Annotated in this window: 56 protein-coding genes and 1 pseudogene (1 of these 57 cut by a window edge); 27 read left to right on the top strand and 30 right to left on the bottom strand. The window is 68.8% G+C overall.

Translation table 11 applies throughout. From position 1 onward, the window contains the following. The 9 genes in view from coxB to AB0M88_RS04880 are tightly spaced (at most 12 nt apart) and all read left to right on the top strand, a layout consistent with a single transcriptional unit that may run on beyond the window. On the top strand, positions 1-785 hold the 3' portion of the coding sequence (gene coxB, locus AB0M88_RS04920; protein ID WP_364095474.1) for a cytochrome c oxidase subunit II. 208 nt of this gene lie to the left of the window's left edge; 785 of the gene's 993 nt are visible here — the last part of the coding sequence; its start codon lies beyond the left edge, outside the window; the stop codon is at positions 783-785. Positions 786-797: 12 nt separating this feature from the next. Beyond that, positions 798-2,720 carry a cytochrome c oxidase subunit I gene (gene ctaD, locus AB0M88_RS04915; protein ID WP_364095471.1) on the top strand — a complete coding sequence of 641 codons (1,923 nt, stop codon included), beginning with the start codon at positions 798-800 and terminating at the stop codon, positions 2,718-2,720. Further along, positions 2,717-3,331 carry a heme-copper oxidase subunit III gene (locus AB0M88_RS04910; protein ID WP_364095469.1) on the top strand — a complete coding sequence of 205 codons (615 nt, stop codon included), beginning with the start codon at positions 2,717-2,719 and terminating at the stop codon, positions 3,329-3,331. The genes ctaD and AB0M88_RS04910 overlap by 4 nt, the downstream gene beginning before the upstream one ends. After that, positions 3,331-3,729, top strand: a complete 399-nt coding sequence (locus AB0M88_RS04905) for a hypothetical protein (protein ID WP_364095466.1) — start codon at positions 3,331-3,333, stop codon at positions 3,727-3,729. The genes AB0M88_RS04910 and AB0M88_RS04905 overlap by 1 nt, the downstream gene beginning before the upstream one ends. Continuing rightward, entirely contained in the window at positions 3,717-4,595 is an 879-nt protein-coding gene (locus AB0M88_RS04900; protein WP_364095463.1) for a cytochrome c oxidase assembly protein, read from the top strand. The genes AB0M88_RS04905 and AB0M88_RS04900 overlap by 13 nt, the downstream gene beginning before the upstream one ends. Then, positions 4,592-4,984 carry a c-type cytochrome gene (locus AB0M88_RS04895; protein ID WP_364095461.1) on the top strand — a complete coding sequence of 131 codons (393 nt, stop codon included), beginning with the start codon at positions 4,592-4,594 and terminating at the stop codon, positions 4,982-4,984. The genes AB0M88_RS04900 and AB0M88_RS04895 overlap by 4 nt, the downstream gene beginning before the upstream one ends. 10 nt (positions 4,985-4,994) lie before the next feature. Next, the gene (locus tag AB0M88_RS04890; protein WP_364095459.1) at positions 4,995-5,798 is read left to right on the top strand and encodes a c-type cytochrome; all 804 of its coding nucleotides are present in this window, start codon (positions 4,995-4,997) and stop codon (positions 5,796-5,798) included. Continuing rightward, a complete protein-coding gene (locus tag AB0M88_RS04885; RefSeq protein ID WP_364095457.1) occupies positions 5,795-6,664 on the top strand; it encodes a Rieske 2Fe-2S domain-containing protein in 870 nt (289 codons plus the stop codon). Before AB0M88_RS04890 ends, AB0M88_RS04885 begins: the two co-directional genes overlap by 4 nt. Then, entirely contained in the window at positions 6,661-8,325 is a 1,665-nt protein-coding gene (locus tag AB0M88_RS04880; RefSeq protein WP_364095454.1) for a ubiquinol-cytochrome c reductase cytochrome b subunit, read from the top strand. The genes AB0M88_RS04885 and AB0M88_RS04880 overlap by 4 nt, the downstream gene beginning before the upstream one ends. Positions 8,326-8,677: 352 nt before the next feature. On the opposite strand, the gene AB0M88_RS04875 is transcribed toward AB0M88_RS04880, so the two are convergent. The 6 genes from AB0M88_RS04875 to ccsA are packed head-to-tail and all read right to left on the bottom strand — an operon-like array spanning position 8,678 to position 14,805. Further along, positions 8,678-10,324: an NAD(P)/FAD-dependent oxidoreductase gene (locus AB0M88_RS04875; RefSeq protein WP_364095452.1), complete on the bottom strand. Its 1,647-nt coding sequence runs from the start codon at positions 10,322-10,324 to the stop codon at positions 8,678-8,680. Between the two features lie 3 nt (positions 10,325-10,327). After that, a complete protein-coding gene (locus AB0M88_RS04870) occupies positions 10,328-11,200 on the bottom strand; it encodes a cytochrome c-type biogenesis protein CcmH (protein WP_364095449.1) in 873 nt (290 codons plus the stop codon). Next, positions 11,197-11,748 (bottom strand): TlpA disulfide reductase family protein, encoded by a 552-nt coding sequence (locus AB0M88_RS04865; protein WP_364095446.1) that lies wholly within the window; start codon positions 11,746-11,748, stop codon positions 11,197-11,199. Before AB0M88_RS04865 ends, AB0M88_RS04870 begins: the two co-directional genes overlap by 4 nt. Then, on the bottom strand, positions 11,745-13,682 hold the full coding sequence (locus AB0M88_RS04860; protein ID WP_364095443.1) for a cytochrome c-type biogenesis CcmF C-terminal domain-containing protein: 1,938 nt from the start codon (positions 13,680-13,682) through the stop codon (positions 11,745-11,747). Before AB0M88_RS04860 ends, AB0M88_RS04865 begins: the two co-directional genes overlap by 4 nt. Beyond that, positions 13,679-14,071 carry a cytochrome c maturation protein CcmE gene (locus AB0M88_RS04855; protein ID WP_364095440.1) on the bottom strand — a complete coding sequence of 131 codons (393 nt, stop codon included), beginning with the start codon at positions 14,069-14,071 and terminating at the stop codon, positions 13,679-13,681. Before AB0M88_RS04855 ends, AB0M88_RS04860 begins: the two co-directional genes overlap by 4 nt. Beyond that, positions 14,068-14,805 (bottom strand): cytochrome c biogenesis protein CcsA, encoded by a 738-nt coding sequence (gene ccsA / locus AB0M88_RS04850; protein ID WP_364095437.1) that lies wholly within the window; start codon positions 14,803-14,805, stop codon positions 14,068-14,070. The genes AB0M88_RS04855 and ccsA overlap by 4 nt, the downstream gene beginning before the upstream one ends. A 225-nt stretch (positions 14,806-15,030) precedes the next feature. Between ccsA and fdh the strand changes: the two genes are divergently transcribed. From fdh to AB0M88_RS04825, 5 genes are all read left to right on the top strand, one after another. Then, positions 15,031-18,321, top strand: a complete 3,291-nt coding sequence (fdh, locus tag AB0M88_RS04845) for a formate dehydrogenase (RefSeq protein ID WP_364095434.1) — start codon at positions 15,031-15,033, stop codon at positions 18,319-18,321. After that, positions 18,314-19,306, top strand: coding sequence for a 4Fe-4S dicluster domain-containing protein (locus AB0M88_RS04840; RefSeq protein ID WP_364095431.1), 993 nt, complete (start codon positions 18,314-18,316; stop codon positions 19,304-19,306). Before fdh ends, AB0M88_RS04840 begins: the two co-directional genes overlap by 8 nt. Further along, on the top strand, positions 19,303-20,364 hold the full coding sequence (gene nrfD / locus AB0M88_RS04835) for an NrfD/PsrC family molybdoenzyme membrane anchor subunit (protein ID WP_364095428.1): 1,062 nt from the start codon (positions 19,303-19,305) through the stop codon (positions 20,362-20,364). Before AB0M88_RS04840 ends, nrfD begins: the two co-directional genes overlap by 4 nt. 169 nt (positions 20,365-20,533) lie before the next feature. Next, positions 20,534-20,824, top strand: a complete 291-nt coding sequence (locus AB0M88_RS04830) for an STAS domain-containing protein (RefSeq protein ID WP_364095743.1) — start codon at positions 20,534-20,536, stop codon at positions 20,822-20,824. Between the two features lie 61 nt (positions 20,825-20,885). After that, positions 20,886-21,323, top strand: a complete 438-nt coding sequence (locus AB0M88_RS04825; protein WP_364095425.1) for a PRC-barrel domain-containing protein — start codon at positions 20,886-20,888, stop codon at positions 21,321-21,323. Positions 21,324-21,329: 6 nt separating this feature from the next. On the opposite strand, the gene AB0M88_RS04820 is transcribed toward AB0M88_RS04825, so the two are convergent. Continuing rightward, a complete protein-coding gene (locus tag AB0M88_RS04820) occupies positions 21,330-24,491 on the bottom strand; it encodes an ANTAR domain-containing protein (protein ID WP_364095422.1) in 3,162 nt (1,053 codons plus the stop codon). A 364-nt stretch (positions 24,492-24,855) separates the two neighbouring features. Here AB0M88_RS04820 and AB0M88_RS04815 point away from each other — a divergent pair, with 364 nt between their 5' ends. Then, on the top strand, positions 24,856-25,341 hold the full coding sequence (locus AB0M88_RS04815) for a YetF domain-containing protein (protein WP_364095419.1): 486 nt from the start codon (positions 24,856-24,858) through the stop codon (positions 25,339-25,341). 123 nt (positions 25,342-25,464) lie between these two features. On the opposite strand, the gene AB0M88_RS04810 is transcribed toward AB0M88_RS04815, so the two are convergent. The 8 genes from AB0M88_RS04810 to AB0M88_RS04775 form a co-directional block, all read right to left on the bottom strand. After that, positions 25,465-26,343: a serine/threonine-protein kinase gene (locus AB0M88_RS04810; protein ID WP_364095417.1), complete on the bottom strand. Its 879-nt coding sequence runs from the start codon at positions 26,341-26,343 to the stop codon at positions 25,465-25,467. 152 nt (positions 26,344-26,495) lie between these two features. After that, positions 26,496-27,053 (bottom strand): hypothetical protein, encoded by a 558-nt coding sequence (locus AB0M88_RS04805; RefSeq protein ID WP_364095414.1) that lies wholly within the window; start codon positions 27,051-27,053, stop codon positions 26,496-26,498. Next, on the bottom strand, positions 27,050-28,402 hold the full coding sequence (locus AB0M88_RS04800; RefSeq protein WP_364095411.1) for a HAMP domain-containing sensor histidine kinase: 1,353 nt from the start codon (positions 28,400-28,402) through the stop codon (positions 27,050-27,052). Before AB0M88_RS04800 ends, AB0M88_RS04805 begins: the two co-directional genes overlap by 4 nt. Continuing rightward, entirely contained in the window at positions 28,399-29,076 is a 678-nt protein-coding gene (locus AB0M88_RS04795) for a response regulator transcription factor (protein ID WP_364095408.1), read from the bottom strand. The genes AB0M88_RS04800 and AB0M88_RS04795 overlap by 4 nt, the downstream gene beginning before the upstream one ends. 153 nt (positions 29,077-29,229) lie before the next feature. Beyond that, a complete protein-coding gene (locus tag AB0M88_RS04790; RefSeq protein ID WP_364095407.1) occupies positions 29,230-29,418 on the bottom strand; it encodes a hypothetical protein in 189 nt (62 codons plus the stop codon). Between the two features lie 242 nt (positions 29,419-29,660). Next, complete coding sequence (locus AB0M88_RS04785; protein WP_364095405.1) at positions 29,661-30,572, bottom strand: cytochrome c oxidase assembly protein; 912 nt, start codon at positions 30,570-30,572, stop codon at positions 29,661-29,663. Positions 30,573-30,604: 32 nt separating this feature from the next. Continuing rightward, entirely contained in the window at positions 30,605-30,790 is a 186-nt protein-coding gene (locus tag AB0M88_RS04780) for a hypothetical protein (protein WP_364095402.1), read from the bottom strand. Positions 30,791-31,013: 223 nt separating this feature from the next. Next, positions 31,014-31,766, bottom strand: a complete 753-nt coding sequence (locus AB0M88_RS04775; RefSeq protein WP_364095401.1) for a thioredoxin domain-containing protein — start codon at positions 31,764-31,766, stop codon at positions 31,014-31,016. 255 nt (positions 31,767-32,021) lie between these two features. Here AB0M88_RS04775 and AB0M88_RS04770 point away from each other — a divergent pair, with 255 nt between their 5' ends. The 3 genes from AB0M88_RS04770 to AB0M88_RS04760 all read left to right on the top strand — a co-directional run bounded on the left by AB0M88_RS04770 (position 32,022) and on the right by AB0M88_RS04760 (position 33,444). Continuing rightward, a complete protein-coding gene (locus tag AB0M88_RS04770; RefSeq protein ID WP_364095399.1) occupies positions 32,022-32,456 on the top strand; it encodes a response regulator in 435 nt (144 codons plus the stop codon). Between the two features lie 135 nt (positions 32,457-32,591). Next, positions 32,592-33,026: a nitroreductase family deazaflavin-dependent oxidoreductase gene (locus tag AB0M88_RS04765; protein ID WP_364095396.1), complete on the top strand. Its 435-nt coding sequence runs from the start codon at positions 32,592-32,594 to the stop codon at positions 33,024-33,026. Between the two features lie 145 nt (positions 33,027-33,171). Beyond that, positions 33,172-33,444: a BON domain-containing protein gene (locus AB0M88_RS04760; protein WP_364095393.1), complete on the top strand. Its 273-nt coding sequence runs from the start codon at positions 33,172-33,174 to the stop codon at positions 33,442-33,444. A gap of 97 nt (positions 33,445-33,541) precedes the next feature. Here AB0M88_RS04760 and AB0M88_RS04755 read toward each other — a convergent pair whose 3' ends face one another. Continuing rightward, positions 33,542-35,017 (bottom strand): potassium/proton antiporter, encoded by a 1,476-nt coding sequence (locus AB0M88_RS04755; RefSeq protein ID WP_364095391.1) that lies wholly within the window; start codon positions 35,015-35,017, stop codon positions 33,542-33,544. A gap of 460 nt (positions 35,018-35,477) precedes the next feature. Here AB0M88_RS04755 and AB0M88_RS04750 point away from each other — a divergent pair, with 460 nt between their 5' ends. Then, complete coding sequence (locus AB0M88_RS04750) at positions 35,478-35,885, top strand: response regulator (protein ID WP_364095388.1); 408 nt, start codon at positions 35,478-35,480, stop codon at positions 35,883-35,885. A gap of 31 nt (positions 35,886-35,916) precedes the next feature. Here the strand turns inward: AB0M88_RS04750 and AB0M88_RS04745 are convergent, their stop codons facing one another. The 3 genes from AB0M88_RS04745 to AB0M88_RS04735 are packed head-to-tail and all read right to left on the bottom strand — an operon-like array spanning position 35,917 to position 39,085. Beyond that, positions 35,917-37,512 (bottom strand): hypothetical protein, encoded by a 1,596-nt coding sequence (locus AB0M88_RS04745; protein WP_364095387.1) that lies wholly within the window; start codon positions 37,510-37,512, stop codon positions 35,917-35,919. Then, entirely contained in the window at positions 37,509-38,441 is a 933-nt protein-coding gene (locus AB0M88_RS04740) for an ABC transporter ATP-binding protein (RefSeq protein ID WP_364095384.1), read from the bottom strand. The genes AB0M88_RS04745 and AB0M88_RS04740 overlap by 4 nt, the downstream gene beginning before the upstream one ends. Then, positions 38,438-39,085, bottom strand: coding sequence for a TetR family transcriptional regulator (locus AB0M88_RS04735; RefSeq protein WP_364095382.1), 648 nt, complete (start codon positions 39,083-39,085; stop codon positions 38,438-38,440). Before AB0M88_RS04735 ends, AB0M88_RS04740 begins: the two co-directional genes overlap by 4 nt. A 161-nt stretch (positions 39,086-39,246) precedes the next feature. Here AB0M88_RS04735 and AB0M88_RS04730 point away from each other — a divergent pair, with 161 nt between their 5' ends. Continuing rightward, complete coding sequence (locus AB0M88_RS04730) at positions 39,247-39,675, top strand: SPW repeat protein (RefSeq protein ID WP_364095381.1); 429 nt, start codon at positions 39,247-39,249, stop codon at positions 39,673-39,675. Between the two features lie 275 nt (positions 39,676-39,950). Next, entirely contained in the window at positions 39,951-40,367 is a 417-nt protein-coding gene (locus AB0M88_RS04725) for an STAS domain-containing protein (protein WP_364095378.1), read from the top strand. 35 nt (positions 40,368-40,402) lie between these two features. Here AB0M88_RS04725 and AB0M88_RS04720 read toward each other — a convergent pair whose 3' ends face one another. From AB0M88_RS04720 to AB0M88_RS04700, 5 genes are all read right to left on the bottom strand, one after another. Further along, positions 40,403-41,506 carry an AI-2E family transporter gene (locus AB0M88_RS04720; RefSeq protein WP_364095375.1) on the bottom strand — a complete coding sequence of 368 codons (1,104 nt, stop codon included), beginning with the start codon at positions 41,504-41,506 and terminating at the stop codon, positions 40,403-40,405. 201 nt (positions 41,507-41,707) lie between these two features. Beyond that, complete coding sequence (locus AB0M88_RS04715; protein WP_364095373.1) at positions 41,708-43,075, bottom strand: DUF2254 domain-containing protein; 1,368 nt, start codon at positions 43,073-43,075, stop codon at positions 41,708-41,710. Between the two features lie 136 nt (positions 43,076-43,211). Further along, a complete protein-coding gene (locus AB0M88_RS04710) occupies positions 43,212-43,523 on the bottom strand; it encodes a BON domain-containing protein (RefSeq protein ID WP_364095370.1) in 312 nt (103 codons plus the stop codon). A gap of 184 nt (positions 43,524-43,707) precedes the next feature. After that, a complete protein-coding gene (locus AB0M88_RS04705; protein WP_364095367.1) occupies positions 43,708-44,265 on the bottom strand; it encodes a general stress protein in 558 nt (185 codons plus the stop codon). Between the two features lie 274 nt (positions 44,266-44,539). Beyond that, positions 44,540-45,049 carry a hypothetical protein gene (locus AB0M88_RS04700; RefSeq protein WP_364095364.1) on the bottom strand — a complete coding sequence of 170 codons (510 nt, stop codon included), beginning with the start codon at positions 45,047-45,049 and terminating at the stop codon, positions 44,540-44,542. Between the two features lie 152 nt (positions 45,050-45,201). On the opposite strand from AB0M88_RS04700, the gene AB0M88_RS04695 reads away from it, so the two are divergent. The 3 genes from AB0M88_RS04695 to AB0M88_RS04685 all read left to right on the top strand — a co-directional run bounded on the left by AB0M88_RS04695 (position 45,202) and on the right by AB0M88_RS04685 (position 46,965). Beyond that, the gene (locus AB0M88_RS04695) at positions 45,202-45,714 is read left to right on the top strand and encodes a hemerythrin domain-containing protein (RefSeq protein WP_364095361.1); all 513 of its coding nucleotides are present in this window, start codon (positions 45,202-45,204) and stop codon (positions 45,712-45,714) included. A 504-nt stretch (positions 45,715-46,218) separates the two neighbouring features. Further along, positions 46,219-46,596 carry a hypothetical protein gene (locus tag AB0M88_RS04690; RefSeq protein ID WP_364095358.1) on the top strand — a complete coding sequence of 126 codons (378 nt, stop codon included), beginning with the start codon at positions 46,219-46,221 and terminating at the stop codon, positions 46,594-46,596. A gap of 195 nt (positions 46,597-46,791) precedes the next feature. Then, a complete protein-coding gene (locus AB0M88_RS04685; RefSeq protein WP_364095355.1) occupies positions 46,792-46,965 on the top strand; it encodes a hypothetical protein in 174 nt (57 codons plus the stop codon). Positions 46,966-47,454: 489 nt separating this feature from the next. Here the strand turns inward: AB0M88_RS04685 and AB0M88_RS04680 are convergent, their stop codons facing one another. From AB0M88_RS04680 to AB0M88_RS04660, 5 genes and pseudogenes are all read right to left on the bottom strand, one after another. Continuing rightward, the gene (locus tag AB0M88_RS04680; RefSeq protein ID WP_364095354.1) at positions 47,455-47,997 is read right to left on the bottom strand and encodes a YetF domain-containing protein; all 543 of its coding nucleotides are present in this window, start codon (positions 47,995-47,997) and stop codon (positions 47,455-47,457) included. A gap of 123 nt (positions 47,998-48,120) precedes the next feature. Next, positions 48,121-48,558 (bottom strand): hypothetical protein, encoded by a 438-nt coding sequence (locus tag AB0M88_RS04675; RefSeq protein ID WP_364095352.1) that lies wholly within the window; start codon positions 48,556-48,558, stop codon positions 48,121-48,123. Between the two features lie 405 nt (positions 48,559-48,963). Beyond that, positions 48,964-49,899, bottom strand: coding sequence for a YihY/virulence factor BrkB family protein (locus AB0M88_RS04670; protein WP_364095740.1), 936 nt, complete (start codon positions 49,897-49,899; stop codon positions 48,964-48,966). A 488-nt stretch (positions 49,900-50,387) separates the two neighbouring features. Continuing rightward, positions 50,388-50,558, bottom strand: a pseudogene (locus tag AB0M88_RS04665) (hypothetical protein); the annotation flags it as partial. Positions 50,559-50,854: 296 nt separating this feature from the next. Then, positions 50,855-51,235, bottom strand: a complete 381-nt coding sequence (locus AB0M88_RS04660; protein WP_364095351.1) for a helix-turn-helix domain-containing protein — start codon at positions 51,233-51,235, stop codon at positions 50,855-50,857. Between the two features lie 249 nt (positions 51,236-51,484). Here AB0M88_RS04660 and AB0M88_RS04655 point away from each other — a divergent pair, with 249 nt between their 5' ends. Further along, positions 51,485-52,816, top strand: a complete 1,332-nt coding sequence (locus AB0M88_RS04655; RefSeq protein WP_364095348.1) for a site-specific integrase — start codon at positions 51,485-51,487, stop codon at positions 52,814-52,816. 795 nt (positions 52,817-53,611) lie between these two features. Here the strand turns inward: AB0M88_RS04655 and AB0M88_RS04650 are convergent. Continuing rightward, a protein-coding gene (locus AB0M88_RS04650; protein ID WP_364095346.1) for an IS5 family transposase occupies positions 53,612-54,441 on the bottom strand; the annotation gives its coding sequence in 2 pieces (ribosomal slippage) (positions 53,612-54,097 and positions 54,100-54,441; 828 coding nt in all). A 304-nt stretch (positions 54,442-54,745) separates the two neighbouring features. Here AB0M88_RS04650 and AB0M88_RS04645 point away from each other — a divergent pair. Both AB0M88_RS04645 and AB0M88_RS04640 read left to right on the top strand, forming a co-directional pair. Beyond that, on the top strand, positions 54,746-55,060 hold the full coding sequence (locus AB0M88_RS04645; RefSeq protein ID WP_364095343.1) for a hypothetical protein: 315 nt from the start codon (positions 54,746-54,748) through the stop codon (positions 55,058-55,060). 157 nt (positions 55,061-55,217) lie between these two features. Beyond that, on the top strand, positions 55,218-55,598 hold the full coding sequence (locus AB0M88_RS04640) for a bifunctional DNA primase/polymerase (RefSeq protein WP_364095340.1): 381 nt from the start codon (positions 55,218-55,220) through the stop codon (positions 55,596-55,598). The last annotated feature ends 74 nt before the right edge of the window (positions 55,599-55,672 follow it).

Below are 55,672 nucleotides of genomic sequence, written 5' to 3'. Positions count from 1 at the left end.
CGAACGCGAGGATTCGCGGTGGCGACTCGCTGGGCATGGTGACCGTGCTCGGCGTGGCGATCCCGTTCGTGATCCTGGTCGTCGTCTACGGGTTCGGCCTGCAGGACCTCAATGCGCTGGCGTCGCCGCCGAAGAAGGCGGACGTCACCGTCGACGTGGTCGGCCATCGCTGGTGGTGGGAGGTGCACTACGCCGACCAGCCCGGCGCGGTGACCGCGAACGAGATCCACATTCCGGTCGGCGAGTCGGTTCGGATTCGGCTGCGTACGGCGGACGTCCAGCACAGCTTCTGGGTCCCGAACCTCATGCCGAAGACCGACCTCATCGCCGGCAAGCTGAACTCCACCTGGCTCTACACCGACAAGGCCGGGACCTACCGCGGACAGTGCGCGGAGTACTGCGGCCAGCAGCACGCGTTCATGGCGTTCCGGGTCGTCGCCGAGCCGCCAACCGTGTTTCACAGCTGGGTCACCGCGCTCGCGACGCCACCGGCCCGAACGTTGACCACCGCGCAGCAGCACGGCCTGCAAGTCTTTGAGCAAAGTTCCTGCGCCTCCTGCCACACCATCCGTGGCACCACCGCGGCCGGCACCATCGGCCCCGACCTTTCCTCCATCGGGTCGCGGTGGAGCATCGGCGCCGGGGCCGCGCCCAACGACGCCGGGCACCTCGGTGGCTGGATCGCCAACTCGCAGACCATCAAGCCCGGCAACGCCATGCCTCCGCAGCCGGTTGCCGCCCAGGACCTGCCCGACCTGGTCGCCTACCTCCAGTCCCTGAAGTAGACCGGAGTCCCCATGACCGCCAGCACCGACGACAAGCCCCGCCCGGATACCGACCTGGAGGAACTCGAGCGACTCGAACAACAGTGGGGTGAGCGGCCGTCGCTGCACAGCTGGTTCAGCACCGTCGACCACAAGCGCATCGGCCGCCGGTACATGGTGACGGCCGGCATCTTCTTCATCATCGCCGGTATCGACGCGATGATCATGCGGACTCAGCTGGCCCGGCCGAACGCGAAGGTCCTGTCGCCGGAGGAGTACGACCAGCTGTTCACGATGCACGGCACCGCGATGATTTTCCTGGTCGCGACGCCGATGTTCTTCGGCTTCGGCAACTTCCTGGTGCCGCTGATGATCGGCGCCCGCGACATGGCGTTCCCGCGCCTCAACGCGTTCGGCTACTGGGTTTTCCTGTTCGCCGGCTCGGTGCTGTTCGGCAGCCAGTTCGTCGGCAAGGCACCCGACGGCGGCTGGTTCGGCTACGTGCCGCTGACCGACAAGCCGTACTCGTCCGGTATCAACCTCGACGTGTACTCGCTCGGTCTGCTCTTTCTCGGTGTGTCGACCACGATCGGGGCGATCAACTTCATCGTCACGGCGCTCAAGCTGCGGGCGCCCGGGATGTCGCTCAACCGGGTGCCGCTGTTCGTGTGGGCGATCGTCGGCACGTCGTTCATGGTTATCTTCGCGTTGCCGGCGTTGAACCTGGACAACGCGATGCTGTTCCTCGACCGCCGGTTCGGAGCCCATTTCTTCGACGTCAGCCACGGCGGCAACACGCTGCTGTGGCAGCACCTGTTCTGGATTTTCGGGCATCCGGACGTGTACATCATCGTGATGCCGGCCCTGGGCATCGTCTCGGCGGTGCTGCCGGCCTTCTGCCGGCGTGGGGTGGCGGCCTACCCGCTGATGGTGCTGGCCATCGTGACGATCTCGATCATCTCGTTCGGTGTCTGGGTGCATCACATGTTCGCCACCGGGCTGCCGCAGCTGTCCTACAGTTTCTTCAGCGCGGCGAGCACGCTGATCACGATCCCTTCCGGGATCCAGATCTTCGCCTGGCTGGCGACCATGCTCAAGGGCCGGATCGTGGTGCGTACGCCGTTCCTGTTCGTGGTCGGCTTCATCGTCACGTTCGTGCTCGGCGGGTTCACCGGCGTCATGTTCGCCATCACCGCCTTCGACGAGCAGGTCACCGACTCCTACTTCGTCGTCGCGCACTTCCACTACGTACTGTTCGGCGGTGCGATCTTCCCGATGATCGCCGGCGTCTACTACTGGCTGCCCAAGTTCACCGGGAAGATGTTCAGCGAGCGCCTCGGCCGGTGGGCGTTCTGGCTGGTCTTCATCGGTTTCAACGCCACGTTCTTCCCGATGCACCTGTCCGGCCTGTTCGGCATGCCGCGGCGGGTCTACACCTATCCCGGTGACCTGGGCTGGAACATCCCCAACCTGATCTCGACTATCGGCGCGTACGTGCTCGCGGTGGGCCTGTTCCTGGTGCTGGCCGGGGTGCTGCACGCGATCCGCCGCGGCCAGCCGGCGACGGCCGACCCGTGGGGCGGCGACACCCTCGAATGGGGAGCTGCGTCACCGCCGAAGCCCTATAACTTCCCGGTGTCGCCACTGGTGCACAGCGTTCACCCGATGTGGGACGAGCGCACCCGCACCGACCTCGTCGAAGCGGAGATCCTCACCGGCCACCGGGCCATGCAGACCAGCGAGCTCGACGCCGTCCCCGAGAAGCCCATCGAGATGCCGGAACCCGCCCTGGTTCCGTTCGTCAACGCGCTCGGCATCCTGGTGGTCATCTTGGGCCTGCTGTGGGGCTGGTACTGGGTGGCGGGCGCCGGCGCGGTCGTGGTGTTCGGATCCCTCGCGCGCTGGCTCTGGCCGCCCGAACGTACCCCTGAGCAGGCGGGAGCGACCACGAAATGACTGCCGTCGTCGAAGAGGCCGCCCAGCCGCGGTCGCTGGCCACCGAGATGCCGTCCGGCCGGACCACCGGCTGGTGGGGCATGGTCCTGTTCGTCACCACCGAGGCGACGTTCTTCGCTGCCGCCCTCGGCAGCTACTTCTATCTGCGCTTCCAGGCCCAGCAATGGCCACCGCCCGGCATCGAGGCGCCCAAGCTCACCAAGGTGATCATCATGACCGCGATCCTGCTGCCGAGCAGCCTGCCGGTGATGTGGGCCGAACGCGGCATTCGGAAGGGACAGCGCTGGCGGCTGCGGGCCGGGCTGGCGATCACGCTGGTGCTGGGGCTGGCCTTCCTCGCCATGCAGGCCTGGGAGTACTCCGAGGACACCAAGAAGCACACCTTTACCACCGACGCGTACTCGTCGCTGTTCTACGGCATCACCACCTTCCACGGCTTCCACGTCACGGTCGGCCTGATCATGGTCGGCTGGCTGCTGGCCGCGTCGCTGCGCGGCAGCTTCGGCTACAAGCGCCACGAACGCGTCCGGTTGACCGCCATCTACTGGCACTTCGTCGACGTCGTCTGGATCGCGATCTTCCTGACCCTCTACATCTCACCGAGGTTGTGATGAGCGAGTCCACCACGCGGCGGCGTGGCCACAAACTCGGAGGCCTGCTCACGTGGTTCGGCGTGCTCGGCGGCGCGCTGGCCTGGGCGGTACACCTCTTCGTGGCCTGGGGCGCCGACGAGCTCACCTGCGCGTCCGGAAGCACCAGCGTCGACGGCATCCCGCTGCGCGGCGTGGTCGGCGCCGGCGTCGTGCTTCCGGCGCTGGTCACCGCCGCCGCCCTCGTGGTGGCGTGGCGGGCCTGGCGGCGGACCGACCGGGCCCGGCGAGGCGACGACCCACGGATGGAACGGGCCGGGATGATGGCTCTGATCGGTCTGTGCGCGAACGGGCTCTTCCTCGCCATCATCCTGGCCGGCGGGGCGGCCGTACTGGTGTTGCAGCCATGTCAGGGATGACCGGGCTGATGCCGCTGGCCCACGGCCCGGCAGCGGCCGGCGAGCGGTGGTCCGAACTCGCCGGTGTGCTTCTCGTCGCTGCCCTCGCGGCCGCCTACGGGCGCGGCGTGCAGGAAATCTGGCATCGGCGCGGCGTCGGGGCCGTCGTGCCCCGGTGGCGGGTCGCCGCCTTCGGCGGTGGCCTGCTGACCCTGTTGGTGGCCCAGCAGGGGCCGATCCACGAGGCGTCGGAGCACTCGCTGGCCGGGCACATGACCCAGCACATGATTCTGATGCTGCTCGGCGGTCCGTTGCTGGCTGCCGGCGGCGTGGGTCTGCCGCTCACCGTCGCCGCGCCCCGGCGGCTCCGGCACGCCGCAGCGCGCCTGCGGACCACCGGCACCGCCCGATGGCTGCGCCGGCCGCTCAACACCGCGCTCGTGGCTGCGGGGCTGCACACCGTCGTGCTGTGGTTCTGGCACCTGCCGTTGCCGTACGAGTGGGTCGAGGCGAACACCGTCGTGCACGGCGCCGAGCACGTCAGCCTGGTCGGAGTCGCATGGCTGCTCTGGTCCATGGTCGTCGGTCCCGGCGCGGCCCGGCTCAGCCCGCCCGTGGGGTTCCTGCTGCTGTTCGCCACCGGCATGCCGGCTGCGGCCCTCGGTGCCGCGCTCACCCTCGCCCCGAATGTGCTCTATCCCGGTTACAGCCTGACCGACCAGCAGCTGGCCGGCCTGATCATGTGGGTGCCGATGGACGTGGTCATGTTGGTCGTGGCCGTCACCCTGTTCCTGAAGTGGATCACCTCGCTCGACCGGCGTATCCCCGCCGACCGGGATCTGCGCCCGCTCGACGGTCACAGCGAGACAAAGGAGGTTCCGGCGTGATCAAGAACCCGCTGCGGTGGATATGGCCGATCGCGGCGGCCGCCACCCTCGTCGTCGCACCCGCCGGCTGCTCCACACTGTCGCCGGCGCCGCCGGCCGAAGTGCCGTCCGGCGATCCGGGCCGCGGCGCGCAGCTGATCAATCAGTACGGATGCGGCTCCTGCCACTCCGTCCCCGGCGTCAAGGGCGCCGACGGGCTGGTCGGGCCGCCGCTGACGAAGTTCGGCAGCCGGTCGTACATCGCCGGGGAGCTCGTCAACAGCGGGCCCAACCTGCAGCGGTGGATCGAGCATCCGCAGGAGATCGAGCCCGGCAACGCGATGCCCGACCTCAGCGTCTCCCCGGAGGACGCCCGGGACATCGCCGCCTACTTGTTCACCCTCGACTGAGGAACCGGACATGTCTGAGTCATCGTCGGAGACCACCGACCGCCCGGTGCGCCGCCTGCTCGCGGCCGCGGCCGGAATAGGCATTCTGGGCATGCCGGTCCTGACCACACCGCCGCCGTCGCCGAGCGCATCCATGCCGGCCTCCGCTCCGGCCGCGCCCACCGACGAATCCGGTCTCGGCACCCGCCTCTATCAGCAGAGCTGTGCCAGCTGTCACGGTCAGCAGGGCGAGGGGACCCAGCGCGGCCCGGCGCTGTCCGGAGTCGGGCCGGCCGACACCGATTTTCAGCTCAGCACCGGCCGCATGCCCCTGGGAAAGGAGCGCCACTCCGACATGCACGGCGAACCTGCCTTCTCGCAGGCCGAGATCTCGGCTCTCGTCCAGCACGTCGCCTCGTTCCCGCCCGACGGCGGCCCGCCGATTCCCGTGGTCACGGAAGGAGACGTGCGCAGCGGCCGCGAACTCTTCCTGACCTACTGCTCGGCCTGTCATTCCGCGGCCGGGGTCGGAGCCACGCTCAACAACGGCCGAATCGCCCCGTCGCTGTCGCGGGCCACGAGCACCCAGATCGGCGAGGCCGTGCGCGTCGGCCCTGGGCTGATGCCGCAGTTCCCACCCGATGTCCTCAGTGACAACGACGTGGACGCGGTAGCCGGCTACGTCGCGGTGCTGCAGAACGAGCACGGTGACCTCGACCGCGGCGGCTGGTCGCTCGGCCGGCTGGGTCCGTTCACCGAGGGCGCGGTCGCCTGGGTGTTCGGGCTCGCCGCCGTAGCGTTTCTGGCCCGCCGGCTCGGGAAGCGTGCCCGATGAGCCCCGAGCCGGGCCCGCTGGGCGGCGAACGCGGAATCGCCCGCGGCGTCGGCATCGCGTTCGCGGTGACCGTCGTCGGCGCCGCCGGTTTCGCTGTCGCCTACTGCCTGGGCGGCAACACCCAACTGCTCGGCATCGGGCTGGGTCTCGCGTTCGCCGGCCTGACCGTCGGCCTCTGGCTGTGGGGCCGGCACCTGCTGCCGAGCGGGGGCTATGTGGAGGATCGCCCGGTGCTCAGCGCGCCGCCGCGCGATCGTCACCTGCTGGCCGAGGCCACCGCGGGACCCGAGAGCCCGCTGCGGCGCCGCGGCCTGATCGGCATGTTCGTCGTTGCGGCCGGCTCGATCGGTGTGGTGATGCTGTTCCCGCTGCGATCGCTGCTGTCGTTCCGCAAGCCCGACCCGGTCTCCGAACTGCGCCACACCGCCTGGGGCGCCGGGGTGCGGCTGGTCACCCCGGAAGGGGTGCCGGTGCGGGCGGCCGACATCAACAGCGAGACCATCCAGATCGTCGTGCCCGAGGGGCACCTGAGGGACGGCGACGCGCCGGCCTTCGTCGTCCGGATGGATCCGGCCCGGCTGACCAGCGCACCGCCCGGCGGACTGACCGGGGAAGACCTGGTGGCCTATTCCCTGCTGTGCACCCATGCCGGCTGCCCGGTCGCCCTCTACGAGCAGACCACCGGCCGCATGCTCTGCCCCTGCCACCAGTCCGCGTTCAACCTGCTCGCCGGGGCCAAGCCGATCGCCGGACCGGCTGCCCGCCCGCTGCCCGGGCTGCCGATCGAGGTCGACGCCGACGGCTACCTACGCGCCCGGGGTGACTTCACCTCGCCGCCCGGCGCCGGCTTCTGGAGCCGCTCATGATCACACGCCGCCTGTACCGCGCTCTGGACGCGCGGCTGGGTACCACGTCGGTCGCGCGCACCGCGATGGCCAAGGTCTTCCCGGACCATTGGACGTTCATGCTCGGCGAGATCGCCCTGTACTGCTTCATCTCGCTGGTGCTCACCGGCACCTATCTGACCCTGTTCTTCGAGCCGAGCACCGCCGAAACCGTCTACCACGGCGCCTACCAACCTCTGGCCGGATCGTCGGTCTCGAGCGCGTTCGCCTCCACCGTCGGCCTGAGCTTCGACGTGCGGGCCGGCCTGCTCATGCGCCAGGCCCACCACTGGGCGGCGTTGCTGTTCGTCGGCGCGATCGTCCTGCACCTACTTCGGATCTTCTTCACCGGCGCGTTTCGCAAGCCGCGGGAGATCAACTGGGTGATCGGCGTGACCATGCTGGCGCTAGCGCTGCTGAACGGCTTCACCGGCTACTCGATGCCGGACGACCTGTTGTCCGGGACCGGCCTGCGAATCATCTACTCGGTGGTGCTGTCGATCCCGGTCGCCGGATCGTGGATCGCGCTGCTGGCCTTCGGTGGCGAGTTCCCCACCGAGGCGACGACACCGCGGCTCTACATCAGCCACGTCTTCATCGTCCCGGCCCTGTTCGCGGCTCTGATCGCCCTCCACCTGATCATCATCATCCGGCAGAAGCACTCGCAGTTTCCCGGGCCCGGACGAAGCGAGCGCACCGTGGTCGGCTCGCGACTGTGGCCGGGCTACGCCGTACGTTCGTTGAGCCTCGCCACGGGGGTGCTCACGGCGGTCTTCCTGCTCGGCGGCCTGGTCCAGATCAACCCGGTGTGGATCTACGGACCCTTCAACCCGGCCCAGGCCACCTCCCCGGCCCAGCCCGACTGGTACGTCGCCTGGGGCGACGGCGCCCTTCGGCTCTTTCCGAGAATCAACTTCCACATCTTCGGACACCTCGTCCCGGCGCCGTTCCTGCCCGGGGTCGGCGTGGGCGGCCTGACCTTTCTGCTGCTGTACCTATGGCCCTGGCTGGAGCGCCGGCGCACCGGCGACCGGGCCGCGCACCAGGTGCTCGAGCGACCCCGGGACCGGCCCTGGCGGGTCGCGATCGGAGCCTGGGCGCTGACCTTCTTCGCCGTCCTGCTCGTCGCGGGCGCCGACGACATCATCGCCCGGCTCACGCTCATCCCGGTCACCGGCATTCTGCGAACCCTGCAGATCCTGGTGCTGACCCTGCCGTTCGTCGTCGCCGCCGTCGCTCTGCTCGTCGCTCGCTCGCTCAAGCGGGGCAGCGCCACCAGCGTCGCCGAACTGACCGCCGAGGACGTCCGGACCGGGCTGTCGCGGGACGCGGCACCGGAACGGGGTGAGCCGACACCGCCACAGCGCATCGACTTGTGGCGTAACCCGGACGGCACGTGGCGGTGGCGCTGGACCGGCGGCGAGGAGCTGAACAGCAACGAGGCATACGAGAGCCGCGATGAGGCGCTGCAGGCGGCCGGGGTGGCCTTCGCCGGCGTGCCGGTGCACCAGACCGACCCGCCGGAAGGCGTCATCCTGCCGGCACCACGGCAGGAACCCGGCTGGGGCACGAAAGTGGTAGCGGCCGGTGTCTGGGTCGCGCTGGCAGTGCTGGGCCGCCGCCGTTCACGAGCCGAGGATTGATCACCCGACGGACCGGGGGAGGATGCTATGGCGCCGGACGGCAACGAGCACGACCGGCGCCGGCGCGGGCCGTCGTCGCGGCTGCCGGGGCACCGCGCGGTGCTGGCGCTGGGACTGCTGGCCGCCGGTCCGGCGCTGGTGCTGCACGACGGCTGGCGCGGTCTGCTTCCCGCGGTGGCCGGGGCGAGTTATGCCGGCTATCTTCTCGCCGGTAAACGGTGGCCACACCGCTCGCGGCCGGTGACCCGGGCCCGGAGTACACGACCGCTCGAGAACAGTCACATCCCCGGACCGCGGGCTATCCCCGCCGCAGGCGGTGGTGTACCACCGACAGGCGCGGCTCGGAAAACCGTCAATCGGCCGGTAGATCCGCCGTCGACGGCGGAAGCGCACCCCGGTCCGGACCCGAGTAGATGAGCCGAAGAGCCAGACGTACGGCCGCCGAGCGCCCCGCCCCGCGCACGCCGTCGTGCAGCAGGGCGGCCTTGGCGGCGTTGCCGCCCGGCCCGCCGTGCACTCCACCCCCGGGATGGGCGCCCGCGCTGGCGAGATAAAGACTCCGGATCGGGGTCTCGGCCCGGCCCAGCCCGACCACCGGACGGAACACGAGCTCCTGGTAGATCTTGGTGGTTCCGCCGTTGATCGCCCCGCCGACCAGGTTGCCGTCGGCGTCGTAAAGGCCGCCCGGCGTCTCCACTAGGCGGTTGACGACCAGGTCGCGGAAGCCGGGCGCGTGGCGTTCCATCTCATCCTCCACCACCCGCACCTGCCGGTGCAGGGCCTCCGCGTCGGTGCTGAGCACGCGCGGCAGGTGAGTGTACGCCCAGAGCACCTCCGTCCCGCGCGGCGAGCGCGTCGGATCGGCAGTGGTCATCTGGCCGAGCAGGATGAACGGCTTCTCCGGGCGCCGCCCGGTGGTCAACGCGGCGTTGTAGTCGCTGAACCCGTCCAGGTCGGTACCCAGGTGAACGGTCCCGGCACGACGAACCTCCGCCGACTTCCACGGCATCGGCGCCGACAGCGCCCAGTTCACCTTCAGTGTCGAGGGATCCCACTGGAAGCGCCGCAGGTCGTCCAGCATCCGCGACGGCAGGTGCTCGGAGCCGACCAGCTTCAGGTAGAGCGCGGGAACGTCGACATCGGCCACCACCGCCCGACGCGCTCGGACCAACTCACCACCGGCGGTCCGCACTGCCCGGGCCCGGCCGTCGCGGATGACGATCCGGTCGACCGGTGTGCCGCACCGCAGCTCCCCGCCGCGTTCGGTCAGGCGGCGGACCAGCGCCTGAGTGAGCATGCCGGAACCGCCGCGCGGCACCGGGAAGCCGTACCGCTGCCCGACCATCGTCATCAGCCAGCCGAAGACGGCGCTGCCCGGCTCATCAGCCGACATGTCCGAGTGCAGCGCGGTCCCGGCGAGCAGCAGCCGGGCGCCCGCACCGCGGAACTGCTCCTCGCCCAGGCGACGGACCGGCAGCATCGCGAAGCGGGCGAACCGGGCCGCGTCGGCCGGGCCCAGCCGGCGCAGCAGGTCCAGCCCCGGCCGAACCGGCGGGAACGGCCGGAACAGCGCTTCCAGCACGGCATCTTCCAGGCGGTCCCAGCGGTGCACCAGGTCAATCCACGCGTCCCCGTCTCCGGCGGCGAAGGCGTCCACCGACGCGGCGGTCTCCGACAGGTCCCGGGACATCACCACCGAGCGGCCGTCAGGCAGCACATGAGCGAGCACGGCCGGGGCGTGCGACCACTGCAGCCCGAAATCCGGCAGGCGCAGACCGCGCAGCACCGGAGACGCCGCACCGAGTGGATAGAACGCGCTGAACAGGTCCGTGACATGACCCGGACCGAGCACCTCGGCCGACCGGACCGCTCCGCCCGGCGTCTCCTGCGCCTCCAGCACCAGCACGCTCCAGCCGGCGTCGGCCAGCAGGTTGGCGGCCACGAGGCCGTTGTGTCCGGCGCCGACCACCACGGCGTCGTATTGAGTGACCATCGACATGAGCTACCGCGTACCCAGCAGCCGCCGGACCTCACCAGCGGCCGGGTCGTTCGGGGCGGCCTTCAGGAAACGGTGAAGCGTCGCGGCGGCCTCGGTGGAGCCTTGCGCCCGCTGGGCCAGGCCGAGCAGCAGCAGCGCCTGAGCGTCGTCCGGATGCCGGTCGACGACCGGGCCGGCGACGCTCACCGCCTGAGCTGCTTGATCGGAGCGGAGCAGTGCGAAGGCGAGCCGCAGCCGGACCGCGTCGTCCGGATCTTGCGTGACGGCGTCCTGGTAGACCGCCGCCGCCTCGGCATACCGGCCCTGGCTTTCCAGCGACCGGCCCAGCGCGACCAGGTCGGTGCTCGGCTGGGGGGACGCGGCCGCGGCAGTGCCGGCGTGCTGGTGCGGGCTGGCCACGGCCACGACGGCGACCAGGACGACGACGGCCGCGGCCAGAGCATCCCACAGCTGGGGGGAGAGACGGGACGGGCCGCGAGCGGTCTCAGGTGCTCGGGCGCCGCGGCGTCGCACGCGCCAGGCCAGCACGACGGCCAGCACGACGATCACGATCGGCACTATCCACAGCACGACGCCCAGCCCACCGTGCGGTGGGTCGGACAGGATGCTCGGGCCGTAGCGGTCGACGAAGTACTGCCGGACCTGTCGCGGCGAGCGCCCGGCGGCCAGCTGCTGGGCGATCGTGTCGCGCATGGCCGCGGCCATCGGTGACTGGGACTGGGCGACCGACTCGCCCTGACAGGCCGGGCAGAGAAGCTGGGCGGCGATCGTCCGCGCCGATTCCGGCTGCGGGGCGGCCGACCGCCACACCGCCACCCCGGCGCCGGCCAGCAACAACACCAGCAGGGCGGAGGCCGCCAGCCGCCGGGCCATCATGACGCCAGCAGCGCGGGCACGCGCTGCTCGAGCCACGCTTCGTCGAGCGCACCCTGGACCCACCAGCGGATCCGGCCGGTCCGGTCGACCAGGAAGCTCTCCGGCACGCCGCGCGCCCCCCACGCCACCGCCAGCACGCCCGGCGGGTCGGCCACACTGGTGAGGCTCGTGGCTCCGACATCGGCGAGGAGCCGATGAGCGGACTCGGAGTTGTCCCGCATGTCGATGCCCACCACCCGGAAGCCGTCGGCCGCCCAGCGGCTCTGGGCGGCGGCGAGCGCGGGCAGCTCCTGGCGGCACGGGTCGCACCATGAGGCCCACACGTTGACCAGTACGACCTGACCGCGCAGGGTCGCCAGATCGAACTGCGGGCCGTCAAGCGTCCGGCCGCGCAGCTCCGGAGCGGTTTCGTCGCGGACCTGCGCCTGCACCGCGTCGCCCGCCGCGCTCGCCGACCGGGCCGACGCCCGCATACCCTCGGTCAGGACCACCCCGAGCGCCGCCACCGCCAGCACGGCCGTCACCCCTGCGATCAGCCGCTTGTTCATGCCGGACTCCCGACGGTCACTGGTTGCGGTGCCGGGGCTTCCTGCGGGGCCGCACGGCGGCGCCCCGGCCACCGTACGGCGGACGCGAGGCCGCCCAGAGCAGTCAGCGCGCCGCCCAGCCACACCAGGCCGACCAGCGGGTTCACCGCCAGGCGAACGGTGGCCGTGGTTCCGTCCGAGGCGACTGCGAGCACGGTGGCGTACACGTCACGCGTCGGGCTGGACCGGATCGCGGGCACGCTGACCGTGAGATCCCGGGCCGGGTAGTAGCGCAGCTCCGGACTGCTGATGCCGCTCGCGTCACCGGTCAACGTGAGCCGGACCCGGGCCGCGACCCCGGAACCCGAGCCGTGCTGGTCCACCGCTTCGAGGCGTGCCCCGACGTGGCCCGCGCGGACGGTTTCCCCCACGTGCAGCTGGCGCTCGGCGATCACGGTGTAGGCCGACGAGGCCGCCACTCCCACTGCCACCACCGCCAGCCCGGTGTGGGCGACCAGCCAGCCCGCCCGGCGCCACGGGCGGGCGGCGCTCGGCGGCCGGCGAAGCATTCCCGTCGCGCTCCCGGCCAGACCGGTTACGACGTACGCCCCGAGGCCGAAGGCCATCAGGGCCGAGACCCCGGGCCGACTGAACAGGCCGACCAGCACAACGGTCGTCAGACCGACGGCGGCCGGAATCCGCACTGCGCGCAGGTCGGCGGGGCGCCCGGGCCGCAACACCGGCGCCAGCCCCATGAGCAGCAGCACCACCAGGGCGACCGGCACCGCCGAACGGTTGAAGTAGCCGGGCCCGACGCTGGCCTTGCTCCCTTGCACGGCCTCGACGAGCAGCGGGAACAGCGTGCCGGTGAGCACGATCGCGGTGATCGCGACCAGCAACACCGAGTTGCCCAGCATCACCGACTCCCGCGAGGAGAGCGAGGAGGCCGGTGCGGCGCCGACCGAACGGCCGGCTCGCCAGACGGTCAAGCCCACCACGACCGCCACGGCCAGCAGCACGAAACCCAGCAGCATGGGACCGAGCGGCGAGGCGGTGAACGCATGCACGCTGGCCACCGCACCGGACCGGGTGAGGAACGTGCCGACCAGCACGAGTAGGAACGTGCCGCAGGCCAGCGAGGTGTTCCACGACCGCAGCGCCGGGGTGCGACGCCCGGCGATCAGCGTGTGCAGCAGGGCCGTCGCGGTGAGCCAGGGCAGCAGCGACGCGTTCTCCACCGGGTCCCAGGCCCAGTAGCCACCCCAGCCGAGCACCGCGTACGACCACCACGCCCCCATCGTGATCCCGGCGGTCAGCAGCGCCCACGCCACCAGAGTCCAGCGCCGCACGGTCGCGCTCCAGATCCGATCGGTCTGCCCGGTCACGAGCGCCGCGATCCCGTACCCGAACGGTACGACCAGCGCGATGTAACCCGCGTACAGCAGGGGTGGGTGGATCCCCATTGCCGGGTGCTCGCGGAGCAGCGGATTGGGCCCCGGACCCGCGGCCGGGACCGGTGAGACCGCCGCGAACGGATCGGCGGCGAAGTAGGTCAGCGCGAAGAAGAACGTGGTGACCACTCCGGTCACCGCCAGCGCCCAGGGCCGCAGGCGATCCGGTGTCCGGCGGCCGAGCAACACTGCGCAGACGGCGAGAATCAGCAACCACAGCAGCAGCGAGCCGTCGAGCGCGGCCCACAGGCTGGTGACCGTGTAGTAGAGCGGCACGTCCCGACCGCCGTTCTCGGCTACGTACTGGACGCTGAAGTCGTGCCGGATCAGCGCGGTCTCGAGGGCGCCACAGGTCAGGGCGGCCGCCGCGAGGGTGACCCAGCCGGCGACCCGGGCCGGCCGCGGCGGGGCGCCGACCACGGCCACCCGCAGCCAGAGCAACGCCGAACCGACCGCCGCGACGAGCCCGAGCCCGAGGCCGACGTGCCCGGCCTGACCGATCACCGGTCGTCCCCGCCGTCACCGGCGGCCGGCCGGTATTCGTTGCCATGTTTGGCCATCACCGTGTCGGAGTGGAACACACCCTGGCCGTCGAGGGTGCCCTCGACCACTGCCTGCTGACCCTCCCGGATCGTCCCCGGCAGGTCCTCCACCTGCTCCACCTGGACCCGGCTGGTGCCGTCGCCGAGCTGGAAGCTGGTCAGTCCGTTCTGTGTGTGCAGCGAGCCCGGCACGACCTCGCCACCGAGGCGCACCCGCGCGGCAGGTCCCTGCTGCACCTCGCTGGGCGTGCGATAGAACATCAACGTGTGCTGCAGGCCCGCGCCCATCAACAGCAACGCCCCGGCGACGGTCACGCCCAGCAGCAGAAGGCGGGCGCGGCGGGGCGTCACCGCCGGGCTCCGGCGAGCGGGCGGCCGGAGGCGGTCGCCGGGATTCCGGCTCGGGTCTCGAGGACGGCCAGCCGCTGCAGGAAGATCCACGCGGCGGTGACGGTGCTGGCGGCGACACACAGCAGCAGCGCGGTCAGCATCAGGCCGTTGATCGGCGGCTTGACGTTCGGTGCCAGCAACGTGGCCTGCTGGTGAAGTGATCGCCACCAGACGACGGAGAAGTGCACGACCGGCACGATGAGGAACCCGGCGACTCCCAGCCGCGCCGCCCGGCGCGCGCCCCGGGCCGGGTCGTCGTCGCTGAACCGCAGCGTCGCCTGCGCCGCGTAGATCAGGAACATCGCGATCGTGCTGACGATCCGCGGGTCCCACGCCCACCAGACGCCCCAGGTGAGGTGACCCCAGACCGTTCCGGCGGCGAACGTGACCACCGTGGCGCCCAAACCGATCTCAGCGGCCGCTCGGCCGGCCCGGTCCCAGCGTTCGTCACCCCAGATCAGATACGCGACCCCGGCCACCAGCACGACGAAGAACGCCAGGTAGGCGGTCCAGGCGGCCGGTACGTGCAGATACATGAGCCGCTGAGCCTGGCCCTGCGCGGCGTCGGGCGGCGCGATCGTCGTGCCGGCGAGTGCTCCGGCCAGGCTGAGCCCGGCGGCCGCCCATCCCAGGGTGCGCCGGTCCTTGGCGGCTCGAGGGCCGGCGAGCAATGGCGTGGGTGCGTTTGTCGGCATCGGTGTCCTCCGGTCGACCGCTGGCATGGCTCGCCGCCGCCTTCCCGTCCGGTGCCGTCTGAAACGCCCCGGCGGGCGCTTTCTTCCCGGTCTCGGTCGTCTCCGTCCGGTCCACGGGGACCGACCGATCACCCCGGGGTCGGCCTCGACGAAAAATCTGACGGGTGACCGGTGTTTGACGGCTGAGCTGCCGGGTAGGTCGCGCCCCGGAACCAGGGGGTGACCATGGGACTGCGGGAGACGTTCCTGCCATGGCCGGTGCTGCGCCAGGCGTTCAGCTCAGTGCGCGGCGGCGATCGATCGGGGCGCGGCGAGGCGGTGCGCTCGCGCGCCACCGACCGGCTCGAACCGCGTACGGAGACGGCCGATCGAGTGGTCGAGAGCGTGTGCCCGTACTGCGCGGTCGGTTGCGGCCAGCTCGTCTACGTCAAGGACGACAAGGTCGCGCAGATCGAGGGTGACCCGGCGTCGCCGGTGAGCCGTGGGCGCCTGTGTCCCAAGGGCGCCGCCTCCAAGCAGCTGGTCACCAATCCGCTGCGCGAGACGAAGGTGTGCTACCGGCGGCCGTACGGCACCGAGTGGGAGGAACTTGACCTCGGCACCGCGATGAGCATGATCGCCGACCGGGTGGTCGCCACTCGCCGGGACACCTTCGTCGAGACCGACGAGCAGGACCGCCGGGTCCGCCGCACGATGGGCATCGCGATGCTCGGCGGGGCGACCCTGGACAACGAGGAGAACTACCTGATCAAGAAGCTCGGCACCGCGCTCGGGGCGGTACAGATCGAGAATCAGGCCCGCATTTGACACTCCTCCACCGTTCCCGGTCTGGGAACCTCGTTCGGTCGCGGCGGCGCGACGACCTTCCAGCAGGACCTGCAGAACGCCGACTGCATCGTCATGCAGGGCTCCAACATGGCCGAGTGCCACCCGGTCGGGTTCCAGTGGGTGATGGAGGCCAAGGCCCGCGGCGCGACGCTGATCCACGTCGACCCGCGGCTGACCCGCACCGGCGCGCTGGCCGACCTGCACGTTCCAATCCGGGCCGGCACGGACATCGCCCTGCTCGGTGGCCTGATCAACTACGTGCTGAGCCGGGGGTTGGAGTTCCGCGAGTACGTGGTCGCCTACACCAACGCGGCCACGATCCTGCGCGAGGACTTCCAGGACACCGAGGACCTCGACGGCCTCTTCTCGGGCTGGCAGGACGACACCAGCAGTTACCAGACCGACTCCTGGCAGTACGAGGGCGTCCGGGTGGCCGGCTCCGCCGGTAAGCGTCAGCAAGGCACCGACCGCTCCCACCAGCGGCACTCGACCGGCCGCGGGCACGAGCACGGCAGCCACGGCGCCTCCCTGGAGGGCCTGCACCAGATCGAGCGCGACGAGACCCTGCAGCATCCGCGCTGCGTCTTCCAGGTACTCAAACGGCACTACAGCCGTTACACCCCGGAGATGGTTGCCCGGGTCTGCGGCATCCCGGAAGAGATCTTCGAGCAGATGGCCCGGGCGATCACCGAGAACTCCAACCGGGACCGCACCACCGCGTGGGCCTACTCGGTCGGCTGGACCCAGCACACGGTCGGCGTCCAATACATCCGGGCGGCTTCCGTGCTGCAGCTACTGCTGGGCAACATCGGCCGGCCCGGCGGCGGCATCCTCGCCCTGCGGGGGCATGCCAGCATCCAGGGCAGCACGGACATCCCGACGCTGTACAACCTGCTGCCGGGATATCTGCCGATGCCGCATCCGGATTCGCACGGCGACCTCGACGAGTACGTCGCCGACGACTCGGGGGAGACCGGCTACTGGGGCAACATGCGGTCGTACGCGGTGAGCCTGCTCAAGGCGTACTGGGGGAACGCGGCCACGGTGGAGAACGACTTCTGCTTCGACTACCTGCCGCGGATCACCGGGGACCACAGCACCTATCAGACGGTGCAGAACCAGCTCGACGGCACGTGCAAGGGCTACTTCCTCAACGGCCAGAACCCCGCAGTGGGCTCGGCCAACGCCAAGGCCCAGCGCCTCGGCATGGCCAACCTCGACTGGCTGGTCGTCCGCGACTTCTCGCTGATCGAGAGCGCGACCTGGTGGAAGGACGGGCCGGAGATCGAGTCGGGCGAGCTGCGGACCGCGGACATCGGCACCGAGGTGTTCTTCCTGCCGGCGGCCGCGCACACCGAGAAGGACGGCAGCTTCACCAACACCCAGCGGATGCTGCAGTGGCACCACAAGGCGGTCGAGCCGCCGGGAGACGCCCGAAGCGATCTGTGGTTCTGGTTCCATCTCGGCCGGCTCATCCGGCAGCGGCTGGCCGCCTCGACCCATCCGATGGACCGCCCGATCCTGGACCTGACCTGGAACTACTCGACGTCCGGCCGGCACGCCGAGCCGAGCGCCGAGGAGGTGCTGCAGGAGATCAACGGCTGGAAGTCCGACGGGTCCTGCCTGTCGTCCTACGAGGAACTGCAGGACGACGGCTCCACGACGTGCGGCTGTTGGATCTACTGCGGCGTCTACTCCGGCGGCGAGAACCAGTCGGCCCGGCGCAAGCCGCACACCGAGCAGAACTGGGTCGCACCGGAGTGGGGCTGGGCCTGGCCGGCCAACCGGCGGCTGCTCTACAACCGGGCGTCGGCCGACCCCGACGGCAACCCGTGGAGCGAGAAGAAGGCGTACGTCTGGTGGAACCCGGACGAGGGTAAGTGGACCGGCCATGACGTGCCCGACTTCCAGCCCACCAAGGCCCCGGACTACCGGCCGCCCGAGGGGGCGAAGCGCCAGGACGCGCTCTCCGGCGTCGACCCGTTCATCATGCAGGCCGACGGGAAGGGCTGGCTCTACGTGCCGGCCGGTCTGACCGACGGACCCTTGCCGGCCCACTACGAACCGCAGGAGTCGCCGGCCCGCAACCTGCTCTACGGCCAGCAGCACAACCCGGCCCGGCAGCTCAACAAGCGTCCGGTCGACCTCTACCAGCCCAGCGGCGACGAGCCGGGCAGCCAGATCTTCCCGTACGCGCTGACCACCTACCGGCTGACCGAGCACCACACCGCGGGCGGCATGAGCCGATGGCTGCCGTACCTGTCCGAGCTACAGCCGGAGATGTTCTGCGAGGTCTCCCCGGAACTGGCGACCGAGGCCGGGCTGGAGCATCTGGGCTGGGCCACCATCGTCACCGCGCGCAGCGCCATCGAGGCCCGGGTGCTGGTCACCGACCGCATGCTCCCGATGCGGGTGGACGACCGGTTGGTCCACCACGTCGGCCTGCCCTACCACTGGGGCGGTAACGGCCTCACGACCGGCGACGGCGCCAACGAACTGACCCACATGAGCCTCGACCCCAACGTCCACATCCAGGAGGCCAAGGCCTTGACCTGCGACATCCGGCCCGGCCGGCGGCCACGCGGCACGGACCGGCTGGAACTGGTGGAGCACTACCGGCGGCGCGCCGGGATCACGACGCAGACCGGAACGGCCAAGCGGACCGCCGAGGAGGGCTCGCATGAGTGACGACCTGCTGGAGGGCTCGACCGGCTACCGCGACGCACCGCCGCGGATGGGCTTCTTCACCGACACCAGCGTCTGCATCGGCTGCAAGGCGTGCGAGGTCGCCTGCAAGGAATGGAACGCGATCCCCGACGACGGCCTGTCCCTGCTCGGCATGTCGTACGACAACACCGGCATGCTGGGCGCCGACACCTGGCGGCACGTCGCGTTCATCGAACAGGACAAACCCCTCGGACGGCAGAACAACGCGGTCGCGGCGATGCCGGCCGGCCCCACGGCCACCCACCACGACGCCGACGTCGTGGCGGCAGGCCTGGGGGAGAGGCACGGCGCCGGACTGGGCACCGACACCGGCGGCACCCGGCCGTCGGCCCAGCCACTCGATGTCCTCGGCGCACCGGTGTCCCCCGACGGGCGTAAGGAACTGCGGTGGCTGATGGCCAGCGACGTCTGCAAGCACTGCACGCACGCCGCCTGCCTGGACGTGTGCCCGACCGGCTCGCTGATGCGTACCGAGTTCGGCACCGTGATCGTGCAGGAGGACATCTGCAACGGCTGCGGCTACTGCGTGCCCGCCTGCCCGTACGGGGTCATCGACCAGCGCAAGGACGACGGCCGGGTGTGGAAGTGCACGCTGTGCTACGACCGGCTCGGCGCCGGGCAGGAACCGGCCTGCGCCAAGGCCTGCCCGACCGACTCGATCCAGTACGGCCCGCTCGACGAACTACGCGAACGAGCCGCCCAGCGGGTCGGCAACCTCCACGACGCCGGGGTCTCCGAGGCCCGGCTCTACGGCGCCGACCCGGGGGACGGCGTCGGCGGCGCGGGCGCGTTCTTCCTGCTGCTCGACGAGCCCGAGGTCTACGGCTTTCCGCCCGATCCGGTCGTGACCACCAGAGATCTGCCTCGCATGTGGAAGCACACCGCACTTGCGGCGGCCGGGGTTGCTGTGGCCGCCGTAGCGGCGTTCGTAGGGAGCCGGAGATGAGCGAAGTTGGGCGCGACGGGCTGCGCGGTGTGGTTCCGGGACGCCAGGCGCGCGTCGGGGAGCGCGGCGGACGACGGCGACGCGGCGGCGGTGAGGTGGTGCCGCCGGCGGAGTTCCGCTCCTACTACGGCCGTTCGGTCATCAAGGCGCCGACGTGGGAGGCCCGCGACATCGGGGGCTACCTGTTCCTGGGAGGACTGGCCGGCGGGTCTGCTGTGCTCGCTGCGGGCGCCGACGTGACCGGGCGTACGGGAATGCGGCGATCGGCGCGAGCCGCGGCAGCCGGCGCGGCCGGTCTGTCGCTCGCGGCCCTGATTCACGACCTCGGACGGCCGGCGCGTTTCGTGCACATGCTGCGGGTGGTCAAACCGACGTCGCCGATGTCGATCGGCACCTGGATCCTCGGTGGCGTCGCTCCCCTGGTCGCCGTCGCGGCAGCCGACGAGGCCCGGGCCCTGCTCCCAGGGCGGATCCGCCCGCTCACCGCGGCGCTCGCCCGCCCGAGCGGCCTCGGCGCGGCCCTGCTCGCGCCGGCGCTCACGACCTACACCGGCGCGCTGATCGCCAACACCGCCGTACCGGTCTGGCACCACGCTCATCGGGAACTGCCGTACCTTTTCGGTGCGAGTTCGCTCGCCGCGGCGGGCGGCTTCGCGGCGGCGACCTGCGCGACCACCGAAGCCGGTCCGGCCCGGCTGACCGGGGTAGCCGGAGCGCTGGCCGAACAGATCATCGACGCCGGGGTCCACAAGCGGCTCGGCATGGTGGCCGAGCCGTTGTCGCAGGGGCGAGCCGGCCGCTATCTAAAAGCCGCCCGCTGGACGACCCGGGCCGGCGCTGCCGTGCTCGCCGTGTCGGCGGTCCGCCGCAACCGCGCCCTGGACGTCGCCGGCGGTCTGGCGCTGACGGCGGGCTCGTTGTTCACCCGGCTCGGCTACTTCCACGCCGGCACGGCGTCGGCGACCGATCCCCGCTACACCGTCGTCCCGCAACGCGAACAGCTCCGAGACGGCCGGGCTGACCCGGCCGATCGCTCCCGCAAAGCCCGGAAGAGCTGACCCCGCGCACTCGCGGCCCGGCCGAGGAGCACCGCTGGCCGATTACCGTGACACGACCGTCGCAAAACTGCGAAAACGTCGCCACATCAGTCTTTCACGCTGGCAGGGATAGCGAGTCGGGACGAGTGACCCCGGAGAGAGGAGTCGACATGACAGCCGAGACCGTCGGCTGGAGCGGGTCGGCTTTCGCGCGGCCATCGATTCCGCCGTGGCCTGTCATCCGTACGTCGTCGTCGACCTGACTCATGCCGGAGTCATCGACGCGTTCGGCCTCGGGGTTCTCGTCCGCGCCCGCAACGCCGCCCGTCGGCGAGAAGGCGAACTCGTGCTGGCTGGACCATCCCAGTTCCTGCAGACGGTGCTGCGGACCGTGCGCCTGCACACCGCGTTCCGCACGTTCAACACGGTGCCGCAGGCGACCACCGCGGTAGGGGGCGAGTCGCCCCGAACGGAACGCTGATCCGAACGGCGGCTCGGGCGCTGCGTGCGTACCGCCGCCTGACAACACGAGGAGGAGACCGATGACAGACAAGTCGATGCGGACGCTGGTCCGGCTCCGTGACACCGATCAGACAGTTGCCGATCCCGACCAGGACATCCGGGGCCGGGACGTGTTCGACAGCGGCGGCGAAAAGGTGGGAACCGTCGAGGACCTCCTGATCGATCCGCAGGAGAACGCGGTCCGCATGCTGCGCGTTGAACACGGCGGCATCCTGGGCTTCGGGGCTACCTCGTCGTTCATCCCGGTCGAGGCGGTCAGCGCGGTCGAAGCCGACCGGGTGCGCATCGACCAGTCCCGGGCCCGAATCTCTGATGCACCGCGATACGACCCCGAGCTGGTCGACCAGCCCGACTACTACCTCGGCCTGTACGACTACTACGGTTACGCACCGTACTGGACTGCGACGAGCGCGCCGGCTCCGCACTGGGCGGCGATGCTGGGCCGACCGAAACACTGAGCGGCCTCAGTCGTTCCGGCCGCCGTGCGCCAACCCCTCGTTGTTCATGCGATGAAGAACCGCACGGACAGCGGTCACGGCCCCCTGCTCATCGACCACCGGCCGGGCAACGAACCGGACGGCGGTGCTGGTGCCATGCCGCTGGACGCGGACTATCAGGTCGACGGCCCTCTTCAAGCGGGTGAGCCGTCGTATCGCATCGGTCACCGCGGTTTCGTCCGGTGCGGCGACGTACCGGTGCAGGGCACCCAGCTTGACCGGCCCGCGAAGCGGATCCCGGCTCAGAAGCTCGTAGACCGCATCCGACCAGACCGCCTCTTTCGCGTTGAGGTCCCATTCCGCCCAGCCGCCGCCCGCGGCCCGTTGGAGCATCCGCAGTCTGCGGTCCAGGCTGTCGCCGTCTTCGGATCGCCAATGGATGAGTACTCCATCGCCGAACTTCGCCGCCCGGCCGCCCATCCGGACCGTGATCGGACCGCGCGGGGTTTCGACGTCGAACTCGGCCGGTCCCCAATCGACCGGCGTACCGCTGGACATCGCGACCCGGTAGGCGTCGCCGATGCCACCGGTGAGGACGTGCGGATAGAGCTCGTGCAGGCGCCGGCCGACGATCTCGTCCGCGGCGCGGCCGGCGATGTCGATCGTCTGCGGACTGCAGTGCTCGAAGCGCCAGTCGACCACGTCACTCGTCGTGTCACGCACAGGGCTCATCAGCGCGAAGCAGGGTGGCAGAGCTTCCAGGATCGCCTGAGCCCAATGTGTGGCGGGGGATACCGCCGGACTGTGCGGAGCCGTGCGGAGCAGCCGGGACAGTTGATGCCCGGCGACCTCCACCATCTCGGCCACCTGGGCCCGGCTGTCCTCGTCGAGGACGATCTCCTCCGGCCACAGCACGGACGCGACTCCGAAGACGCGGCCGGCCTCGCGCAGTGGCAGACAGGCCCGCAGGCGGCCCGGCCCTAATAACTGGTAGCCGCGCCGGTCGGCCTCCTCACGAGTGATCCACAGCGGACTGTCGGTCGCGACTGCGCGCAGGTAGGCGACGTTGAGCGAGCTCGGTGTGCGACGCCACCGGTCGACCAACGGGATCGGCAGGCCGTACGAACCGACGAGCCGCACGGCGCCGTCGGGTTCCAACACACCGAACACGACGGCCGCCGCCCCGAGATCGCGGAGCCCGATGGTGCACAGGACCGACGCCAGCTCATCCGCGTCGGCGGCCCGCGCCAGCTCCTTGCGAATCGGTCCGGCCCACTCCGGGACCTCAGCGCCAGGTGCTGTCTCGGCCTCGAGGGCGAGGGCAGGATCGGGCGCCGGGCGGCCCAGATAGGTCTCCGGACGGAAGCCGATGTCGGCCGAGGGCCGATCGACCTGGCCCGCGTCCGCGGCCGGAACCGGTGACCCGACGACCCGAGCAGCCGCTTCCAACAGGGTCAGATTCTGTCGGCGGGCCGTACTTGCCAGACGGTCGAGTGCCGTGTTCAAAGAACAGTTCAGCCGGACGCTCAGGATTCCCTTCGCCTGTTCCACGGTGGCCTGTGTCCGCTGCTCGTACCGGATCCGCTGAAGTTTGCCGGCCAGATCCACCAGGATGTCCGAAAGCGCGCCGGCATCCTCGCGTTGCGCCGTCGAAGTGGGCCGGTTGCCCGGTGCCGGCCAGTCGAGCGCCGCCGGGTCAGGCCTGGGCGGTTTCGGCGTACGGGGCACACCGGCCGCCGCGGCGAAGGCGGCGGCGACCGCTGTCAGACGGTCGCGGCCGTCGAGGACGGGTTCGAGTAGGGCGTGTACCGGCGCCGGCCGGTCCGGATCGTCGAGGTGAAACGTCAGTTCCGCGCAAGCGTGCTGGTGGAGGACCCGGTCCACTGCGCCGGCCAGACTGACCCGTTCATCCGGCCGGGCAAGGTCGGGTAGGCCGGGCAGCGTGACCGGGCTCGGGCAGCCGATCACCGTCGCGTTCTCGGCCGCCCACTCGATCTGTCCGCTCTGCAGGTTCCACTGCGCCCACCCGGCCGGTACGGATTCCTGCACCAGACCGATGAGGTCGTGCAGGCGGCTGCGGGCGTCATGATGCTCCCAGCTGACCAGGATGCCGTCGCCCAGACGGGCGGCCCGGATCCCGATGGTGGTGGCCGCGGTGCGGCCCAGCACGGCCAGCGGTTCCCGCACGGGGCCGTGGGTGAAAGTTCGGCCGGTACGCAGTGCGTCTTCGTATCCGCGCAGGATGTCGCTGCCGATCAGCTGTGGATGCAGCTCCAGCAGCCGGCGGCCCACCAGTTGCTCGCCGGTGTGTCCGAGGGCGTCCCGGGCGTGGGGACTGCACATGTCGAAGCACCAGTCCACGATGGAACCGGAGTCGTCGCTGACCGGACGTAACAGGGCGAAGGATCCGGGCAGTCCTTCCAGGACGGCCTGCAACCAGTGCGCCGTCGGCGCGCCGATCGTTGCGGTTTCGTTCTGGCCCAGCCGGACCAGTCGGCGACCGGCCGCGGCGGCGAGAGCGGTCACGAAGGCTCGTGCGGTCATGTCCAAGCCGGGATCACGGGGCCACAGCACCAAGGCGACCCCGAAGACGTCACCGCCTCTCCGCAGCGGTAGGCAGGCCCGGAACTCGTGGTCGCCGAAGACTTCCAGCCCGGCGCGGTCGGCTTCCCGACGGGTGAGCCATAGTGGGCGGCCCTCGGCCACCGCTGCCACGAAGGCCACTCGTACGCTCGAGGGCAGGCGCTGCCAAGCGCTGACCAGGGACCGCGAGATTCCGTACGACCCGACGAGCCGGACGGTCTCGTCAGTCTCCCGGACCGCCAGCATCAGCCCGGTCGCGCCGAGCGGCGGAAGTCCTTCGTTGAGCATGGCCTCGGCCACGCCGTTACCGTCCCCGGCGGCCGCCATGGCGGCGCACGCCAGATGGTACCGAGCGGCGTCTTGATCGGACAGCGGTCCCAAAGAGGCCGAATCCCGATGCTCGACCAGCGGCAGGAGACCGAGCAGGCCCGCGGCCACCTCGGCAACCTTCGTATTTGTCTCCTGGGAGATCCGGGTCAGCTGATCGAACGCCTGTCCGGGTGAACAGCCCAGCCGCCCCATCAGAACGCCTTTGGCCTGTTCGATCACCATCCTCGAGCGTTGCGACCGGCGCAGACCGGCGAGTTCCTGGCTCAGCCTCAGCACATCTCGGGCTGCACCCGGCGTCCCGGCTGAGCGGCCGGAGGAGCGGCGTGCCGGTCGAGATTGCGGCACAACGCCACCCCCGTTCTGCCGTTTGCGTCTTCGGGTGCTTCGCCCATTTCTCAGTGGTCTTGACCCAGTCTGCCGTGCCGGTCACAGCTCGTGAGCAGCGTATCGTCGCCCGATGGCATAGGCGTGAGAAGTGCCCCGCCTCCGATCGATCAAACGGAAGGTTCCCGTTTCGAGACCTCTACGTCGGCGCCGCAGACGACCACCGCCGGACATCTGTTCACAGCCGCCTCGGCGCGACGGTTCGCACCGCCCCGCACGGGTATGCGGACTGCCGGTCGAAGCGAGGAGCTGCCGGATGCACAGCTGGAGCCACGTTCTGTTGGGTGACTGGCGGGAAGCACTCGATGCGGTCGTCAAGGTCGTCGCCTTGTTCCTGACCGCGGCCGTGGCGCTGCGCTTCACCGAACGCCGCACGCTGGCCGAGTTCGCCCCGTTCGACTGGGCCGCGGCCGTCGCCTGCGGTGCGATCATCGGCCGCACCGCCACCGCGCCGGACATCTCCTGGCTGGTCGGAGCCGCCGCTGTCGTCGCTCTGCTGGCGGCCCACTCGGCGGTGTCCTGGGCACGGTTCCTTCCGCTGTTCGCCCGCTGGTTCGACCCGCCGCTGCGGGTACTGATCCAAGACGGCCGGGTGGACCGTCGCCAACTCCGGCGGTGCCGGATGACCGACGCCGACCTGGAGGAGGTTCTGCGACAGCACGGACACGCCGGTCCGGACGATGTCCATCTGGCGGTCTTCGAGACGAAGGGTACGGTCTCCGTCCTCGGCGGTCGCTCCTGACCGGTCCGGGCCGTGAAGCGTCGGCCGGCCGAGTGCAACGCGGCCGGGCAACCCCGTGCGGTGCCTGTGCTGCGAGTCGCCGGAGGAGGAGCTGGCCAACCGGCGAAGGTCCGAGGCCACCGATCACCCCGAAACCGGCAGGAGTCGCCGCGGAACCATTCGGGTTCGAGAGCCGCTCCGGGCAGGCGACGAGGGCGCACAAGCCTGGCGCAGAAGATGAGCGACCCGGCCGGCCGGTGGGCGCTTCTTCGGCTCACGAGCAAGACAGCGGCGGTAGATGGACGACACTTCCGGAGGAACCTCGCACCATTCCGGCAGTCGCGGGGTCGGTGAGCATGCCCGGGCTACCAATACGCTGTCGACGCCGCCGGTCCATGCGGGGCGTCCGGCCAGGCAGGCATGGAGCACGAGCCCGAGAGCGTATACATCGGCCGCCGGACTGACCGGCAGCGCGTGGAACTGCTCGGGCGCGAAGTATGACGGCGTGCCGGGGATGCGCCCGTCGAAGTCGATCGCGCTTGCCCCGGTCGGCGCCGACAACCCGAAATCGACAAGCTTCGCTCCGGCCGCCGACAGCATGATGTTGCTCGGTTTGACGTCGCGATGGACCACATCGTGTTCGTGGGCCGCGGCCAGCGCCGAAGCGACATCGGCGCAGACAGCCGCGGCGTCACGCCACGACATCGGCCCGGCTGTGCCCAGGCGCGTCGTCAGCGTCTCACCTGCAACAAGTTCCATCACGACGAACGGAAGGTAGCGGCCGTCCTGCTCCGCCTCGCCGTAGTCGAAGACCCGGGCGACGTTGGGATGGCTGAGCCGAGCCCCGCTGAGCGCCTCCTGGCGGACCGCGTCGCGGTACCTGTAGCTGTGCGATCGTTCCAGCATGAGAATTTTGACGGCGACGGTCCGTCTGAGCACGGTGTCGACGGCGCGATGCACGACGGCCATACCTCCGCGGGCAAGTTCATCACCGACGGCGTAGCGACCGGCCAGCATCCTCATGGTCCTACCTCCACGACGGGTCGGGGGAGAGCCGCGCCGGACGGGCCGTGGGCTCACCACCACGATCCACGTCGGATTCGGCGACGAAGGTGCGGTCATGTGAAGGTAGTACGACGATTCTCCGCGGCTCCGTGGCCGGCGGCGCACTCTGCTCAGGGTTCGATGAGATCGGCGTAGTCGGCGATGGTCAGCGGTTCGGTGGTCAGGGAGCCGTCGCCCTGGGGGACGGTCAGAGGCGCGCCGCCGCGGGTGAAGGAGACCGTGCCGACGTCGGCTCCCTGACTGGTCAGAGTGCAGACGATCTGGCCGTAGGCGAGAACTTCGTCGCTGCGCGCGCCCTGACCGGGGCCGGTGTCGATCTCGATACTCGCCCGTCGCTGGACCAACGTGATCGGGCCGATCGCCATGGTGCTCAGCGCGGTGGCCAGACCGTCCTGCTGCTCGGCGTGGGTGGGCGGGGCTGACAGATCGGAAACCATCTGCTGCGGGCTCCGCGCAACCGCCAGTCGCCTCTGGACGCGGACGAGCTTGCCGTCCCGCACGAGGTAGAGACGCTCGACGACCGGTCCGAAGCCGTCGGGCGCAGGGGTTCCGGAGCGATAGTCGGGGCGGGGGCGGTCGACAGTGCGCGGCATGTCGTCGGCCGGCACACCACAGCCGTCGACGAGCAGGCACGCCAGCAGAGCGGCGGCGACGGTGCGGCGTCTCATGGCGTACGGCACCCGGCGAGCTCGATGCGGAATCGCGCGCCGCCGCCCGGACGATCGAGCACGGTGACTGTGCCCTGATGCGCGGCCGCGTGCTGCGCTACCAATGCGAGCCCGAGTCCGGTTCCCGCTCCATCGCCCCGGGTCCCGGCCGTTCGTCCGCGCACGAACCGATCGAAGATGATCGGCTTGTCCTCGGGCGCCACGCCGGGGCCCTCGTCGTCCACGTCGATGCGGCCGAGGTCGCCGTCGAGTTCCAGCCGCACCGCCGTGGGGCCGCCGCCGTACGCCGTGGCGTTGTCGAGAAGGTTGCCCAGCGCCTGGCGGACCCGGCGGCGGTCGACGCACCAGACAGGATCCCTCGCACTCACCAATTCCTCGGGCAGGCCGCGCCGATGACACTCGGCCCGCGCGAGTTCGCTCACGTCGACCGGCGTCCGCTCGGCCGGCCGGTCACCACGGGCCAGGGTGAGCAGATCGTCCACCAACTGCTGGAAACGGACCACCTCGCCGGCCACCAGTCCCGCGGCGGTGGCGCTGCGCTCGTCGAGAGCGTCACGACGCCGGTTCAGCACGCTGGCGGCCGCCGACAAGGTCTGCAGCGGCGACCGCAACTCGTGACTGACGTCGGCCGCGAAGCGGCGGTCGCGTTCCAACCGGGCGGACAGCTCGTCGACCATGTGGTTGAACGACGTCGACAACTGCGCGAGGTCGGGCTCCTGCGCGGGGTCGAGCCGGGCGTCGGAGGCCCCGCTGGCGATATCGCGAGCGGCTTGAGCGACTCGCACCAGGGGTCGCAACACGTATCGGCTCGCATACCAGCCGAGTCCCGCGCCTCCGACGGTGGTGCAGATCGCTACGACGGCGAGCACGAGGGTCAGGATGCGTAGAGTGTGGTTGAGCTCCTGGAGAGAATCGATCTCGTAGAAGGCGGTGCCGGGTGCCAGCGGGATGCCCACCAGCAGGAAGGGAATGCCCCTGGAGTAGATGCGCTGGACGGCCGGAGTGGTCGCGGCGACCCGCTTCTGCAAAGCTGCCGATACCGAGCCGGTGACCGCCGAATCGGCGCTACGGGCGTACCACTTGTCGCCCCGCTGCAGCAACGCGCGGCGGGTTTCCCCGGTGTCGAGCGAGCGCAGGACAGCGACGATGTCCGGGTCGGCCGAGGCGGCAATGCCCGCGTGGACCACCGCGGCGTCGTAGTAGGCGGCTCGTACCGCAGTATTCTCTCGTTGCCCGAGCAACGAGTGCCGAGTGATCTGGTAGGAGACGAACGCCATGGTGGCCGACAGCGCGAGCGCGCCGGTGGCGAATCCGGCGATCACCCTGGCCCGGAGACCGGCCCGGATCATCGCTGCACTTTGTAGCCGAGGCCCCGCACGGTGACCAGATGCCGCGGGGCGCTCGAGTCGTCCTCTATCTTCTGCCGCAGCCGGCCGATGTGGACGTCGACGAGGCGTACGTCTCCACCGTCGTACTCCCACACCCGTTGCAGCAGCTGATCCCGCGAGAGCACCCGGCCGGCGTGCTCGGCGAGCTCACAGAGAAGCTGGAACTCGGTGCGGGTCACCGCTACCGGCTTGCCGTGCACTCGCACCTCGCCGGCCTCGGGGCAGACCTCGAGGTCACCGAAGCGCAGCACCCGCATCTCGTCCGGCTCGGCCGTGCGGGTCCGCCGGCGTAGCGCCCGGAGCCGGGCGGTCAACTCCTTGACCGCCACCGGCTTGATCAAATAGTCGTCGGCTCCGGCTTCGAGCGCGGTCACGATGTCGTCGGTGTCATCGCGGGCGCTGATCACGACGACGGGTACGTCGTCGGTGCGTCGAAGCTGCCGTATGCACTCGTAACCGTCGATGCCGGGCAACATCAGGTCGACGAGGACGGTGTCGGCCGGCCTGCTCCGCTGAGCCGCCAGGCCCTCCTCGGCGGTGGAGGCGCCGCTGACCGCATATCCCTCCTCCTCGAGTGCGAGGACCAGCGACAGCCGGATCCGATCGTCGTCTTCGATAACCAGCACTGCGGACATGGACACATCCTCGCGCCGCCGGGCGCCGGGCGCGAACTCCGCGGGCCGTCCGAGCGGTTCTGTCATCGGATCGTGCGTGCTGTCATGGAACCGTCATGTGGCGGCGATGAGTCGGCCCGGCCGGAACACCGACGGTTCGGCCGGGACCCTTCGTCAGTTCTTCGGGCGCTGTGTCGGCCCGGCCGGGATGTGCGCTGCGTGGGCGAGACCGTCCAGCGCGGCGATGATCGGCTGGTTGATCCAGTCGAAGTTGGGCACGGCGACCGCCTCGCAGACCTCGTGCAATCGAGTGGCGGAGACGGTGCTGTCGACGTGCGGCATGGTCAGCTTGTGGCCCATCATGGTTGCCCACCTTCTCGGGAACGAGGTCGGCCGAAGCCGACCCGACGGACTCTCGGTACACCCGTCATTCTCCCTCGTCGTCGCCGTCTTTGCACGCCGAGTTACGTGTAGTATTGAACTTATCTATACTTAGCCGAAAGCGACTCTTGTTAAACCGCAGCGACTTGCCGGGAAAAGTAAGTGCATTATTACACCTTTCCGGGCGCGCATGCTCGCGGGTGGCAGCGCGGCCTCGGCCAGGCTCAGAGGGGTGCCCCGAGGGTCAGAAGCAGCGGTACGAGCATCCCGACCAGCACGTGGTCGACCGCCTCGACGCTGAACATGGCCGCCCCGTAGCGGCCCAAGCCGGACGATGTCGCGAAGAGCAGCACAGCGCACCCGGCCAGCCAGACCGCCGTACGGTGCCACGGCCAGCGCTCGCCGAGGCGGCGCACGCTGGCCAGGTACGCTCCGCCCAACACAACGCACAGCGGCGCGAACAGCAGGTCGAGGCGCCAGTCGAACAGCAGCCGCAGCGCCGTCGGCGGGGCGCCCAGGTTGTACCCGATGATCGTCTCGTCGGCGCTGACCACATCGAGCAGGAACTTCGGAGCCGGCAGATCGGTGAGTGCCGCCGAGAATCCGAAAGCCGCGATCAGCGCACCGAGTTCGGCCGTGAGCAACCGGCGGGGCGGCGCCTCGTCGTGAAGCATGCGGCGGCGCAGCCGTTGCGACAGCCGGCCGAGCCCGGCCAGCAGCACGATCTTCACGAGCAGAACCACTCCGTACCAGGTGGTGAAGATGCTCGACCCGGGCGCCAGGAGCGCGCCGTCGATCAGGCCGGAGTAGGCGACGACCCACCAGCATCCGATCGACAGCCGGCGGTAGCGGCGCAGGGCGAAGTCCCGGTCGGCGCCGAGGCCGCGAGACCGCAGCAAGGCGACCAGCGTTCCCAGCCAGATCACCGCGGCCGGAATGTGCAGGCCGATCGCCGCGGTCGCAAGATCGTGGTTGTTGTCGGAGGAGGACTGACCGGCGGTGATGATCGGTAGGGTGGCGAACACCGCGAGCCCGGCGAGCAACGGAGTCGTGCGCCACTGCAGCGTCCGGTGGCAGCCCACGGCAAGGACCGCGGTGAGGGCGGCGGTGGTCAGCCAGGACTTCGAGCTCTGCAACGCACCGGTCGCCTCGGACAGCGCCGGCCAGCTCAGCAGGCGGCGAACACCAGAGCGCCGGTGCAGACGGTGGCGGCGGCATCGACCACCAGCCGGATCAGGGGCGCCCCGATGCGCACCACGACGCCCGGGTCGTGGATGCCGAGCGACGCGTACGGGACGGCGCCGGACAGCAGACTCACGACGACGACGGCGACGGCGCCGGCGCCGTACCGCATCGTCGCGCGCGTCCAGCCCCGCTCGGCGTTCCTGATCGGAACCGAACCTCGCGAGCCGCCCTGATGGCGTCGTTCTTCGTCCGCGTGCCTTCCGATGTTGCCTGCCACTGATCCTCGTCTCCGCTTCGGTCCTCGTTCTTGATCCGCGCTCGAGCACCGGGTGACCTTGGCCGTGCGAGACGGCCGTTCAACGGTGTGAGGTGGCGGTTCCGGAGTTCACGTCCTATGAGGCGGCCTGCGTCACCGCCTGGGTGAGCAGTTGTGGCGTCGGCACACCTTCGTTGTGCCCCCGCAACTGCTTGCCGTTGACGACGACGGTCGGCGTGCCGGTGAATCCGCGCCTGGTGAACTGGTTGGTGACGGTGGTGACCCAGGGGTCGTAGGTGTGCTTGGCGACCGCGTTGGTGAAGGTGTCGCCGGTCAGGCCGACCGATTTGCCGAGGTCGATCAGTTTGGCGTCGGTCAGGCCGTTGCTGCCTTCGGCGGGCTGGTTGGCGTAGAGGACGTCGTGGTACTCGACGAATTTGCCCTCGACCCCCGCGGCCGCGGCCGCACCCGCGGCCCGGGTCGAGTATTTGGTGCCGTTGGAGCTGCGGTCGAGGATCGAAACGGTGTGATACCGCACGGTGATCTTGTGCTGTTGAACCAGCTGCTTGATCGTCGCGCCGGTCTGGTTCTCGAACTCATGGCAGATCGGGCACATGAAGTCTTCGTAGAGGTCGACGGTGACCGGGCCGTCGCCGACCTTCCAGGCGGTGCCGTCGTCGACCACGCCGGGTGGCACGGTGAGCTTGCTCGCGGTCGCCTTGTCCTGCTGCGCCAGCACGGTCCAGCCGATCAGCCCCGCCGCGACCAGCACGACCACCACGGCGATCGAGGTCCAGGTCGTCACCCGGCGGCGGCGCTCGGCGGCCTTCTGCTGCTCGACGATGCGCCGGGCGTTGGTGCGTTGCCGGGCGCGGTCACCCTTGCTCATCGCTCTCCTATCGGAAGTGCTCGCCGCCGCCGGGGTGCTCGACCGGTCGGCCGAACCGGCCCACGCTGCCGTCGTAGACGGTCCGGTACCGCCCGAGACCTCCCCCGCAATTTTAGGTGTACTTCAGCACCTTTCGGTATCGGTCATCCTGGCGACAGTCGCTTAGGTTGGAGGAAGTGTGGCCGGGACGTCCTCTGCGCGGACCGGTAGTGTCGCATCATCAAGTGCACTGCTGCATCATATTCGGAGGTCCCGATGACTAGCGAGGGGCGGCCGGCCGAGATACTGGTCGTGCAGGACGACGTCGCCGACGAACTGTTCCTGCGCGAGGTCCTCGACTCGTACCGCGTCGTCAACCCGCTGCACGCGGTCCGTGATGTGCCGACCGCCTGCGCCTACCTGGACGGGTCCCCGCCGTACACCGTTGGCAGCGTGCCGGACCTGATCCTGCTCGATCTCAATCTGCCCGGCCGGGACGGCCGGGCGTTTCTCGCCAAGGTCCGGACTGATCCGGCGACCGCCGGCATACCGGTCGTCCTGCTGACCGACTCGCCGGTCACCGAACAGATCTTGCGCGGCCACAACCTGCCCGTGCAGGGCTACGTCCGCAAGCCCGTCGACTTCGACGCCTTGACCGAGATCGTCCGATCGCAGCGGACGCTGGGCTTTCAGGTGCGCCGCCGCCGTTGACTCCGACGACCTGGTGGCTGCTGCCCGCCCCGGAGCGGCCGGCGGCCTCGTCCGGCAGCGAGCCTCGTCCGGCAGTGAGAGGAGCAGCCCATGGAGATTGTCGACCGGCCAGGCCCGCCGACGGGACTCGCCCGGGTGCTGTGGCGACTGCCCATCCTGCTGTACCGATGCGGGCTGGGTCGGCTGCTCGGGCATCGCGTCATGCTGCTGACCCACATCGGCCGGTCCTCGGGACAGCCCCGTCACGCCGTCCTGGAAGTGGTCGAGCACGACCGGAGCGGCTACATTGCTGCCTCCGGCTTCGGGGCCCGGGCCGACTGGTACCGCAACGTCATCGCCGAGCCCGACGTCACCATTCAGATCGCCGCCCGGAAGGTGAATGTCACCGCCGCACCGCTCTCCGCCCAGCAGGGAGGCGAGGTGATGGCTCGGTACGCCGGAGAACACCCGGCCGCCGCGTGCCGGCTGTGCGGACTCATGGGTTTCCGCGTCGACGGCGGTGTCGAGGACTACCGCGAAGTCGGCGAGCAGGTTCCGTTTGTTCGGTTCACGATTCGCGGCGAGGGCTGAACGGCGCGCTACCGCCCTGACCGACCAGGAGTTCAACCCGGGCGGCTGAGACCGTCACGCAACTGTCATGTCGCTGCAGAGCCACCGCCACATCACCCGGTGATGGTGTGCACGGACGCATGACGGGTGCGATGAGGAGAAGTTAATGCCGGACGGCCCGGACGACGACTTCCCGGACGACGGGCAGGACGCCGACGAGCAGCTGGTCGACCTGGCGGCGCAGGCCCTGCAGGGAGACCGCCGCGTGTATGGCCGTTTCCTGCACGTGATGGTGCAGAACAGCGTGGTCATTCTCGTCGGGGAGGTCGGTTCGCTCGAGGCGAAGGCCGCCGCGGCCAGTCGTGCCTGGGCGGTGCCCGGTGTATACGACGTCTGCAACCGCCTCACCGTATCGGCGGCCGGCGACGACGCCTGGTGACCGTCGCACCGCGCCTCGGCCGCGTCGACCCGGAGGGGTGACTGCAACGCCGAGGTGGAGTGGGCAGTGGCCGGGCGGATGCGCCGTCTCCCGGCGTTCAGCGGTCAGACGCGGCGGTGAAGATGGCTCCGGGGTCACCGCTGGTGCCGTCGGTGTCAGCGAGCGCGAGGATCTCGTCGCCGGCTTGCAGGACGGTGTCGTGGGCGACCTGGACGAGGCGCCCGTCGCGGTTGATCATGCTGATCCAGAGGTTCTCGCCCACCGGCAGGTCGGCGATGGTGCTGCCGTCGGCGGTCGATCCGGTGGCGACTCGGTAGCGGCGCAGACCGGTGGGTTCCTCGCGGAACCGGATGCCCAGCGCCCACGGTTCCAGTTCGGTGCTGCGCATGGGTACCTTCGCCCACTTGGCCACCGTGGGTGCGAGGCCACCTTGCACCACGACGGAGAACGTGACGACGATGAAGACGATCTCGTAGATGCGCTGGGCGCCGGGGATGCCGGCGGTGAACGCGAAGGTGCCCAGCAGGATCGGTACGGCGCCCTTGAGACCGGCCCAGAGCACGAAGATCCGTTCACCGGCGCGCAGCTTCACGGGCAACGAGATGAGCCCGACCAGCAGCGGCCGCACGAGCAGGGTGAGCACGACGGCGATGAGCAGGCCGGGCCACAGGGCGTGGACTTTGGGCAGGTCGCGCAGGGAGATGGTCAGGCCGAGGACCACGAAGGCGACGACCTCGGCGAGGCTGGCCACCGCGCTGTGGAACCGTTCGACCTCCCGCTTGTACGGGGCGTTCGCGTCGCCGACGAGGATGCCGGCGACGAACACGGCCAGGAAGCCGGAGCCTGTGCACACGGTGGCCAGGCCGTAGACGGCCCCGGCGAACGCCACGGTCCGGATCGGGTAGAGCGCCTCGCTGGGCAGGGGCATGCGCCGCATCAGGCGCAGCAGCAGCCAGCCCCCCACTACGCCGACCACGCCGCCGATCGCCATCTGCCGGAGGAATTCGACCAGCCCGTGGCCGACGGCGGCGCCCCCGGTGAGTCCGGCGGTGCCGACCAGGACCGCCATCAGGGCGATGCCGACAGGATCGTTGGCGCCGGCTTCGCCCTCGAGCAGCACGCCGGAGCGACCGACGATTTCCCGGCGGCCGAGCACGGAGAACACCACGGCCGGGTCGGTGGGGGACAGGGCGGTCCCCAGCAGGAGGGCCACCTGCCAACCGAATCCGAGGGCGAAGTGGGCGAACGCGGCGATACCGGCCGCGGTGACGGCAGTACCGGCCACACCGATCCAGAGCACGGCGCCCGCGTTCGGTCGCAAGTGACGCCACCCGATGCCCATGCCGCCGTCGAACAGAATCATGATGAGGGCGACCGTGACCACGTTCTGGACGGTCTGCACCCGCATCGACGCGAGCGTCGGGAACAGATCGGACGCGATGGCGGCGCCGACCAGGAACAACGCCGGCGCCGGAATGCGAATGCGATCACTGATCCGGTTGGACAGGATCGCCGCCACGACCGCGAGCGACACGCCGAGCACGACCCAGCCGAAAGACTCCACACCCTCCACTTGATCAGCCTATCCAGCCCGGCCGAAAGTATGTGTCGCAAGGGTCACGCCGATGCTTCGATCCGGGCGTTTCCGGCGGTCGTGAAAGCTGAGTTCTGCGCCATCGTCCGATCGCTGTCTCGGAGCCGGAACATCGCCACTGCCAGATCGGCGAAGACCGGAAGGCGTCGTCCAGATGCATCGTTTGCGGCACCGTAAGCGGCAACCGGCGACGGTCAGTCGAATGTCATCGAATCGTCATGGGTTCGTGTGCGGTTCGCCGAGAAGCCGAATTCCCGGCCGATTTGCACCGTCTGATGGGACTCCGTTTGCGGAAACGCGGTCATTGCCCGACTTCTGCGAAGAGATAATTGCGGTATCCGGTATCCGGTGCCCGGCAGCCGTTCCGCGTCCGGGCATCGAGGCGCCCGGAACCGTCCGATTTCGGTACGGTCCGATGATCCCGCACCACTGAAGGGGGATGGCCGAGTTGGCGAGCGTGGTGTTGGCCGAAGACGACGACGACATTCGGGAGATCGCCGTACGGGTGTTGCGCCGGGCCGGTCACACGGTTGCGTCGGCCGCCGACGGGGCCGAGGCGCTGCGGCTGGCCCACCGGAGTCGTCCCGACATCGTCGTGTCGGACATCGACATGCCGTTGATGTCCGGGATGGATCTCTGCGCGGCGATCCGGGCCGATCCGGGTTTGCGAGACGTTCCCGTGGTGCTCGTCAGTGGGAGCCTGATGCCCGGCGATGACCGTCCGGAACAGGCGCACGCCACGGCGATGGTCCTCAAACCGTTCGTGATCGCCGACTTGCTCGCCTGCGTGGACAAGGCCCTGCAGTGCGGTCATGAGGACGGCCGGCCCCCGTTTGCCTGCCCGTAGCGCTGCCGCCCGGGACAGCTTCCGCCTGCTGTCAGCGTTGCGGTAGGTCGCGGCGGTGGAAGCCGTTGAATCCGGCCAGCAACAGGCCGATGCTGATGCCGCCGAGCAGGGCCAGGCTGCCCGCGTCGACAGTTCCCAGCGGCGGATTCCCGGCATGTGTGGTGGGAGCGATGTCGAGCATCCACGACGCCAGGTGCAGACCCGGCCCGAGAAGGGCGATGAACGCTGTCGCGGCGTACGCCGTCCAGACCAGACCGTAACCCCGGGGCCACAGCGCGAACGACGCCAGTGCGAGACCGGCGAACACCAGTTCCCCCGGTAGGTAGGCCAGGCCGGCGCGCATGATGGCGCCCGTTTCACCGGCGTTGCCGAGGGACCAGGCGGTCGACAGTGCGAGGACCGATGACGAGACGACGACGATGAGGAGCAGTCCCGCGCCGACGACGACGCCGTGGGCCGCCAGCCAGCGCAGGCGCGCGAGCGTGCCGGCGAGCCGGGTCTCCAGACGTCCGTCGGTCTCCTCGGTGCGGAGAGTGCCGATTGCCTGGACCACGTAGCCCGCGGCGACGATCGCCACATAGAGCTGTGTTGCGGCGACGAAGCCGTCCAACGGCCGGCCGTCGGAGATACCCATGGTTCCGGCGAGGGAGTTGTTGCCGGCCATCGCGTCGAGCAACTGCCGGCTCAGTGCGCCCATCATGCCGGCGAGCAGGATTGCTCCGGTCAGCCAGCCCGCCGTCGCCGGCCGGTGGATCCAGGCGGCGAAGCCGATCGGCCGGGACCGGAAGCGGGTGGCTCGTTCGGGACCGGTGTGCCCCCGTAGCAGAGCGCTGCCGAGATCGCGGCGAGCAGCCAGCCACACGGCGGCGCCGCCGGTGGCAACACCGGCGACCGCCGGGAGGAGCAGCACCCACCACCGCTGACTGCCGAATGGCGCTGTCTTCTCGGTCCAGCCGAGCGGAGACAGCCACGTCCACCCGCTCTTCGTCGTGTCGCCGACGCCCCGCAGGACGTACGCCGCGGCCAGCACGATCAGGCTCGCGGCGTAGACGTCACCGGCATGGGATACCAGTTGTGCCAGCAGCGCCGCGAGTCCGGCGAACGTGAACGCCAGGGCGCCCAGCGCTGCGCCGTAAAGGATTGCGCCGGAGATCGGCACCCCGCACACGGCCAGGCCGGCCGCGAAGAGAACGGAGGTGAGGGCGACCGCCGCGGTGGCGACGGTGAGCGCCGCCAGGACCGGCTGGTGCCGGGCGATGCGGCCGGCGAGAACAGTCTCGAGGCGGCCGGACTCCTCCTCGCGTCGCGTCGAACCGGCGATCAGCCCGATACCCAGCAGTGGCAGCAGGATCGAGGCGAGGAATCCGAACTCGTCCTGGATGACGCCGCCCAGGGTGTCGATGCCCTCGACGTGGCCGTTGATGGCAGCCAGCGCGTTGCCGGCGGTGACCGCTGCGGCGTAGGTGTCAATCTTGGCCGGGGTGTCGTAGAAGTGGGCGACGGCCGCGGCCGTGCCGACCATTCCCGTGGCCAGGGCCATTACCCACACGAGGATGCTCCGGCGCCGCGTACGCCAGACGATTTTCATCATGACGCCCGGGCGGGCCGGGCCGTTTCCGGCGCTCATCGCGGGGCACCGGCGAGCATGTCGGCGTCGTCGCCGTAGGTGCGCAGGAAAAGCGCGTCGAGGCTGGGCGGTCTGACGGTCAGGGTGTGGATCCGGGCGGCATGCAGCCGGCCGATTCCCGCGTCGAGCCGCTCCGCGTCGACGGTGAATCGGACATCGACGTACCCGTCGAGCCGTTCGCAGACGTAGTCGGCGACACCGTCGGCACTATCCAGACCCACCGGTTCGGCGGCGGTGACGGCGTGCACCGAGGTCTTGGTGTGGCGGCGCAGCTCGGAGAGGCTGCCGGTGGTGACGGTGCGGCCACGCCGGACGATACTCACCCGGTCAGCCAGCGCCTCCACCTCGCCGAGGATGTGGCTGGACAGCAGCACTGTGACGCCGTCGTGCTGGCGCTCGTGCACGCACTGCTGGAACACCTGCTCCATCAACGGGTCGAGCCCGGAGGAAGGCTCGTCCAGCACGAGCAGGTCGGCCCGCGCGGCCAGCGCGGCTATCAGGGCGACCTTCTGCCGGTTGCCCTTGGAATAGTCCCGGATCCGCTTCGCCGGATCCAGCTCGAAACGTTCGATCAACTCCGCACGGCGCTTCTCGTCGACGCTGCCGTGCGTCGCGCCGATCACGTCGAGGCACTGGCCTCCGGTCAGGCCCGGCCAGAGGGCGACGTCGCCGGCGACGTACGCGAGGCGCCCGTGCAGCCCGGACGCGTCCCGCCACGGGTCGGCCCCGAACAGATCGACGTGGCCGCCGGTCGCCCGGATGAGCCCGAGCAGGATGCGGATGGTGGTGGACTTGCCGGCCCCGTTCGGGCCGAGGAAGCCGTGAACCTCACCTGGTCGTACGGTCAGGTCGAGACCGTCGAGCGCGCGGGTCTTGCCGAAGGTCTTGGTGAGGCCCTGGATCTGGATGACGGGAATGGTGTCGGTCATGACGGTTCCTGCCCGGGCACGTTCGCGAACGCGCCCTTGGTGTAAACGGCGGTGACCTCTTCGGCCCAGCGGGTGATGCCCTCCGGGGTGAGCGGGTCGACCCCGATCGCGGCGGCGACGTGGTTTCGCAGAAGGATCAGCGCCAGGTCGTTCACCAGAAAGAACGCGGCCCGGACGGCAGGGTCCTCCGTCGGCCGGGCCGCGCCCATCTCGCTCATGGAGTCGAGCAGCCGCCGAGTGAGGGCGTACCAGCGGCCGAACAGCGCCGCGCCCGCCGGATCGTTGGTAAGCATCAGACGGCGCAGGTAAGCGGGCAGCGGGGAGCCGTCCGGGAAGGTCCGGGCGAACATCTCGGCGACCGACGACCAGCCCTCGCCGGTCAGTGCCGCGGCCAGATCCTGGTCGCCCATGGCGAAAAGCGAATCGAAGGCTTGCGACGCGTACTGGTCCACCGCGGCGCGAAGGCCCTCCTTGCTGCCGAAGTGATGCACCACCAGCGCGGCCGAGACACCGGCCGCCGCGGCGATCTCCCGAACCGTGACGGCATCGTGCCCGCGCTCGGAAAACAAGCGCAGGGCTGCGTTGCGAATGGTCGCTCGAGCGGTCAGGTCACCTTTGTCAGCGACTGAACTGATGTTCAGCATGCTAAACGCTTGTACAGCGATGCTCAAGCGCTCGTTGCTGGTCCACGCCGTTCCGCCCGGCGAGGTGCACCGAAATGCAACTGACTTCCCAGCTTTCCGCTGTGGCGAAGTCCGTCGCCCGGGTATGTCGGCAGCACCGTAAACGTCAGGGAGGTAGGGAAATGAACACGATGACGGGAGCCGACGTGCGGGGACGCGAATCGGTCACTGAGCGAACCGTGCCCGTGCGCCCGGGGATGCTGCGAGACGGACTTCTGCTGCTGGCCGGGCTGTGGCTGGCGATCTCGCCGTGGGTGCTGGCCTTCGACGTCTGGGCGCCGGGTCTGCGTGTCAGCAACCTGGTGTTCGGCGCCGCGATCGCGGTCGTCGGGGTAGGGCTGACGCTGGCGCCCGAGCGTGTGTCTCTCTTGAGCTGGGCGATAGCGTCAGCGGGTGGTTGGGTGGTGGTGTCCCAGTGGATCATTCTGCGGTGGGCGGCGACGAGCGGCGTCATTCTGAACAACGTGATCACGGGCGCGTTGATATTCTGCCTCGGGGCGGCGTCCGCGTCCGTCCTCAGCGGGAAGCCGTTCCTCGGTGACGACGCCTGACGGCTCGAACCCGCGACCGAAAGCCTCCCGGTCAACCCGAGGCTGTCGCTGACACGGCTGGGCGGCAGTACCGCGGTGCCCGGCCGAAGCCGGCTCGCGGCTCCTCGCCCCCTTGATCACGGTCATCAGCTTGTCATCTCCGCGAGTGGTGGCCGCCACAGGCGGCTACCACTCTGTAGGGACGGACAACGGTCGGCCAGGCGGAATCTGGGCGCGAATGCAGTGACGATCCTGGCCGGGTCAGCTTCGACCGAGAAGACGTGGAGGAGACGGCTATGAAATCGGCTGTGGACACCGTTCCGGATCTGGTCGTGGACACCGGGACCGGCCAGGTGGTAGTCCCGGCGGTGCAGGCCGAACACACCACGGTGGTAGAACTGCACGGTGATATCGACATGGAGACCCTGCAACCGTTGCGGGACTGTGTCCTGGCCGGAATAGAGGAGAACAACGACGTCGTCGTCGATCTCACGGACGTAGCCTTGATCGATTGCGCGTCGCTCGGTGCGCTCGTGCAGGCGGACCGTCTGGCCGAGCGCCGGGGCCGGAACCTGAGTCTGCTGGCGCCGTCGGCCATGACACGGCGAACGCTGGCCGGTGCCGGCCTCAGCAAGACCTTCCGGGTGATCAGGGCCGCTCCACATCGGTCTCCGGGGCGTATCGAGGTGGCTGATGACCTCAGGACCGCGTAACAGCGATGTGGGCCCGATTGCCCGAGGCCGGCCGTCTACGGGTTCGGCGTACGGTCGCAATCCCCGTCCACGCCGTCGTCGGCGGGAACGCGCGCGGATTCGCTGGCGGGCTGTGGCTTGGGACGAGCCTTCAATCCAGCGTGTACGGCTGCGGTCAGTGGCACCGCGAGGATAGCGCCGGCGACGCCCCACAACAGGGTCCCGGCGGTAAGTGCGGCGACCACCGCGAGTGCGTTGAGTTCGACGTACCGGCCGATGAGGAAGGGCTGCAGGACGTGGGCCTCGAATTGATTCAGGCCGAGAAGGACACCGAGCAGGATTCCCGCGGCGACCCAGCCGTGGGAGGCGAAGGCGACCAGGACGGCGAAGCCGCCGAAGACGAGTCCGCCGACGATGGGAATGAAGCTGCCGAGGAACACCAGTGCGCCCAGTGGTATGGCAAGCGGGACACCCATGATGAAGGCGGTGGTGGCGACGACCGTGCCGTGGAACAAGGCGACCAGGGCGGTGCCTCGCATCCAGCCGCCCAGGGTGTGCCAGATGATCGGACCGGTCTGCCGGGCCCCGGCGCGTGCCCGGCGTGGTAGCAGACCGACGAGCCAATGCCAGACCGTGTCGCCTCGCGCGAGCAGGTAGAGGCTGACGAAGACGGCGATGAACAACCCGACGAGGGTCTCGGTCGCCGTGACCAGTCCGGTCCACGCCGGCCCGGCGAGGTTCTCGGCTTGTTGCTGGAGAGCGTTGATGGCGTTGTCGCGCAGAGCGCTGAGCTGTTGGTTGCTGATGGACAGGTCGGACAGTGCGTTTTCCGCGCTGGCCAGCAGCGAGGGCCCTTGGCCGACGATCTGGTAGACGACCCAGGTGCCTACGCCACCGACGACTGCCAGACCGGCCAGTCCCGCGATCAGCGCGGCCAGCGCCCGGGGCAGACGATGGCGCCGGAGCAGGGCCACGAGTGGGGAGGCGAGTGCGGCCAACAGGATGCCGGCACTGAACGGCAAGGTGATGAGGTAGAGCCGCTTCGCGGCCTGCAGCAGCACCCACGCCCCGGCGGCCAGAACCAGGGCGCGCCACACCCAACCGGCCGCATCGACCAACTGCGCCGGCGGCGGAGATCGGCGTGCGCTTTCATTGGACACCGCACCCTCCAACCGAAACTCATCTCCGGGAAACCGGACGATGGACCGCCTCGATGACGTGTCCCGGCCGCCGGGAGGCGGCGAGCGTCCATGTGGGGTGCGCCTTCCCCGTCTCACGACTTCTATAGCCCGGGCGCTCCCGTTTTTGCCCAGGCGATTGGGACCAGACGACGACGCGGCCTGCAGCCCGAGGAGGAGCCACTACGGTGCCGACACCGGCCATCGGCCGATGAGGGCGTTGCGTACGGCGCGCAGCTGATCGTGAAGCAGCCCGCGTTCGGTGTCGTCGAAGTCCTGCCGGTCGACGGTGTCGGACAGGCGTTGCACCTGCCGCGTTATCGCGAGGTGGTGGGCCGGCCGGGTACTGACCCAGGCAACCTCTCGGAGCAGGGCGGCGATGCGGGACAGCACCTCCGGGTCGCCCGCGCCGAAGCGGCGGGGCTGGGTGACGCCGAGGTCAAGCAGCTGATCGAACTCCGGCCGCCGCAGGACGACACGCACCTGTCCTTCCTTGTCACGCAAAAGCTCGTCGCTGAAATCCTTTTGTGCCGCTTCGCACAGCAGGGCAGAGATGTGGCCCAGGGCATGTACGGCTGTTGTCGGATCGTTGATACCGGGGGAGAGGGCCTTGGAGGTGACGTCAACCAGTTGGCGCAGCCCGAACGCGACATCCTGCACCGGCGTGCGCTCGAACTTGGTATTGACGGCATCGGCGACCCGGTCCTGCACTGCGGCGCGGATGTCCTCGGCGAGAGCGCCGTCTTTCTGCTTCCGCCATACCGCGGCGATGGGCGTGCCGGCGATCAGAGAATCGCCGGGCAGCCGGTCGAAGTGGATCACGACATCCGCGCTGATCGCCGCCGACAGCAGCGCGGCGCTGTCGACCGCGGCCAGGAAGCCCGAGGAGGGGGCGCACAACAGGGCGGCGTCCGTGGGCACTTCCACGCGTTGGCCGACGGTGGAGTCTCGCCCGTCCGAGCCGGTGAGAAGGCGGCGCATGGTGGTCAGGGTTTCGGCGTGGACCTCCCGGAGCATCGATTCAACGCGGATCTGCCGCGCCAGATGGGCCAGGAACGCCACCAGCGTCACGACGCTCAGCACCGTCAGCGCGAACGCGATCGTGACCGCCAGCTGAGGTACGAAGGCGGCCTGGTCGGACAGGGACGCGCGCACGGTGCGCAGCACGGTCAGCGCGTAGACGAAGGTCGCCAGCAACACGCCGAGGCTGAGATGCACCAGCCGGTCGCGGGTGAAGGTGCGCAGCAACCGTGGTGAGAACTGGCTGCTGGCGAGCTGCAATGTCACCACGGTAAGGGAGAAGGTCAGAGAGGTGGCAGTGACCAGCGAACTCGCCACCGCGGACAGGACTGAGCGGGCGGCTTCCGGTCCACCGTTGAACAGGTACGCGGTGACGACCGGCGGCAGCGCGTCGTCGACGTGGGCGTCCACGCGGGGCATGACGACTCCCAGCGCGACGGCGGCCACGACAGCGATCGCCGGCACGGGCCACAACTCGGTCCGCAAGGCGTCGCCAATCGTGGTCTGCCATCTGTTCGCTGCAGTCTTCACGCGCCTAATACCGCCCCGCACGGGCTTCCGGCAAGCGCCACCCGGCCGGCCGCGCGCTGTGAGTGACCAGACGACCTCAACGCCAAGGATCCATGACAGCCGGATGACAGCTCGCGCCGGCTCAGCGCTTCCGGGGTCACGGGTTCTTCACAACGAGCGCGTCGCAGACATCCCTGACCCCGGAGACGCCCGCCGCCGTCGTCACCGCGGCAATCCGCACACCGTCGGAGTCGACGGTGCCTTCCAGAATCGCGACACCATTCTGCACGGTGAGCTCGACGGTCCCGCCGGTCACCTTCGGATCATCGAAGAGCGCCTGCACGACGTCACTGGTCAGGCGTTGATCGGCGGTCAGGCTTCGCTCCGGCCGGGAAGCCGAATGACCATCCGCCGGGCGCCCCAACAGGGGCGTTAGGTCGTACCACTCCGGATGCATCCACGAATACATACGACACCTCCACTTTCGTCGGCCGGACAGACGCTGATGACACCAGACTTCCCGTCGTTCATGGCAGTGTCTTGGCGAGCACATCACAGGTGCGTGACCGACAAGGCGGCGGCTTGGGCTGCATTGCTCCAGGACAAGGTGCGTCGGGACCGGCGTGCCCGTTCGGACCCGGCCGCACCGGCAATCACCTCGCGTCGTCGTGTCGGCTCGCCGAAACGCCGTCCGGAAGTGGTGCCGAGGAAACCGAGCTCAGGATCCGCACCGCGTCGTCGGCGACGTCCGCGTCAACCAGCACGTCGTACTGCTGCGCCCGCACGTCCGGCGGATAGGTGAACCAGCGGCGCCCACGAGTGATGACGTAGCCCAGCAGAGCCACCGTCGCGCCCAGCACGGCACCGACAATGCCCGCGTTCACGGCGACCCACAGCGCCGAGAACTCGGCCGTCATGACCCCGAACAGCACCAGTAACCAACTCACCAACGCGCCGACGATCAGCCCGGAGACCGCGCCGCGGCCGGCGACATCGGCGGGGGACAGCCGGCCCCGGCCTCTCTCCCGCGTCTGCAGGCCGCTGCCGACGATCGTCGTTCGTTCCACCGGAAAGCCGGCGCCGTCCAATCGCGCTACCGTCTCCTGCGAGGACCGGTGGTCGCTGTGGCTAGCGACGACTCGTTGCGCGACGCCGACCTGAGCGCCCCTGACCACCGCCGGAGCGGTGGCTGGGGTGGATTTGTGCAGCATCTCTACCCCTCATTCTGATCCGCGAGTCGTCCGTGCGGCGGCTCAGCGCTGTGAACAGTCGTACCGGCCGACAAAGTTTGTTCATCGGCTTCTCCACCGGCCGGGAGGTTCGCGATTTCATCACGTAGTTGTCACGCTAGGAGGCTGATTGCACGGACGGTGGGCGAAAGATGCTCGCTTTGATGACGATCAGCCGGCGTCCCCGGCTCGCGAGGCCGTTCGGCGCCCGCTTACCCGGGATTCGTCAGACGCCTTGACCATCTGTCCAGCGCGGTCAGCGAGTGGGCCGGATCGGGCTCACCGGGTCGGTGGCACCAGGCTGGAGGAGCGGCAGAAGCAAGGTCAGCGCACGGTCGAATGCTGGCGTGTGCGAGACGCAGTCGTCCGTGGTGACGGTCCACGACGGCGTATTGATCAGATATTTGAACCCGTCGGCGCAGTGGATCGCGGTCGTGACGGAGCGAGGCTTCGACGGGGTGACATCGGCGAGCGCCTGCTTCAGCGTGGCGATCCGGCTGGCGTCGAGTGCCTTCGGCTGGCCGGTGACGCCGTCGTTGGTGACAGTGACCCATCCGTCGTCGGTGATGTGGAGGCGCGCATCCAGGCCCGCAAGGCCACCGCTGCGGGCGAAGTCGAGGGGAAGAACCTCAACCACGGCAGGGCGCGATGCGCCGGAGGCGTTGGCCGAGGTCCTGGACGCTTGGCCGGGTTCTGACCCGGCACAACCGGATACCGAACAGAAGGCGACCGCGATGACCAAGGCTGCCGGAAGATTCTTGCGCATGGTGATGAGACGTCGGCGTCGAATGATCCGTTCCCGTCGGGCGGGCGGGCTGATCACAGTGAAGCCGACTCGGCGCATCCCGGGTCGGCAGCGAAGGTCGCGGGATGCGCCCGTCACCTTTTGACGGCCGGAATGCGGGGTAGGGGCCAGGGATGGACATCACCGAACTCATCTTGTTCCAACATCACGAGCAGCGGCGCACCTTCGCGCTGCTGGACGAGGTTCCTCGCGATGATGCGACTGCTCTCGGCGCCATCTGGAGCCGCCTCGAGGTATTGCTGGAGGTTCATGCCGCAGCCGAGGAGAAGTTCTTCTATCCGAAACTGCTGACCATCGGTCGCGGGGCCGGCGACGCCGACAGCGCCCGCGATGAGACCGAGGACGCGGTCAAGGACCACAACGAGATTCGCGACGCCGTCCGGAAGGTGGCCGGCCTCGAGGTGGGCAGTGACTCCTGGTGGGATCGGGTCACCGAGGCGCGGATCGCCAACAGCGACCACATGGCGGAGGAAGAGCGCCAGGATCTGGCCGATTTCCGGCGGCACGCCGACCTGCAGACCCGTCACGACATCGCGCTGGCGTTCATCGCCTATGAGAACGAGCATGCGTACGGCATCGCGCCGGTCGACAAGGACCCGGAGGCCTACGTGCAAGAGCCGGGGTGAACCGCAGCGGCCCGCCCGGAGCCGGAACCTGGGGTGCGTTGGTGAGCCTGCCGCCGGGCTCGCCGCCGCCTCAACCAGCACGTACCGAACTGGCGCACGCGTTGCACCTTTCGCCGGCCTAGGAGGGAGTCAAGTCCTGGTCGTACGGGTCCAGAGGAGGAGTGCTGCCGGTGTTATGCGCGCCCCCATCCGCACCATCGCGGCTCTCAAAGAGAGCACTCGCGCCGGCTCGTCGTTGAGGCCCGCCCGGCTGTCCGCGACCGGCACCTCAGGGAAGGCGCGATGTCGTTCGGAGGAATCCTCCTGCAGATGTTGACCGTCCGCTCGGAAGAGCGCTGGCCGAAGATCGGTGGCCTCCTGAGACGCCTCAGAACTAGTGAAGGGAGACAAGGAATGAGACTTCGGCCGTTGCAGGTAAGCGGTTGCGTCGCTTCGGTTGTCGCGGTCCTCCTTGCAGGCGCTTGTAGCGACTCAGCGCCCGTCACGGTGCCTGCGTCGTACCCTATGCAGAGCAGTCCCCCCATCGGCGCCATCACTGACGACTACTTCCACAACCCCGGCTACATCGGCAAGGTTGTCACCGTGACCGGCCGGGTAACCCGCGTGATCACGCCGACCTCGTTCGTGCTGACCGGACAAGAGTTCGATGACGATTCGATCCTCGTTCTGTCGTCGCGTCAGCCTGTGCCCGAAGGGTCGATGGTGACGGTGACCGGCGAGGTCCAGCGATTCCGTTACACGACCTTCTCGGGTGACTACCATCTTCCCGGAGTCGACCGCTATCGGTCGTTCAACGGTGAAGAGTTCTTGATCGCCCATGCCATCCAGGATGTCGTGACTCCTACGCCGGCGCCGGCGAAGCCGTCCGCGACTTCGTCCTGAATCGTTCCCGCCCGGTCCATCGTGCATTCCAGCAACGCCTCAACCCGGCGAGGGCCGCCGTCGTGGCGCTCGCAGCGTGCGGCCGCGCCTCAGGGGTGTTCACGATGGCACTCGACTGTCCGAACCCTAGGTTTCTTGTGCCAAGGAAGAGGGCATGGCCGCGCATCTCCGGGGATCAGATACCAGCAGAGCGAGATGATGCGCGTTGCTCGCTCGATCGCGCTGGCCAGCGCCTTGTCGGGGCAGGCGGCCGGCTCGCCGCGGCGCGAAGTTGCGGTGCCTTGGTCAGCCTTCGCCTGTTCAAAAGCCGGGCTGTCCCGGAATTTTCCGGTCGACCCGCGCATCGCGCGCTCGGTTCGGCTCGAGTGACGCTGGGCCGAACCGGCACCTCCACGGTGATCGACCCGGCCGGTTGAAACCGAAGGTGATGGGGACGGTAGTGCTGGCTCGTACCTGGCGCTGCAGCTCGACCATGCGTCGCCGTTACCCGTCGAAAGTGGGACCGCTGACGGCCTCGTCCCGTCCGCTCGGTACACCGGTTGAGGAAGCAGCCCGATGCGAAGTCTGACCGTGGTCGTCGGTGCGCTGCTGGTCGTCGTGGTGTTTGTGGATGCGGTCGCGACCACGGGCTGCTGGGCGGAACGCCGCCCGATCTCACTACTGTCGCGGGCCACGGGGTGCAGGTGGTTTCGGCCGACGAGTTCCGGCGAGCGGTGGACGCGAAGGCCGCGCGTCGGGGCCGGATGCAACGGCTGCCGCTGAATGACGACGGATCGCAGTGACCAAAGCCCCTGCCCCGTCCGCTGCGGCCGGGCGGCGCTGGGTGACCTGCGCAGCCGGCCCTACGGCCGCCGACGGTCAATCGGCATCTTCAGTGGCCCCGTGTCGCGCGTGGGCGGCATCCACATCCTGCAGCGCGGTGCATGCACCCGCCTTGTGGCGGGGGATGACGCTGAAGGTGCCATCGGTCTCGAGCACGACCGCGGCAACCTCACTGACGTCGCCGATGCCCTGCGAGCGAACGGCCTGGTAGATCTCGTTTTCGGCGACCCGCTGCCGGCGTAGCGCGGCGGTGCGAAGCTCGCCGTCTCGTAGTAACAGCGTCGGCGTCGATTTCAGAGCCGCGCGTAGAGGTGACCAACGCACGGACAGCCAGGTAGCACCGAACTGAAGAGCGACGAGGAGGATTAACGCCATGGCGCCGTCGGCCAGCGAGACGTCGCGCGAGAGCAGAATGGTGGCCAGAGTCGAGCCGAGCGCCACTGTGACGACCAAGTCGAATGCGTTCATCTTCGCCAAGGTGCGCTTACCGGATAGTCGGAGGACGACGATGAGCAGAATGTAGGTGAGCACCCCGATGAGGCTGATCCGACCGAGGTCACTCGCGCTGTCGAAGAACATGGTCGGGTTCTACCCGCAGTCCGCCAACTCACCACCGGCTCGGGTGAGGGGCTTCGGTCCCGGGCGGGTGGCCCTGTCGGGTCATCGGCGCCAGCGCAGCTCTGGGAGCGTCGCGATCCGTCGCTAGTTTCGCGTCGCCGGAGTCGGTGGCCTCGTTTCCGGTGCAGCGGTCGTTGAGGGTGGTAGGTCCATGGCTTTTTCGGTGACGAGGAACGGTTCACCTTCGAACTCGGCGTACGCGGAGGGCTGCGCGGCGAGACCGTACTGATCAACGTAAGAGGCGTAGTCGAACTTCTGGATGTTGCCGGACACCTCGACGCGTTTGCCGGACACCACGTCGCGGCTGGGCTCACACAGCACCAGGAGCGACCGGTCGCCGTACCCGGGACTGTCGAGCACGAACGCGGCCGGGCCGAGGACCCTGGTGACAGTGCCACGAACGGTGACCGTGTCTCCGATGAGGTAGGCCTTGCCTGCATCGCGGGACGCTGCGTTGGACGGCGCAGGGTCGTGGACGGCCCGGCCGTCGGCGGAGTGGCAGCCGGCCAGCAGGACGATCAACGCCGAACATGCGCAGAGTGCCGAGCGGCGCCCCCGATTGTTCGTGATCATCAATTCACACCTTTCTGTCGTGCCGCTTACGCACAGCGTCGCCTGGAGTGCCTTCCTTGGTGCTTGCTCCCGGCCTGCGCGCTGCGTCACTGCCGTCGCTGCGGACGGCAAGACGGAGATGCGGTCGACCGGCGGCGTGGAGACGCCCGCGGTGATGTCGATGTGGTGCCGGTCGGTCGCTGGCGCTCAAGTCAGCGGGGTGAAGGCCGTACCCGCTGTCTCGCACATGTGACGTTCGCCGTCCATCGTGACCGTCGAACGGCCGCCGATGCGAGCCCGATCCGGTTCGGAGGGCCTGTACGGGCATGAGCGAGGTCAGCGCAGCCGACTTGGCCGTCCTGAAACCAGTCACGGTCAGGACTCGGCTTTCCGGCACCCGGCCGGCTCGTCCGTGGCCGACAAATTCGGGAATTCGGAGCCGACTTCAGCGGCGAAGAGCAAGATCGCGGCGGCGAGGTAGACGAAGAACATGAACGCCACAACTGTGCCCAGCGAGCCGTACACCCGGTTGTAGTGGCTGAAGTGGGACAGGTAGAACGAGAAGCCATACTGCAGCGCTACGAATCCCACAGCGCCGATGACTGCTGCCGGCCAGATCTCCCGGACGCGGGCGCGCTTGGCCGGGACGAAGCGCATCAGGATCAGGAACGTCACCACCGTCAGGAGCAGACTGAGAAAAGTGGCTACAACGGCGACGAGCGGACCAGTCAGCGGCGTCAACACGTCCGGTAGGTCATGGGCGTGGGTCTGCGCGAAGCCGGTCAGCAGGGTGACACCCAGTCCTGCGAGGAGAAGCATGCCGCATCCGGCCAGCAAGAGGAGGTCAACGACCTTGCCGCGAAGAAAGGATCGTCCGTCTTCGACGTCCCAGGCGACGTTCATGGAGGCCCGAACGGCAGCCATGACACCGGTCGCCGACCACAAGACACCGAGCAGGCCGAGGAGACCGAAGGCTCCGGCACTACCGCTGATCGATGCCAGTATGGCGGACAGTTGCTGTTGCCCTTCGGCGCTGAGCGGCACCGCTTGCAGAATCGTGTCGATGACGGCCTTCCGCGCCGCACGCTCGCCGGTCAGCAGGCCGAGAACTCCTACTCCGGCAATCGCAAGCGGAAACAGCGAGAACATGAGGTGATAGGAGATCGCGGCAGCCATCTGCGCGCAATGATCGTCCAGGTACTCCCGGCCGGAACGGCAGAGCAACCGCCACCCGGCGCGGACGCCGGGGATCGCGTACAACCTGTCCCGGGTTCGGTCTGCCTGTCCTCGCAGTCTCGTGGCCCATCCCATCCTGCCATCCATCTTCCTGTCGTCTGCTCCTTCCCGGCGACCGTGCTCGACGGCCACGTCCGCCTTGGCCGATGATCTGGTAGGTCGCCACGAGGGTTCCTCAGGGTTGGTGTGCACCAGGGGCGTTCACCAGCTGGCGTGTGGGGGCAACGGCGCCCAACTACTGTCGATGCGCCGTTCCCCGACCCCACGATCGATGAAGGCCGGCATTGTGATGCAAGGTCACTTGCATAGCGCCGGACCAGTCCGGCCGGGGTCTGCAGCACCGATCCGCCGAGAGTTGTTCCCATCGCTGGGGGCCATGGCGACCCCCCTTGACTCTCCTGAGCCGAGGCGGCCGGGGTCTTTCCGGCTCGCAGCCACCGCGGAGCGCGTGTGCGCTGCCGGAGGTGACGCCTCCTACTCAGCCGAAGGTCTCGCCTCTACGGGCTGCCCGGGCTGGTCACGGCGGCCGTCTGCCGGTGGCGTGGATCGCGAGCGCCCGATGTTCAGGAGGACTTGTTGCCCGGCTCGTTGGTGCGTGACTCGAACTCGCTGTGTCCGTTCGGGCACTTGGGAATTTCGTGGCCTTCCTCGACGTGGACCTTCTCGTTGCACTCGGCGCAATGGAAGTCTCCAGTCTTCTGAGCCGTCTCACCGGCGTGGGCTGCCATCGCGTGTCCTCCTCTCTCGCGGCAGCTTCGCCCCTACCCGCCGCCACGGCGGCTACACGGCGAAGGCCGCGCAAATTTCGTCAGGGGTCGCAGGTCCAAATATTGTCCGCCTGATCTCGAGAAGAGCCAGCTCAGATGGGTCTTCCACGCGGAGTTTCTCCGCGCGGGGCCGCGATCACCGAACCGGCTAGGGCCACGATCACCGCAGCTCAAAGATGGGGTGGCGGCGCTCGATCGCGACGGCAGCCTGCGCGATGGCCTCGTCAGCGGCCACCGCTCGCCTGCGGCGCTCGGTGACCAGATCATCGTCGGCGTGCACCGCCGCGTTCGACCTGTCGACGGATACGCTCGAGCTCGGGGTCGGGCTTATCCTCGGGCTTGACTTCGTACTGCCGCAATAAAAGCATGAGCTGCTGACCGGTAAAGAACCGGTGGCGGGCAAGATGCGTGTGCGCTACCCGCTCCGCACGGCACTGATCGAACAGCCATCTCGATGAAACGCCGAGAATGTCTGCGGCCTCCTCCACGGTATATTTGACTTTGATGAGAGGCGGCGGCGTTTCGGGGGAGTGTCCGGCAGAAGAAATTGCGATGCAAGCCCGTAAGAATTTCTCGAGATCAGCGATGCCCAGTTGGAGCGCCAATTCGTGAACGGTCTCGTTGCGCCTTACACCGCTGCCCATCGACCCCCACCCTCCCGTGCCGTTTGGTCGTCGACACGCTACGGTCGATACCGTAGAATACGAGCAGGTCCAACGAGTGAGTGACCCCCACACTGCCAGTGAGATTCACGTATATATGTTCACCTGCGCATTTATCTATAAACGCAGCTCAGGAGTGCTTTTGAGGGGCTGGTTGGTGCGCTCGCGGGGAGGCGACATGCCACGCTGCGTGTTCGCATGCGTGCACGCTTTTTGGCTACCGTCCGGACCATGGCAAGCATCAAAAGGCGCGGGAACTCCTACGAGGTCCGGTGGCGGGCTGGCCGCAGAGGCGAGACTCAGACGTGCACGTTCCATGACGAGAAGCTCGCCGAGACGGCCAAGGACCTCGCCGAGGCTCGCGGTCACAAGATCTCTGACACGGAGGTCTACGCCGCGATCCTGGGCTTTCTGACCCAGCCTCCTGTGCCCGAGACCTCGGAATCGCCGTACGTCAAAGACCTCATCGAGGAGTTCCTGCAGCAGAAGGTCGACGTCAAGGAATCCACCAAGAAGGAGTACACGCGGCTCCTGCATGGCACGTGGGTAACCCAGGACGTGGGCAGCGTCCCCGCTCTTGCGGGCCTGCGAGTCACCGAACTCGATCGCGACAAGCATGTGAACCCCTGGAAGGCCGAGATTTCGAAGGTCTTGGCGCCGGCCTCGGTTCACAAGCTTTGGGCGGTCCTCGCCATGGCCCTACGTACGGCAGTCCCGAGGTACCGGTACGACAATCCGTTCGATCGCCCGGCTGGACAGCGCAGCAATGGGTTGCCGACCATCGAGCGGTTCGACGCTTACTTCCTTACTCCCGAAGAGGCAGAGATTCTCGTCGCGGCGTGCCCGCCCGACGTTCGGGATGCGGTCATCGTCGCACTGGGAACGGGGATGCGACTGAGCGAAATATTCCGACTTCAGGTAGGCGCAGTCTCCCTCGCGGGTGAACAGCCAACTGTGCGGGTGGAGAAGCAAGTGAAGTCGAAGAAGTCGTATCGAACAATCGGGCTGCCGGCGCTGGTGATCCAGGTTTTTGCGCGACGAATCGCGGGCAAGAAGCGCACAGATTTGGTGTTCACCTCGGCCACAGGAAAGCCGGTGGACACCAAAAACTTCCGGCAACGTATTTGGCGCTATGTCGTGTCAGCCGCACAACGTTGCCCCGACCACCCGCCCCGTATGAAGAAGGTCGGCAACGGCGCCGAACTTTACAGCCTGAAATCAATGGCTGTATCGACCTGTGACTGCCCGAAGCGCCTCCATCAGCGCCCTCGATTCCATGACCTTCGGCACACCTACGTCGCCTACCTGATCGCGGCCGGCTTCGACTTCCTGGCGATCAGGGACCTCCTGGGACACGCGTCTATTAAAACCACGTTCGATATCTATGGCCACCGCCTGACCCATGGGGACAAGAGACTTCTCGACAAGCTGAACAAGCGGCTTCCCGGCGGCGCTAACGAGTCGACGCTGGAGGAATTCGAGCAGAACCGACGCAAGAAGCTCAAGAAGAAGAAGGCAAAAAAGGTCGCACCCTTCATCGAAGGCATGCCTGCCGCCGCGTAAGACCGTAGCCTCAACCGCATCGAGCAAATAGAATCTGCCCACCAGGGGGTGCGAACATGTCAGAGAAGGATGGAGCCGCTGGCCGACAGGCCATACGAGCCCGCAGCGGGCGCTCTCCAGTTCCTCCCTGCCTGGGCTGCCGGGCCGCAGACGGACTGACGAAGGTGTCGGCGGTCGTTCGCGAAGGCCGCGAGATGATCGAGATTCGGGGGCATGTCAGCCCGTCCACCTATGGACTCCCTGCAACGCTTCGTAGCCAGGCGGTCAGGGAGAGCGAACTCGCAAGAGAACTCGCAGCGCCACGACTGCCGCATCGGAGCGCATGGCCTGTGGTCCTGGTTGGCATCATCGCGTTTGCACTGGCCGCGATGGCCGGATCGGCATCGCGGGGTGTCGCACTTGTGGGTTGGCTGCTCATCGCCTGCGCCACCGTCGTAGGTATCGCACTGTTCCGCAAACGGGGCGCTGGCCGTGTCCCCGACAAGACGACCGCCCAGCGTGCCCTGTGGTTGTGGCGGCACTGCTGGTACTGCCCACGATGCGACACCGTCTCCCTGTTTACCCGCAACGGGTCAAGGAAGCTTGGTGTGAGCAACTTGGCTGGCACGCTGACCGAGCTCGCCCGAAGCCTGCGGTGGTCCGAGGGCAGGGGCGCGGCACAGGCATAGCCGCGGGTCCGCCGTGCCGGGTCGGCTGCAGTAGCGCGCCGCATGATCACGCTGATCGGGGAGCTGCCCCCAGCTGGCGCGACGCCGTCCGCAGCTTCTTTGACTCTGTACCTAAGACCGCATCTCATTAGGGGTTGTTGCTGGTCAGTAGTCCGAGGCGGTTGGCGCGGCGGTAGCAGATCAGAGCGCAGGCCAGGCGCAGGAAGCCGAGGTAGTGGGAAGCCTTGCGGTCATAGCGTCGAGGCAGGCGCCGGAACCGGCTGACCCATTCCAGGCATCGCTCGATGACGTATCGGTGCCGGCCGAGGTGGGCTGCGGATTCGATGCCCTTACGGGCGATCCGGGCGATCATGCCGCGCCGGCGGACCAGCTCGCGGCAGAACCGGTAGTCGTAGCCTTTGTCGCCGTGCAGCTTGCCCGGCCACCGACGGGGCCGGCCGAGAGGTTGCCGGATCGCTCGCAGGTTGTCGAGCACGTCCTCGAGCATGGTGCTGTCGTTGACGTTGGCAGCCGACACCACCACGGTCAACGGCAGGCCGTTGCGGTCGCTGACTGCGTGGATCTTGGAGCCGGGCTTGCCCCGGTCCACCGGGCTGCGCCCGGTCAGGTCCCCCCTTTGACCGCCCGGACATGCATCGCGTCCACACTCGCCCGCGACCAGTCGATCTGCCCGGCGGCACCCAGAACGTCCAGCGTTGCTTGGTGAAACGCCTGCATGACACCCTGCTCGACCCACTCGGTGAACCGGCGATGCGCGGTCGCCCGGGAGATGGGGAACGATCCGGGCAACGCGTCCCAGGCGCAGCCGGTCTGCAACGCGTACACGATCGCCGCGACCGCAACCCGATCATCGATACGTCGCCGGCCGCCGCCCTGATGCCTTTGCGGGTGAGCAGGCAGCAACGGCTTCACCAGGTGCCACAACGACTCCGGGCAGTACTTCTCGACATCACTCACACCCGTACAACGAATGATGTTGGCCCTCAACGACCCCTAATGAGATGCGGTCTAAGGGCACTGTGCCGGGCGGCCGAGAATTGAGCACAAGGAAGCTGGATGCTGCCGAGGCAGTACGCCCGTCAAGGTCCGTCAGGGTCCGTCATCTTGCCTTCGAGCTGTCTGGGCGGCGACGCTGATGACTGGAAGTGCGGAACGTCCTCTCGATGCCGCTCGAATACCCCTCCCAGCCAATCAGAGGCGGGCAAGGGTCCAAGGAGCGGGTGCCAAACGGCCCAGGGGAGCCGCTTCGAGGAGCCTGGCCATGAACGATGAGCAACAGAGGGTCAACCTTCCCGCCGAAGGGATCGATGACGAGAAGCTATACCTCGTCCCAGAGGTAGCCAAGATGATCGACGTATCTAAACGTTGGCTCTTCGACCAGTGCCGCGCGGGAAAGGTCGAGCACGTGTACCTGGCCCGTAAGCGCAAATTCACTGGGAAGCAGGTCCGGAAACTTCTTCGGGACAACACGGTGATTCCCGAAGAACGAACCGAACGCGACCGGCAGCTTGAGCACATCGCACGGAAAGCGGATCGGCCAAACACGGGGAGTCGAGCATCGGCGCGGCGCCGCTGAAGTCCCACATGACGCCCGCAATAGGTTGTGTGGGAGTCATTTTGCGTTGGGGTGGTGTGGTGCGCGTTCGGCGCGCTCAATGACTCGCCCAGTTTAGCGCGTCTGTGGGCGTAAGCGGGGCGGGCTGTAGGGCTACCCAGCGAATGATGGGGACCGAGTGCAAGTCAACGACACGCTGTCAGCCGCTCTTGCCTGGCATGACGCCGATTGCGCCGTAATTCCTATACGAGCCGACGGCAGTAAAGCACCGCGCGTGGCCTGGCGCCAGTACCAGGACAAGCGAGCGGAACGAGACCAAGTAGAGCGGTGGTTCACCGGCAATCCGCCGGGCCTGGGTGTGCTGTGCGGCGCAGTTTCCGGCAATCTCGAGATGCTGGAGCTGGAAGGCCGCGCAGTCGCCGAAGGTCTCGACGCGACGCTCGTTGACCTGCTGAAGGCGGCAGGGCTGGAGAATCTTTGGGACCGAGTGACAAGGCTCGGCTACAGCGAGCGGACACCTTCCGGCGGGATACATGTGGGCGAGTTCAGCCGGTCGTAGCATTTGATCTTGGCGGGTCGGTGGGACAGGATTCCCGCTGTGCGCAACATGTTGACCTTGGTCGATCGTGAAGA

It is taken from the genome of Actinoplanes sp. NPDC051411, from assembly GCF_040682075.1.
GTDB lineage: Bacteria > Actinomycetota > Actinomycetes > Mycobacteriales > Micromonosporaceae > Actinoplanes.
The sequence above is the reverse complement of the archived record's forward strand: the minus strand, read 5'-3'. Positions and strand labels throughout refer to the sequence as shown.

Excerpts from the sequence above, each read along its gene's own strand:
- AB0M88_RS04880 (WP_364095454.1), top strand. The coding sequence starts at position 6,661 with ATGATCACACGCCGCCTGTACCGCGCTCTGGACGCGCGGCTGGGTACC.
- AB0M88_RS04870 (WP_364095449.1), bottom strand. The coding sequence starts at position 11,200 with ATGATGGCCCGGCGGCTGGCGGCCTCCGCCCTGCTGGTGTTGTTGCTG.
- AB0M88_RS04655 (WP_364095348.1), top strand. The coding sequence starts at position 51,485 with ATGGCAAGCATCAAAAGGCGCGGGAACTCCTACGAGGTCCGGTGGCGG.
- AB0M88_RS04780 (WP_364095402.1), bottom strand. The coding sequence starts at position 30,790 with ATGCGGTACGGCGCCGGCGCCGTCGCCGTCGTCGTCGTGAGTCTGCTG.
- AB0M88_RS04910 (WP_364095469.1), top strand. The coding sequence starts at position 2,717 with ATGACTGCCGTCGTCGAAGAGGCCGCCCAGCCGCGGTCGCTGGCCACC.
- AB0M88_RS04890 (WP_364095459.1), top strand. The coding sequence starts at position 4,995 with ATGTCTGAGTCATCGTCGGAGACCACCGACCGCCCGGTGCGCCGCCTG.
- AB0M88_RS04885 (WP_364095457.1), top strand. The coding sequence starts at position 5,795 with ATGAGCCCCGAGCCGGGCCCGCTGGGCGGCGAACGCGGAATCGCCCGC.
- AB0M88_RS04705 (WP_364095367.1), bottom strand. The coding sequence starts at position 44,265 with ATGCTGCACAAATCCACCCCAGCCACCGCTCCGGCGGTGGTCAGGGGC.
- AB0M88_RS04775 (WP_364095401.1), bottom strand. The coding sequence starts at position 31,766 with ATGAGCAAGGGTGACCGCGCCCGGCAACGCACCAACGCCCGGCGCATC.
- AB0M88_RS04670 (WP_364095740.1), bottom strand. The coding sequence starts at position 49,899 with ATGGGATGGGCCACGAGACTGCGAGGACAGGCAGACCGAACCCGGGAC.
- AB0M88_RS04810 (WP_364095417.1), bottom strand. The coding sequence starts at position 26,343 with ATGAGGATGCTGGCCGGTCGCTACGCCGTCGGTGATGAACTTGCCCGC.
- AB0M88_RS04815 (WP_364095419.1), top strand. The coding sequence starts at position 24,856 with ATGCACAGCTGGAGCCACGTTCTGTTGGGTGACTGGCGGGAAGCACTC.
- AB0M88_RS04790 (WP_364095407.1), bottom strand. The coding sequence starts at position 29,418 with ATGATGGGCCACAAGCTGACCATGCCGCACGTCGACAGCACCGTCTCC.
- AB0M88_RS04700 (WP_364095364.1), bottom strand. The coding sequence starts at position 45,049 with ATGCGCAAGAATCTTCCGGCAGCCTTGGTCATCGCGGTCGCCTTCTGT.
- AB0M88_RS04905 (WP_364095466.1), top strand. The coding sequence starts at position 3,331 with ATGAGCGAGTCCACCACGCGGCGGCGTGGCCACAAACTCGGAGGCCTG.
- AB0M88_RS04865 (WP_364095446.1), bottom strand. The coding sequence starts at position 11,748 with ATGAACAAGCGGCTGATCGCAGGGGTGACGGCCGTGCTGGCGGTGGCG.
- AB0M88_RS04680 (WP_364095354.1), bottom strand. The coding sequence starts at position 47,997 with ATGTTCTTCGACAGCGCGAGTGACCTCGGTCGGATCAGCCTCATCGGG.
- AB0M88_RS04660 (WP_364095351.1), bottom strand. The coding sequence starts at position 51,235 with ATGGGCAGCGGTGTAAGGCGCAACGAGACCGTTCACGAATTGGCGCTC.
- nrfD (WP_364095428.1), top strand. The coding sequence starts at position 19,303 with ATGAGCGAAGTTGGGCGCGACGGGCTGCGCGGTGTGGTTCCGGGACGC.
- AB0M88_RS04685 (WP_364095355.1), top strand. The coding sequence starts at position 46,792 with ATGATGCGCGTTGCTCGCTCGATCGCGCTGGCCAGCGCCTTGTCGGGG.
- AB0M88_RS04770 (WP_364095399.1), top strand. The coding sequence starts at position 32,022 with ATGACTAGCGAGGGGCGGCCGGCCGAGATACTGGTCGTGCAGGACGAC.
- AB0M88_RS04800 (WP_364095411.1), bottom strand. The coding sequence starts at position 28,402 with ATGATCCGGGCCGGTCTCCGGGCCAGGGTGATCGCCGGATTCGCCACC.
- AB0M88_RS04750 (WP_364095388.1), top strand. The coding sequence starts at position 35,478 with ATGGCCGAGTTGGCGAGCGTGGTGTTGGCCGAAGACGACGACGACATT.
- AB0M88_RS04645 (WP_364095343.1), top strand. The coding sequence starts at position 54,746 with ATGAACGATGAGCAACAGAGGGTCAACCTTCCCGCCGAAGGGATCGAT.
- AB0M88_RS04875 (WP_364095452.1), bottom strand. The coding sequence starts at position 10,324 with ATGTCGATGGTCACTCAATACGACGCCGTGGTGGTCGGCGCCGGACAC.
- AB0M88_RS04760 (WP_364095393.1), top strand. The coding sequence starts at position 33,172 with ATGCCGGACGGCCCGGACGACGACTTCCCGGACGACGGGCAGGACGCC.
- AB0M88_RS04725 (WP_364095378.1), top strand. The coding sequence starts at position 39,951 with ATGAAATCGGCTGTGGACACCGTTCCGGATCTGGTCGTGGACACCGGG.
- AB0M88_RS04735 (WP_364095382.1), bottom strand. The coding sequence starts at position 39,085 with ATGCTGAACATCAGTTCAGTCGCTGACAAAGGTGACCTGACCGCTCGA.
- AB0M88_RS04740 (WP_364095384.1), bottom strand. The coding sequence starts at position 38,441 with ATGACCGACACCATTCCCGTCATCCAGATCCAGGGCCTCACCAAGACC.
- AB0M88_RS04825 (WP_364095425.1), top strand. The coding sequence starts at position 20,886 with ATGACAGACAAGTCGATGCGGACGCTGGTCCGGCTCCGTGACACCGAT.
- AB0M88_RS04730 (WP_364095381.1), top strand. The coding sequence starts at position 39,247 with ATGAACACGATGACGGGAGCCGACGTGCGGGGACGCGAATCGGTCACT.
- AB0M88_RS04795 (WP_364095408.1), bottom strand. The coding sequence starts at position 29,076 with ATGTCCGCAGTGCTGGTTATCGAAGACGACGATCGGATCCGGCTGTCG.
- AB0M88_RS04745 (WP_364095387.1), bottom strand. The coding sequence starts at position 37,512 with ATGAGCGCCGGAAACGGCCCGGCCCGCCCGGGCGTCATGATGAAAATC.
- ctaD (WP_364095471.1), top strand. The coding sequence starts at position 798 with ATGACCGCCAGCACCGACGACAAGCCCCGCCCGGATACCGACCTGGAG.
- AB0M88_RS04840 (WP_364095431.1), top strand. The coding sequence starts at position 18,314 with ATGAGTGACGACCTGCTGGAGGGCTCGACCGGCTACCGCGACGCACCG.
- AB0M88_RS04710 (WP_364095370.1), bottom strand. The coding sequence starts at position 43,523 with ATGTATTCGTGGATGCATCCGGAGTGGTACGACCTAACGCCCCTGTTG.
- AB0M88_RS04805 (WP_364095414.1), bottom strand. The coding sequence starts at position 27,053 with ATGAGACGCCGCACCGTCGCCGCCGCTCTGCTGGCGTGCCTGCTCGTC.
- ccsA (WP_364095437.1), bottom strand. The coding sequence starts at position 14,805 with ATGCCGACAAACGCACCCACGCCATTGCTCGCCGGCCCTCGAGCCGCC.
- AB0M88_RS04690 (WP_364095358.1), top strand. The coding sequence starts at position 46,219 with ATGCAGAGCAGTCCCCCCATCGGCGCCATCACTGACGACTACTTCCAC.
- AB0M88_RS04900 (WP_364095463.1), top strand. The coding sequence starts at position 3,717 with ATGTCAGGGATGACCGGGCTGATGCCGCTGGCCCACGGCCCGGCAGCG.
- AB0M88_RS04695 (WP_364095361.1), top strand. The coding sequence starts at position 45,202 with ATGGACATCACCGAACTCATCTTGTTCCAACATCACGAGCAGCGGCGC.